Consider the following 56,598-nt stretch of genomic DNA (forward strand, 5'->3'; position numbering starts at 1 on the left):
TCACTTAATGGCGCCGCGGGGGGGGGCGCGCGCCCCCCCCCCCCCCCCCCCCCCCCCCCCCCCCCCCCCCCCCCCCCCCCCCCCCCCCTAGCCGAGACGGGGCTTGATCTCGTCGATGAAGATGGTGCGCTTCTGCTGCGCCGTCAAGTGGCAGGCGGAGGTCCGGTCGAGGGCAAGCAGCGGACGCTCGGTGACGCAGCGGTTGCCGCCGATCCGGCCCTGGAAGGTGCAGCGGGGGTGGAAACGGCAGCCGGACGGTGGGGTGAGCAGGGACGGCGGGGTGCCGGGGATCGGCGTGAGGAGGGCGCCGAGGTCCGAGTCCAGGCGCGGCATCGAGTTCAGCAGGCCCCAGGTGTAAGGGTGTTGCGGTGCGCGCAGGACCTCGTTGACCGTGCCGCGCTCGATCGCGCCGCCCGCGTACATCACCATGATGTCGTCGGCCATGTCGGCGATGACGCCCAGGTCGTGCGTGATGAAGATGATCGCGGAGCCGAACTCCTGCTGGAGGTCCTTCAGCAGGTCGAGGATCTGGGCCTGCACGGTCACGTCGAGGGCGGTGGTGGGCTCGTCGGCGATCAGCAGGTCCGGGTCGCACACGAGGGCCATCGCGATCATCGCGCGCTGGCGCATACCGCCGGAGAACTGGTGCGGGTAGTCCTTCGCGCGCTGCGTCGGGCTGGGGATGCCCACCTTGCCCAGCATCTCCACCGCCCGTGTCCAGGCGGCCTTCTTGGAGGCGCCGGTGTGCTTCATGTACGGCTCGGCGATCTGCCGTCCGACGGTGTAGTACGGGGACAGCGCGGTCAGCGGGTCCTGGAAGATCATCGCGACCTTGTTGCCTCGCAGCCTCTCCAGCTCGGACTCGCGGGCGGTCGTCAGCTCCTGGCCCTCCAGGAGGATCTCGCCCTCGACGGTGGTGAACATCGGGTTGTGCAGGCCGAGGATCGTGAGGTTGGTGACGGACTTGCCGGAGCCCGACTCACCGACGATACCCAGCGTCCTGCCCTTGGCGAGCTCGAAGGAGAGCCCGTCGACGGCCTGCACGACACCGTCCTCGGTCTTGAAGCTGACGTACAGGTCCCGCACCGCGAGAAATTGGGTCACGACAGTGCTCCTAGGCCAGCCGCACGCGCGGGTCGATGTAGGCGTACGCGGCGTCGACGACGATGTTGCAGAGCAGGATCATGGTGGCGGAGAACAGCATCACGCCCAGCAGCAGCGGCAGGTCGCTGAAGAACACCGACTCCACCGCGAGCCGGCCGAGGCCCGGCAGGCCGAAGGTGTACTCGGTGATGATGGCACCGCCGAGCAGCGAGCCGAGGTCGATGCCGAAGATGGTGACGATGGGGATCAGGGAGCCGCGCCAGGCGTAGCGGAAGAAGACGTACCGGCGGGACAGGCCCTTCGCCCGGGCGGTACGGACGTGCTCCTCCTGGAGTTGCTCGATCATCGACGAGCGCGCCATACGGGTGTACTGCGAGGCGAAGATCGTGGAGAGGACCACCCAGGGGATGATCAAGCCCGTGAACCAGGCGGCCGGGTCGGCGGTGAATTCGTTGTAGGCGGGCTTGTCGAAGAGGTGGGTCTGGTAGACGAGGATCGCCAGCGCGAGCGGGCCGAGGAAGTAGATCTGCATCGAGCTGATCACCATCGCGCCGGCCGTGAACGTCTTGTCGACCAGCGTGCCGCGCTTCCAGGCGGCGATCAGGCCGGTGCCGAGGCCCAGGACGAGGAAGCAGACCGCCCCGCCGAGGGTGAGCGAGACGGTGGTGGGCAGCCGGTCCATCAGGGTGCCCCAGACCTGCTCGTTGGAGTGGTACGAGTAGCCGAAGCAGGGGGCCGGGCAGGGGCCCTGGGCGAAGTCGTCGCTCCCCATGACCAGGTTGTGCAGGAAGATCCAGTACTGCTCGGGGATCGACTTGTCGAGGCCCAGCACATGGTGCAGGTTCTCGAGGTTGGCCGGGGTGCACGTCTTGCCGCACATCAGCAGGGCCGGGTCGCGCGGCATCCCGAAGAACAGCAGGAACGCGACGATGCTCAGCAGGAAGAGGATGACGACGGCGCCGAGGGACCGGCGGACCAGGAAGCGCAGCATGTCGGACAGCTCTCAGACGTCGGCGGGCCGGACGGTACCCGGTGCGCCGTCCTGACGGGCGGCGGCACCGGGCACCGAGGTCCCGAGCGGGGTCACTTGACGTACAGGCGACGCGGGTCGACGCCGGCGATGACGTCGTCGTAGACGAGGCCGCCGATCTTGGATCCGGCGATCTGGGTCTGCTTGAAGTAGCCGGTCGGGACGACGTTGATGACGTCCTTCACGAGGTACTTGTCGAGCTTCTCCCACTCGGCCGCGGCCTTGGCCGGGTCGGTGATGGTGTTGATGCGGTCGATCTCGCTGTTGATCTTGGGGTCGTTGACCTGCGAGTAGTTCTGCGCGCCCTCGGCGATGGCCCGGCCGTCGAAGCACGGCGGGATGACGGTCGAGGCGGACGGCCAGTCGGCGCCCCAGTTGGTGTTGAAGATGTCGTAGGTGTTGTTGAGCTTGCTGACCTGGTCGTAGTACGTCTCGGCCGGGACCTCCTGGCGCTGGACGTCGAAGCCGGCCTTCTTCAGGCCCGCCGCCATGGCGGTGGAGTAGGCCTGGCCCTCCTGGGTGTTGATGTAGCCGAAGGTCAGCTTCATGCCGACCTTGCCAACCTCCTCCAGGAGCTTCTTGGCCTTCGCCGGATCACCCGCGGGCTTCTTCTTCTTGCCCCACGGGTCGAAGGAGGGGTCGTAGCCGCTGACGGTCGGGCTGATGATGCCGCCCGGGGTCTCCATCGCGTCGCCGCCGCCGTAGGCCCGCTGGAACGCCGAGGTCGGCAGGGCGTAGGCGATGGCCTCGCGGACCTTCTTGTCCTGCATCGCCTTGTGGCTGAGGTTGATGTTCATCTGGCCCACGTACGGCTGGTAGCCGATGACGGTGCGGGACTTCATCTTCGGGTCGTTCAGGACCTTGGAGAGGTTGCCCGCGTCGACCGAGTTCTGCCAGCTGACGGAGGTCTGGTCGGCGCCGCTGTCGGCGAGGAGCGCCTTGGTGGAGTCCTCGTACTGCTGGTTGAACGTGATGGCGAACCGGTCGGCGTACTGGTGGCGGATCGGGTCGGTGGCCGGGTCCCAGTCGGTGTTCTTCACCAGCACCATCGACTTGCCGGACTTGAACGACTGGATCTTGTACGGGCCGGACGCCACCGGGGCCTTGTCGTACTTCTCCTTGGTGTCGCCCTTCTGGGAGACGACCCCGTAGCCCACCATGGCCAACGCGTACGGCAGGTCGGGGTGCGGCTTCTTGAACTTGAAGACGACGGTCTTGGCGTCCGGCGTCTGCAGGATGCTGTCCGGCAGGTGCTTGCCCTTGAACGGGCCGCCCGGCAGCAGCTTGCGGTAGTCGGTGCCCGGGGTGTCGGCCAGCCACTGCTGGAGGTACGGCGGGCCCTGGTTGATGAAGGGGGCGAAGAGCCGCTCGACACTGTGCCGGATGTCCTTGGACGTGATCGGGGAGCCGTCCTGGAACTTGATGCCGTCCTTGAGGGTGTACTTCCAGGTCCTGCCGCCGTCCGTGGTGGTGCCGGAGTCGGTGGCGAGGTCGCCGACGATCTCGTGCCTGCTGCCGTCGTTGCTGGTCGACTTGTAGCCGGTGAGTCCTCTGTGCAGCAGCAGGGCGACCTGCATCTCGTTGAAGACGTAGATCTGGCCCGGGTCGAGGTGGGCGTAACTGTCGCGGGCGGGCACCGAGATGGTGCCGCCGGACTTGGCGCCCGGGACCTCGGCGGCGGGGCCCTTGGAGGCCGCGGCGTCACCGAACTTGATCAACGCCTTCTGCCGTTCGGCGTTCTCCTGCTGCTTCTTGTCGTCGCCGCCACTCTTGCTGCCGCCGGAACTGCACCCGGTCAGCACGAGTGCCCCGGCGGCGAGCACGGAGATCACGGCGTGTGCGTGGCGTCCGCCCCTACTCATCACTCGGTTTCCACCCCTCTGTTGTCACCAGTGCGAAGGAACCCAGACCTTGCAGGTCAGCTGGTCAGCGTGGTCAGCGCGCCGTCTTGGGGTCGAAGGCGTCCCTGACCGAGTCCCCGAGCAGGTTGAACGCCACGATGAAGACGACCATCGAGATGCCGGGGAAGAACATGTAGGTGATGTCGTTCTGCATCACGAGTTCGGTCGACGCCTTGGAGAACATCTGGCCCCAGTCCGGCGTCGGTTCGACGATGCCGACGCCCAGGAAGGACAGACCGGCCTCGGCGGTCACGAAGTTGGGGAGCATGTAGGTGCCCTGCACGAGGATCGGGGTGACCACGTTCGGCAGGATCTCCCTGCGGATGACCCGCCAGGGCGGGGCTCCGCTGACCTTGGCCGCCTCGATGAACTCCCGTTCCCGCAGGGCGAGGGTGGTCCCGCGCAGGATGCGCCCGAGACTCATCCAGCCCAGGAACCACTGCACGGCGATGAGGGCGACCACCCTGACGTAGACCGGGGTCTCGTCCCTGGGGCTGACGAACAGTGAGACCACGACCGGCATGCTGGCGATGAAGAACAGCTGGGCCGGGAAGGCGAGGAGGAAGTCGATGACCCGGCTGATGAAGAAGTCGGTCCTGCCGCCGAGATAGCCGGCCGTGACGCCGAGGAGGATGCCGGTGAGCACCGTCGCGAGCGTGACCGCGACGGAGATCATCAGCGACGTCCGGATGCCGTAGAGGAGTTTGGTGAAGACGTCGTAGCCGTTGCCGGGTTCGAGTCCGAACCAGAAGTCGCCGCTGATGCCGCCGTTGGGCTGCACCGGCACACCCGCGCTGTCGAAGAGGTCGGGGCGCTCGTCGGCGTACACCGTGTACGGGTCCTTGCCGTACAGCTTGGAGATCAGCGGGGCGAGCAGTCCGATCAGGAAGAAGAAGACGACCACGTAGGCCGAGATCACGCCGGTGCGGTCGCGCTTGAAGCGGATCCACATCAGCTGACCCGGTGACCGGCCGATCAGTGGCCCGGTCTCCAACTCCGTAGGACTTGTCACTGTTCGCCCATTTCACCGGTGTGGATGTGGACATGGGGTTACGTGCGTGACTACGCCGCTACTATCTGCCATCGGACAACTACCCGACCACCGTCTTTCGCATCTCAATTCCGTCACAGCTGAAACGGGGTGCAAAAAAGCCCGGGCACCCCCCGATGGGGAGCACCCGGGCTCAAAGGGCCGGTGATCAGCCGTGCTTGGCGCGGCTCGCGGTGCGACCGCGCTCCTTCTGGTCGAGGACGACCTTGCGGATACGAACGGCCTCCGGGGTCACCTCGACGCACTCGTCGTCGCGGCAGAACTCCAGGGACTGCTCCAGGGAGAGCTTGCGGGGCGGGACGATCGCCTCGAACGAGTCGGCCGAGGAGGACCGCATGTTCGTGAGCTTCTTCTCCTTGGTGATGTTCACGTCCATGTCGTCGGAGCGCGAGTTCTCGCCGACGATCATGCCCTCGTACACCTCGGTGCCGGGCTCGGTGAACAGCACACCGCGCTCCTGGAGGTTCGTCATCGCGAAGGCGGTGACGGCACCCGAGCGGTCGGCGACCAGCGAGCCGTTGTTACGGGTCGTCAGCGTGCCGAACCAGGGCTCGTGGCCCTCGTGGATGGAGTGGGCGATGCCCGTGCCGCGCGTGCCGGTGAGGAACTCGGTACGGAAGCCGATGAGACCGCGGGAGGGGACGACGAACTCCAGGCGGACCCAGCCCGAGCCGTGGTTCGACATGTTGTCCATGCGGCCCTTGCGGACGCCCATGAGCTGCGTGACCGCGCCCATGTGCTCCTCGGGCACGTCGATCGTCATGCGCTCGACCGGCTCGTACGTCTTGCCGTCGACCTGCTGGGTGACGACCTGCGGCTTGCCGATGGTCAGCTCGAAGCCCTCGCGGCGCATCTGCTCGACCAGGATGGCGAGCGCGAGCTCACCGCGGCCCTGCACCTCCCAGGTGTCGGGACGCTCGGTGTCGAGCACCCGCAGCGAGACGTTACCGACCAGCTCCCGGTCGAGGCGGTCCTTGACCTGGCGGGCGGTGACCTTGCGGTCCTTGACCGCGGCCTTGTTGTCCGCGCCCTTGCCGGTGCCGCCACGGCCGACCAGCGGCGAGGTGTTCGTACCGATGGTCATGGAGATCGCGGGCTCGTCGACCGTGATCAGCGGCAGCGGGATCGGGTTCTCGGTGTCCGCGAGGGTCTCGCCGATCATGATGTCCGGGATACCGGCGACCGCGCAGATGTCACCCGGACCGGCCTTCTCGGCGGGCTTGCGGGTCAGCGCCTCGGTCATCATCAGCTCGGTGATGCGCACATTGGCCATCGTGCCGTCGCGCTTGATCCACGTGACGGTCTGGCCCTTGCGCAGCTCACCCTGCTCGACGCGCAGGAGGGCGATACGGCCGAGGAAGTTGTCGGCGTCCAGGTTGGTGACGTGCGCCTGGAGCGGGGCCGCCTCGTCGTACTCCGGGGCCGGGACGTGGGACAGGATCGTGGAGAAGAAGGGCTCCAGGCTGTCGCTGTCGGCCGGGACGGTGCCGTCCTCCGGCTTGGTCAGCGAGGCCACTCCGTCACGCGCGCAGGCGTAGACGATGGGGAACTCGATCTGGTCCTCGTCGGCGTCGAGGTCGAGGAAGAGGTCGTAGGCCTCGTTGACGACCTCGTCGATGCGCGAGTCGGGGCGGTCCGTCTTGTTGATACACAGGATGACGGGCAGGCGGGCCTGCAGCGCCTTGCGCAGCACGAAGCGGGTCTGCGGCAGCGGGCCCTCGGAGGCGTCGACGAGCAGCACGACCGCGTCCACCATCGACAGACCGCGCTCGACCTCGCCACCGAAGTCGGCGTGACCGGGGGTGTCGATGATGTTGATCGTGATGACGTCGCCGCCATCCTTCGGGTGGTACTTCACCGCCGTGTTCTTGGCCAGGATCGTGATGCCCTTCTCACGCTCCAGGTCGTTCGAGTCCATCATGCGGTCGTCGAGCGACTCGGCGGCGTGCGCGGCGAAGGCACCGGCCTGCTTGAGCATGGCGTCGACCAGGGTGGTCTTGCCGTGGTCGACGTGGGCGACGATGGCGACGTTGCGGATGTCGTGGCGCGTGGCCATATTGCGGCGTTCTCCCGGAGTGTGAGGAAGGCCGACGCGTACGTCTGTGTTACGCGGGCCCTGCCGGGCTTGACATGCCACGGCCTCACCCCATGGTACGTGGCTCCGCGAGGAGCGGCCCCCGCAGCCCCGTACGGCTCAGGACGCCGACGGGCTCGGCGACAGCTTCGCGCCCTTCTTCAGGAAGCCCATGTCCTCGAAGACCGGTGTCCGGAAACCGAAGGCACCGACGTTGACGACGGTCTTCCCCGCGGCCGTGAGCTGGGGCCTCTGGTAGAGCGGGATCGAGCCGGCCGCCGCCCAGATGCGGGAGTCCGCCTTGCGGATCAGGGAGCGCGCCTCGTCCTCGTCCAGCGTGGCGAGGGCCTGGTCGAACAGCTGGTCCACCTGGTCGGTGCCGACGCGGGTGTAGTTCTGCTCGACGCTCAGCGAGCCGTCGGCGGCCGGGACCGGCTTGGCGTAGATGGGGCGGGCGTCGGTGGCCGGGAAGGCGGAGGAGGGCCAGGAGTACAGGGCGAGGTCGTACTGGCCGGAGGCGATGTGGTCCTTGAAGTAGCTCTCGTCCGAGACCTTCGTGATCTCCGTGCCGATGCCGACACGCTTCAGCATGCGTGTGACGCGGTCGGCAACGGCTCGCAGGGGCTCCGAACCGGCGCCGGAGGGGAGCACGAAGCGGAGCGTGAGCGGCTTGCCGTTCTTGGCCAGCGCCTTGACCGCGGTGCCCGCCGGGGCGGCGGTGCCCTTGGGGGCGTACGCGCCGGGGGCGCCGCCCCGCTGTACCTGCGGGTAGGAGCCGTCCTGCGCGAGGTGCCTGCCCCCGCCCTCGGTGCGCCTCTCGCCGTGCTTGTCCTTGTGGTCGCGGGCGGCCGGGTCCTGGGCGGCGTGATCCCCGGCGGCCTTGCGGCGCGCCTTGTCGTCCTCGCCGACGACGTACGTGCCGTCGTCGCCGCCCTCGGACTCGTCCTCCCCCGCCCCCTCCTCCTCGGCGGCCTTCTCCTTCTTGGTCTTCTTGCCCTTGGGCCCCGCCGCCTCCTCGCCCTTCTTCTGCTCCTTGACCGGGCCGCCCGGCACCCATCCGGCGTCCGTGAGCAGGGCCCGCGCCTCGTCGGTGTCCTGGCCGCCGAGCGCGCCGCTGTTGTCGGCGTAGGCGGCCTGTCCGGCGAGGGCGAGGTGGCTGCCGACGGGGACGGCGGGCAGGCCCAGCGGCTTGAGCACGGCCTCGGCGAGTTCCTTGCGGTTCAGGGCGCGGGCCACCGCCCGGCGCACCCGCTCGTCGGCGAGGGGGCCGTCGGCGCCGTTGAGGGCGAGCTGGGTGTAGGCGGGCTCCAGCGACTTGCGGACCTCGAAGCCGCGCAGTCCGTCGGCCCCGCCGCTGACGCGGCGGGCGGTGGCGGGGTCGATGTCGGCCAGGTCGATCTCGCCCGCGGCCAGCGCGGCAGCGCGCTTGTCGAGAGGTACGGCGCGCAGCACGATCTCGGAGAGCTTGGCGGGCATCCCCCACCAGCGCGGGTTGGGGGTGAGGCGGACCCGGTCCTGCTTGGTGTCGACCTTCTGCACGGTGAACGGCCCGGCGGTGACCTTCAGCTTGCGGCGCGCGCCGTCGTTGAAGGAGTCCGGGGTGCCCATGACGTCCTTCGGGTACAGCGGCGAGAACAGCGACCGCCAGTCGGCGTAGGGCTTGGCGAAGGTGACCCGGACCTCCAGGTCGTTGGCGCCGCGCTCGATGCCCTCGATGCGTTCGTAGCCGGCGTTGCGGGCCGTCCAGTAGGCGGAGTCCTTGCCGGACAGGGCACGCCACTGGGCGGCGAAGTCGGCGGCGCCGATCTCGCGGCCGTCGCTCCAGACGGCCTGCTGGTTGAGCTTGTACAGGACGACCTGTTTGGGCTCGGTCCCGATGACCTTGGCCGATTCCAGGTAGGCGGAGTTACGCTCCGGCCGCCCGCTCGCGTTCATCCGGTACATCGACGGCAGGACGGCCTGGGCGATTCGACCGGTGGTCTCGTCCGCGTCGGCCTGGAAGGTGTTCAGGGTGTCCGGTACGGCGTCGACGGCCCAGCGCAGGGTGCCGCCCTCGGCGATCTTGGCGCGGGCCGCGCGGGCGACGTCCTGCTTGGCGAGCGGCTTGCCGGCCTCGTCCTCGGAGCCGCAGCCGGCGAGCGTGAGCACCGCGAGCGCGCCCGTGGTCAGGAAGACCACCGAGCGCATGACCGCGCGCGGTCCGACACCGTCGTAGGACATCTCTGGTACCTCCGGGGAGCGGCTCCCGCCGGTGATACAGGTGCGTTCTGATCACATTTGGCGGTATTTTGGAGTTGATCAGATCTACGGCCCAGATCTACGGCCCCACTGAAGAGGAAAGGGTTCGCCAGCCGAGGGCGACACGGCGACAGGGGCGTGGAACCCCACCCGTGCGGAGCAACACACGCCCCGGCGCACACAGAGCGCTTGCGAGCGTGTACCGAGGGCACGCAATCCGCCAATCGCTGCACACGCCTTCACAGCGGTCGGTGTGACGCGCAACACTCGCAGGCGCATGAACGTCGCCGTCCAGGGCCGAAGGGCCCGAGGAAGTGAGGTCACGTCATGTCCGTGCACGACGACCTGACAGCCGTCCAGCGCTGCCTCGACGACCTCTCCCGGTCCGTCGGCCGCCTGGAGAAGCAGCTCGGCAGTGGCGGCCTGGAGGTCCGCCGCGTCCGCGCCGACGCCAACCACCTGCGCGAGAGTGTCGCGCTGCTGCGCGAGGCGGCCTCCCAGCCGGCCTCGCCCCACAAGCCGGAGCTCGTCACCATCCCGGACACGCCCTACGACGACAGCCTGTGGGTCGACTCGGACGACGAGGGTCTCGGCGCCCGGGACCGACACGCCCCCTGACCCGACCGGAGTCCTGCGTTGGCCACTGGTACGGAACCCAAAGTGAACAGCGGCGGCGTACGGTCCCGTACGCGCGCCGCGATCAGCGCCCCGCATCTGCGGACCGACCGCTGGTGGCTGGCGCCCGCCGCCACCGCGGCCGGCCTGTTCGCCTTCGTCGTCTACTCGACGTGGCGGGCCTTCGCCGACGCGGACTACTACGCCGCGCCCTACGTCTCGCCGTTCTACTCGCCCTGCCTGGCGGAACGCTGCGAGACGATGCGCTCCGGCCCCAACTGGGAGATCTTCGGCAGCTGGTGGGCCATCTCGCCGGCGATCCTCATCCTGATCTTCCCGCTCGGCTTCCGCCTGACCTGCTACTACTACCGCAAGGCCTACTACCGCGGCTTCTGGGCCTCGCCCCCGGCCTGCGCGGTCGCCGAGCCGCACAAGAAGTACACCGGCGAGACCCGCTTCCCGCTGGTGCTGCAGAACATCCACCGGTACTTCTTCTACGCCGCGATCCTCGTCGCCGGCATCCTGACCTACGACACGGTGCTCGCCTTCCGCGACGAGCACTACGCGTGGGGCCACATGGGGCTCGGCACCCTCGTCTTCCTGGTCAACATCGTGCTGATCTGGGCGTACACGATCTCCTGCCACTCCTGTCGGCACATCGTCGGCGGCAAGCTCAAGCACTTCTCGCGGCACCCCGTGCGCTACAAGGCGTGGCAGTTCGTCGGGAGGCTCAACGCCCGCCACATGCTGCTCGCCTGGGCGTCGCTGGTGAGCGTGGCGCTCGCCGACTTCTACGTCTATCTCGTCGCGTCCGGGGTCTTCGACGATCCGCGCTTCTTCTAGATGAGTGGGGCCTTGTGATGTCCGTGGTCGACCGGCAGGAGTGGGACGTCGTCGTGGTCGGTGCCGGTGGCGCGGGCCTGCGCGCCGCCATCGAGGCGCGCGAACGGGGCGCCCGTACGGCGGTGATCTGCAAGTCCCTCTTCGGCAAGGCCCACACGGTGATGGCCGAGGGCGGCATCGCGGCGGCGATGGCCAACGTCAACGAGCACGACAACTGGCAGGTCCACTTCCGCGACACCCTGCGCGGCGGCAAGTTCCTCAACCAGTGGCGAATGGCCGAACTGCACGCGCAGGAGGCCCCCGACCGGGTGTGGGAGCTGGAGACCTGGGGCGCGCTCTTCGACCGCACCAAGGACGGGAAGATCTCCCAGCGCAACTTCGGCGGCCACGAGTACCCGCGCCTCGCCCACGTCGGCGACCGTACCGGTCTTGAGCTGATCCGCACGCTCCAGCAGAAGATCGTCGCGCTTCAACAGGAGGACCACCGCGAGACCGGCGACTACGAGTCCCGCCTGAAGGTGTTCCAGGAGTGCACGGTCACCCGCATCCTCAAGGACGGTTCACGCGTCAGCGGCGTCTTCGCGTACGAGCGCGAGAGCGGCCGTTTCTTCGTCCTTCAGGCGCCCTCCGTCGTGATCGCGACCGGCGGCATCGGCAAGTCCTTCAAGGTCACGTCGAACTCGTGGGAGTACACCGGCGACGGCCACGCGCTGGCCCTGCTCGCCGGGGCGCCCCTGCTCAACATGGAGTTCGTGCAGTTCCACCCGACCGGCATGGTCTGGCCGCCGTCCGTGAAGGGCATCCTCGTCACCGAGTCGGTGCGCGGGGACGGCGGGGTGCTCAGGAACTCCGACGGCAAGCGGTTCATGTTCGACTACATCCCGGACGTCTTCAAGGAGAAGTACGCCCAGTCCGAGGACGAGGCCGACCGCTGGTACGACGACCCGGACAACAACCGGCGCCCGCCCGAGCTGCTCCCCCGTGACGAGGTCGCCCGGGCGATCAACTCCGAGGTGAAGGAGGGCCGCGGCTCCCCGCACGGGGGCGTCTTCCTCGACGTGTCGACGCGGATGCCCGCCGAGGTGATCCGGCGTCGGCTGCCCTCGATGCACCACCAGTTCAAGGAGCTCGCGGACGTCGACATCACCGCCGAGGCGATGGAGGTCGGGCCCACCTGCCACTACGTGATGGGCGGCATCGCCGTCGACTCCGAAACGGCCGCCGCCCGCGGGGTTCCGGGGCTGTTCGCGGCCGGTGAGGTGGCCGGCGGGATGCACGGCTCCAACCGGCTCGGCGGCAACTCGCTCTCCGACCTGCTGGTGTTCGGACGCCGGGCGGGCCGGCACGCGGCCGAGTACGCGGCGGGCGCGGGCGTCCGGCCGCCGGTGGACGACGTCCAGGTGGACGGCGCCGCCGCGGAGGCCCTGCGGCCCTTCTCCGCGGAGGGCGAGGAACCGTCGGCGGGGCCGCCGGAGAACCCGTACACCCTGCACCAGGAACTCCAGCAGACCATGAACGACCTGGTCGGCATCATCCGCCGCGAGGCCGAGATGGCCGAGGCCCTGGAGCGGCTCGCGGCCCTGCGGGTACGCGCCCGGCGGGCCGGTGTCGAAGGCCACCGCCAGTTCAACCCGGGCTGGCACCTCGCCCTGGACCTGCGGAACATGCTGCTGGTCAGCGAGTGCGTGGCGCGGGCCGCGCTGGAGCGCACGGAGTCACGCGGCGGGCACACCCGCGAGGACCATCCGTCGATGGACCGCGAGTGGCGCCGGATCAACCTCCTGTGCCGGCTGACCGACCCGACGGGGGGCCTCGCGGCCACCGACCCGGTGCGCGGCCAGATCACCCTCGCACGGGAGACCACCGAACCCATCCGCCGGGACCTGCTCGCCCTCTTCGACAAGGAGGAGCTGGTCAAGTACCTCGCCGAAGAGGAGCTCTACGAATGAGCGGCTACGAGGCCCACTTCAAGGTGTGGCGCGGGGATGCGGCGGGGGGCGGCCTGGAGGACTTCCGGGTCGAGGTCAACGAGGGCGAGGTCGTGCTGGACATCGTCCACCGCCTCCAGGCCACCCAGGCGCCCGACCTGGCCGTCCGCTGGAACTGCAAGGCGGGCAAGTGCGGTTCGTGCTCGGCGGAGATCAACGGGCGGCCGCGGCTGCTGTGCATGACCCGGATGTCGGTGTTCGACCGGGACGAGACGATCACCGTCACGCCGTTGCGTGCCTTCCCGGTGGTCCGCGACCTGGTGACGGACGTCGGCTTCAACTACCGGAAGGCGCGGGAGGTTCCCTCGTTCGTGCCGCCCGCGGGGGTCGGGCCCGGCGAGTACCGCATGTTCCAGGAGGATGTGGACCGTCCGCAGGAGTTCCGCAAGTGCATCGAGTGCTTCCTGTGCCAGGACACGTGCCATGTGGTCCGCGACCACGAGGAGAACAAGACGGCGTTCGCGGGCCCGCGCTTCCTGATGCGGGTGGCGGAGCTGGACATGCACCCGCTGGACGCCGCCGCCGAGACCGGCCTCGACCGCAAGAAGACCGCCCAGGACGAGCACGGGCTCGGCTACTGCAACATCACCAAGTGCTGCACGGAGGTCTGCCCGGAGGACATCAAGATCACGGACAACGCGCTGATTCCCTTGAAGGAGCGGGCCGTGGACCGCAAGTACGACCCGCTGGTGTGGCTGGGGTCGAAGATCAGGAGACGGGACCGGTAGGGGCTCGGGGGGCACGGCCGGGGCGCCGGGCAAGTGTCTGCAGCAACAGCCCCACGAGGTACGCCCCCATGCCCGCGAGCGGGATCGAGGCGTACGCCGGCGGAAGGTCGCCCAGCGGGCCGAGGAACATGAACGCGGCCATGCCGACGGCGCTGACCACCATGCCGGACCCCCACAGCCTCGGCCGCAGAATCCGGTACCCGCCCCACGGCGGCACCCAGCCGGTGGCCGTCGCCGCCCCGCCCATCACGGCGAGCGCGGTGACGGCCAGGACGGCCAGGATCACCAGTATCGAGTGCATGCCGCTGAGCATTCCACGAGCTCCAGGGCGCTGAGAAGGTTGTGTTCCGCGATCTCCCGCATCGGCCCCGGCTCCGGGAAGTCGCCGTCGAGCAGACGGAGCGGGCCGGCCACGAGGCTGAGGTGCATGGCCAGGCGGTAGAGACGCAGGCGGTGTTCGTCGAGGCCGGGGGTGCGCAGCGCGTCGTAGTGCGGGCCGAAGCGAATGCGGAGGAAGACGTGCTCCCATTCCGCGTCGAAGTACATCAGGCCCTCGATGTCGATCAGCGCGGGGTGGCCGTCGGCGTCCAGCAGGACGTGGTCCGGGCCGAGTTCGCCGTGGATGAGGGTGTGGCGGGTGCGGGGGCGGACCTGGGCGGCCAGGTTCCGTACCAGGGCTTCCAGGTCGTCCCGTACGGCGGCGATCCGTGCGTCCCGTGCGGCGGTCGCCGCGATGTCGCGCAGGGCGCCTTCGGTGACGCGCTGCTCACAGGAGTCGGCGTTCGGCACCCCGCCGTTGTCGACGAGGGCGACCTTGCCGAAGGTGGGGCCCTCGTGGGCGTGCAGCGCGGCGAGGGTGTCGGCGAGCCGTGCCAGGGCCGGGCCCGCCGTCCGCGGGTCCCGGCGCAGGGCCTCCTCCAGACTGCCGCCGGTGAGGTCCTCGACGATCGCCGCGTCCGCGGGAAGCAGCGTGTGCGTGGGATCGGCGTACAGGAGGCGGGGCGTGCGGACACCTGCGGCGTGCAGGCGGTCGTGCGCCGCGGTGAACAGGTCGAGGCCGGTGCCGTGGGAGAAGGGGTCGCGCAGATCGCTGGGGCCGGCGTCCCAGTAGTCCTCGTCCGGCGACCAGACATAGGCGACGGCGGTCGTGTCGTCGTCGAGGGTGAGGCGGTACACGCCCTTCTTGGTGCCGCCCCGGAGGCGGGTGACGGCGGAGAGGGTGCGGGTGGGGCCGAGGGCGGCGCGGGTGAGGGGAGCGAGGTCCTCGCGGGTGAGGGGGGTGCGGGCGGTGGCGGTCATTCGACCGATGCTCGCACCCCCGTCCGGCGGACGCAGGCCGTTTTTCAGCGCACCCAGCCGTCTCGGTACGCCGTCCAGTCCTTCTCCTCGGCCGCGAAGTCCACATACAGGGCGACCCCGAAGTTGGCACGGTCCGCGTCCGTACGGGACAGGCCGAGGCGGACGCCGCGGACGGCGGCGGGGACGGTCTCGGCGTGGTTCCAGTGGCCGAAGCGGTTCTCGTGGTAGAAGGGCAGGCCCATGAGCAGGTCGGTGGACTCCGGGGTCACCTCCAGGGCCAGTGAGGTCTGCTGGGCGACGTAGCCGCCGTAGGTGCTCTCCAGCGGCTGCATGGTGTCGTACGACATCACCGCGATCTGGTCGACGCGGCGCGCGACCTGCCCGAAGAACTCCTGCGACCACCATTTCGGGTGTCCGGCGACCGTGCCCCAGAACGAGTGGAACCCCGGGACCGGATCGATCTGGTGGGCGGCGATCGACAGCTGGGCGTCCTGGGCGCTGGTGATCTCGTGCAGGGAGTCGAGGAGGGTGAGGTAGTTCCGGTCGCCGGAGTGGAGGGGCTCCAGGTCGAAGTGGACGCCGTCGAAGCCGGCGGTGAGGATCTCGCGGGTGGACTGGACGACGGCGGCCCTGGTTCTGGCGTGCTCCAGGTGCATGCCGTCGGGGGTCTCCGTGGCGAGGACGTCGCCGAGCCAGGCCTGGACGCGGATGCCGGGTATCTCCCGGTGTACGGCGTCAATCAGCCAACGGGCGTTCCGGTAGGCGGACTTGGGGAGCGTGCCGTCGTGTTCCAGGGGGCCGGCGTGGACGTAGAGGTCGCGGATGCCGGTGCCTTGCAGGCGGCCGGCGAGGGCGGTGATGTCGGCGTCCTTCTTGCGGCCGTCGACCCAGGCGTGGCCGAGCCAGATGGCGTCACGGTCACGGGTGTACGTGCCGGTCGCGGGGTCGCCGGTGTAGTTGAGGCGGAGGGCGACCTGGGTGCCGAGGAGGGGGAGGAGGAGGGCGAGGACGACTGCGAGCGCGGTACGTCTGAGCCAACGCCGGGGCCTTCGGGCCTCGGCTTCGCCTTCGCCCCGTTCTTCGTTCCCACCCGCATCACCCGTGCTGCTCTCGTGGTCGGGTGCGGGTGGCCCCGGCGGGGCACCTTCACCATCGGCGGCCGCGGCTCCGTGCGCCGCACCGGCCTCCGCAGCGATCGGCTCGGGTGTTCCCTTGGCTTCCGCCTCGGCGGGCCGCTTCGGCCTGTCCGTGTTGTTCATCCCCGTGTCCCCCTCAGTGGTCGGTTCGCCCCACGGGTCCCGAGTCGGGTGTGCAGAGGTCGCGCGGACGCAATCTCGGCCATACGCTCCGAAAGGTGACGCCATCCTTGGATCGGGGCCGGCTGTGGTGGGCGTATGTGCTCGTGGGCTTCGTGTTGCTGGGGAGGACGGTGTGGGCCGAGCCCGTGGTTGCGATCACGGGCGAGGGGCCTGGTGCGAGCGCGGCTGGGGAGGGTGGGGCGTCCGTCGCTGATCTTGTTCTGCCGCTCGTGGCCGTCGGGGCGGCGGCGGTGCTCGCCGGGTACGGGTATGTGCGGCGCACTCGGAGGGTGCGGGAGCGGACCACGCCGGGTGGGGGGCGTGGGGAAGCGGCGTCCGTGGAGGCGCCGCCCGACGAGCCGGACTCCCGGGCGCTCGCGTTGCTCGCTCAGGCGGATGACTGGGTGCGCACCAGTCGGGAGGAACTCGGCTTCGCCGAGGACCGGTTCGGGGCCGTTGGCGTCGAGTCCCCCGCTCGGGTCGTGCGGGAGGCGGCCGGTGAGCTTGCCGCCGCGTTTCGGATGCGGCAGCTCTACGACGAGGGCGTGCCGGCCGACGAGACGGCCCGGCGGCACGCGCTCGCCGGGATCGTCGGGCGGTGCGAGGAGGCGGGGCGGCGGCTGGACGCCGAGGCCGCCGGGTTCGACCGGCTGCGGGGGCTTGAGGAACAGGGGCTGGCTGAGGCGCTGGGCGTCGCGGAAACACGCTTCCGTGAGCTGGCCGGACGCACGGGCGCGGCCGAGACGGTTCTCGTGGGCCTGCGCACGCGGTATGCCCCTTCCGCGTCCGCCGCCGTGACCGGTTCTGTCGAACAGGCCAAGGACCGGCTCGTGTTCGCGACGACGCGTCTCAACCACGCCCGTCAGGCCGCCGACCGGGAGGACGATGCGCGCGCCGCCGCTCATCTGCGGGCCGCCGAGGGCGCCATCACCCAGGCAGGCGTCCTCGTCGACGGTGTGCACCGGCTCGCCGCGGAGCTGGAGGAGGCCGCGCGGATGGTTCCGGCCGCGCTCACGGGGGCGGAGGCGGAGATCGCGGGAGCCGACACCCTCGGGCTGGACGTGCCGGTCGGCGAGCTGCGCAGCCGGGTGCTCCATGCCGACGCCGTCCTGGCCGCCGTACGGCAGGAGCTGACCTCCGGGCATCCGTACGACCCTCTCGGCGTCCTGCGCCGGGTCGTACGGGCGACCGCGCCGCTCGTCACCGGGCGCGCCGGTGTGCTGCCGGCCGCGGCCCTGCTCACCGCCCGCGCTGCCACCGACGCCGCGGCCGACTTCGTCATGACGCACCGGGGCGCCGTGGGCGGCACGGCCCGCACCCGCCTGGCGGAGGCGGAGCGGCTCCTGACGACGGGGGACGGGGGCCTGGTGGACCTGCTGCGCGCGGACACGCTCGCCCGCACCGCCGACGACCTCGCCGAGCTGGACGTACGGATCCATGGGAATCCGTACGCCGGTACGGCGGCCGGGTACGCGAGCGGGGTCACCGGTGCCGTCCTCGGCGGGGTGCTGCTGGGTGGCGGCGCCGGGGACGGTGGGCCGCCGGCGAGCTTCGGCGGATCCGTCACCCGGGCCCGGCGCACCCCAGCGGTGCCGTAGGGGGTGTCGTTTGATCACCCCCTGGCCCTCAGAACAGGCTCAGCAACGCCTCCGCCGGATCCGCCAGTCCCGTCTCCCCGTCCGGCAGGGGCAGTTCGAACCACACCGTCTTGCCGAGCGGGGTGCGCCGTGAGCCCCAGGCCGCGCTGAGCAGGCCGACGAGTTGCAGGCCGCGGCCGCCCTCGTCGGTGTCGCGGGCCCGGCGTCGGCGGGGCTGGACCAGGCCGGAGTCCCAGACCTCGCAGACCAGGGTGCGGTCGAGGAGGAGCCGCAGCCTGATCTCGCCCTCGCCGTACCGCAGGGCGTTCGTCACCAGCTCGCTGACCAGCAGCTCCGTCGTGTCGACGAGCGGCTCCAGGTCCCAGCTGAGCAGCTGGCCGCGCGCGTACTCGCGGGCGCGGCCCACGCTGCGCGGCTCGCGCGGCAGCGTCCAGTCGCCGACGGACTCGGTGGGCAGGCCCTGGACACGTGCCATCAGCAGGGCGATGTCGTCCTCGCCGTGGTGGGTGTCGAGGGTGTTGAGGACGTGGTCGCAGACGTCCTCCAGGGGGGCGCTCGGGTCGGTGAGCGCCCCGACGAACGCCTGGAGGCCCTCGTCGAGCGGATGGTCGCGCGATTCGACCAGTCCATCCGTGTAGAGCGCCAACAGTGCGCCTTCGGGTAGTTCGACCTCGACCTCCTCGAAGGGCTCGCCGCCGACGCCGAGCGGCATGCCCGGCGGTACGTCGAGCATGAGGGCCGGCTCGCCGGGCTCGACCAGGACCGGCGGCAGGTGCCCGGCGTTGGCGAAGGTGCAGCGGCGCGTCACCGAGTCGTAGACGGCGTACACGCAGGTCGCGAGGTACACCTCGGACAGGTCCGCCTCACGGGGGCGGCGGGCGGCGCGGGTGGCCTGCTGGACGCCGCCGGGCGTGCCGAGACCGCGGGCGATTTCGTCCAACGCGGAGAGGACCTCCGCCGGTTCGAGGTCCAGCAGGGCCAGCGTTCTGACCGCCGTACGGAGTTCGCCCATGGCGACCGCCGCGCGCAGGCCGCGGCCCATCACGTCGCCCACCACCAGCGCCGTGCGGTGGCCGGGGAGTTCGATGACGTCGAACCAGTCGCCGCCGACCTCGCTCGGGCGGCCGGTGGAGACGTTGCCGGGCAGGTAGCGGCAGGCGATGTCGAGACCGGAGGCGACCGGGTCGCCGGGCGGCAGCAGGGACCGTTGCAGTATCAGCGCGCGCTCGTGCTCGCGGCGGTACAGGCGGGCGTTGTCGATGCAGACGGCGGCGCGTGCCGCGAGCTCCACCGCGAGGTCCCGGTCGCGGTCGCCGAACGGCTCGCTGCCCTTCGTACGGGCGAACTGCGCGAGTCCCACGACGGTGTCGTGGGCGACCATCGGGACGGCCAGCGTGGACTGGACGAGGCCGCCCTCCTCGGCGGGCACGACCTGGGTTCGGGCGGTGCGCAGGGCGTCCGCGCAGGGCGAGTTGAACGCGTAGTGGTGGACGGCGCCGAGCTCGACGGGCGATCCCCCGCCGATGAAGGGCGCGTCGGAGACGGCGCTGGCGAAGGCGACGCGGCGCAGTTCGGCGCTGCCGTCGGCGAGGCCGGGCGGGGTCTCGTCGCCGGCCAGGAGCCCTTGGTAGAGGTCGACGGTGGCGAGGTCGCAGAAGCCGGGGACGACGACGTCGAGGAGTTCGCGGGCGGTGGTCTCCAGGTCGAGGGAGTTGCCGATGCGGGCGCCGGCGTCGTTGAGGAGGGCGAGGTTGCGCCGGGCGGCGGCGGCCTCGCGGGCGGCGGCGCGGCGGGCCGTGATGTCGATGCCGAGCCAGGCGATGCCGATGGGGCGGCCGCTGCCGCTGTGCACGCGGTAGAGGTTGATGGACCAGTGCCGGCGCTCGTCGGAGCCCGGCAGGAAGCCCGTGATGTGCATGTCGGTGATGGAGTCGCCGCTCTCCAGGACCCGGCGCAGCGTCGCGGAGACCCGGTCGGCCTCGGGGCGCGGCAGGTAGTCGTGGACTCCGCGGCCGCGGTGCTCGTCGGGAGTGCCGCCGAAGAGGGAGGCGAACCGGTTGTTGGCGCGGCGCACCCTGAGGTCGGTGTCGATCAGCAGGAAACCGAAGGGGCATTGGCCGAAAATGGCCTGCGAGGCGGCAAGGTCGGTCTCGATGGTGCGCAGCGTGCGGACGTCGACGACGATGCAGACGGCGCCCTTCTCACCGTCCTGGGTGCGCGTCGGCATGACGTAGACCTCGGCGAGCCCCTCCTGGCCGCGCTCCCCGTCCGCCGTGTCGGGCATCCGGAAGGGGACCACACCGGTCCACTCCCGCCCGTCGAGGATCTCGGCCATCTTGCGCTGGCCGCGCTCGCGCAGGTCGGGGTCGATGAAGGCCTCTATGGGGTCCATGCCCACGGCGCGCCCGGCGGGGATACCGAAGAGCTGTTCGGCGCGCAGGCTCCACTGGTCGACCAGTCCGTCGGCTCCGATGGAGAAGGACGCGACCTTGATGTAGTCGTAGATCGAGCCGGGCGGGCTGCTCTGCCACATGGCGTCACCGGGCGGCGCCTCCACGGAGGCAAGCGCATCCGCGTCCCCCTGCCTCGCGCCGCCCGACGGGTCCTCGGACTCCGTGGCCTTCGCTGGTATCTCGCTCACGCGAACCGTCCCCTCCAGCTCACCGCGTCCGGCACCGGTCACCGGCAGCGGCTGCCCGCAGTATCCAGCACTACGGCGCCGCACAACACGGTGTTCACGATCACAGCACGGTCCAGGCGTTTTTTGGACCGCACCGAGACAACACTTCCAGTCTTCTAACCAGGGGACACGTCGTCGAATCACGCATTCCGGCAATCGCCACTGGCTGGAACGAGTACGTCGACAGGACGTGTGCGGACGTACAGCGCGAACTGCCCCCCTTCATCCGGGGACCGCGAGTTCGAACCACACCGTCTTGCCCGCCTCGCCGGGCCGGGTGCCCCACCGGCGGGAGGAGGAAGCCACCAGTTGCAGACCTCGGCCGCTCTCGTCCTCCAGCTGCGGGGCCCGCTCACGCGGGGGGTCCGGGAGCGGGTCGGAGACTTCCACCAGCAGGACGCCGGGCAGACCCGCGGGGCGGACCAGGCGGACGCCGATGGGGCCCGTGGCATGCCGCAGCGCATTGGTCACCAGCTCGCTGACCAGCAGCGCCGCGAGGTCGCCGAGGCTGTCGAGGCCCCATCCGCGCAGCTTGCCCCGGACGACCGCGCGCGCGGTGCGTACGGCGCCGGGATCCGCGGGAAATGTCCACTCGGCACAGTCGCCTTCGGTGTCGATCACGCCGATCACTTCCCAGGCCCAGCGAGGTACACCCATGTCCGGTTTCGTGGGGTTAATGGGCACATACCCGATATCGCGAAGGCGCTACCGCCCGTGACGGCGCACTGTGGCACGAACGGCGGTACGAGACCGAGGGCAACACCCCTGTCCTGCTCAGCGCGCCCCGGACTCAAGGCGCGCCAGGACCTCCCGCACCGCCGGCACGTCCTGGTCCAGCCAGTTCACGGTCCAGATCTCGTCGGGGGTCAGCCAGCGCAGGTCGTCGTGGTCCTGAAGGGGGTTGGGGTCGCCGGAGCCGGGCTGGAGGCGGACGGTCCAGACATGGAGGACGTAGGGCGGCCTCAGGGGCCACTCCCCCGGCACACGCGTGAGCGCCTCCGCCGTGACGCCGAGTTCCTCACGCAGTTCGCGCACGAGCGCCGCCTCGGGCGTCTCGCCCGGTTCGACCTTGCCGCCGGGCAGTTCCCAGCGTCCGGCCAGTTCGGGGGGCGCACTCCGGCGCGCGGCGAGCAGGCGGCCGCCGTCGAGCAGGGCGGCCCCGACCACCACGATCCGTTCCGTCATGGGCCGGAGCCTACGGGAGTGGCGCGCGCGTCAGTTGTGGCCGCCGTCGCCGTTCTGGGCGATGCGCTCGACCCAGTAGAGCTGCTTGTGTCCGCGCGCGTCGAGACTGTCCGCGATTTTCTGCGCCTCGGCGCGGGTCGCGTACCTGCCCACGCGGTAGCGATTGCCGTTGTCGTCCTGCCGAATGACCTGCCAGGGAAGAGAGATGGTGCCTTCGGTCATCGCGCCCCTCCACTTCCCGTCCGCGGTCCGGGCCACGTCCCGCCCTCCAAGGAAACCGCAATCCGCATATGCCCGAGCCTACGCCTAACCTTCACGCAGCGAATACGGCTTTTCACAAAGAGGTACGCAACAAGCCAGAACGGAGGGGGCGCACGACAGCGAACGCGCCGCCCCCACGGCTCCCCGCACCGGGTCGGCGGCGTGCCGTCCACATCCGGGGCGACCTGCGAGAACGACCGGAAAGCGACGGCAGCGCAACCACCCGCACACCACACCTCGTTGGGGGTGTGTCGGGGGCAACTGCCGTAAAGGTGTGCGCTATTTCACCGGGAGGTGGTACGCGACCCGGTAGCGGTCGGCCGGGATCACCACATCGGCCGTCTCGACCGGGCGTCCGGAGGCGTAGTACGTGCGCTGGACGACGAGGACGACATGGCCGGGCACCCCGCCGAGCGCGAGGAGCTCCTCGGCGAGGCCGGGGCGGGCGCCGACCTCCTCGGTGACGTTGTCGACGATGACGTCGATGGCACGCATCCGCTCGACCACGCCCATGCCGCCGAGCGGGCCCTCCTCGGGCAGCATCACGGGCGTGCGGCCGGTGACGGCGAGCGGCTCCCAGGAGGTGGAGAGCATCATCGCCTCGCCGGCCTCCCGGAACACGTACCGCGTGCACATCACGCGGTCGCCGGGCTTGATGCCGAGCCGCTCCGCGACGGCGCCGCTCGCCTCGCTCTGCGCGCTGCTTGACTCCCAGGTGCCGCGCGCGTCGGCGTCGGCCTGCTCCTGGCGGAAGGGTGTGGCACCGCCGACGGGGCGGAAGCCGGAGCGCGCGATCCGGCGCGGCACGGGGCGTTCGCGCACATACGTCCCGGAGCCGGAGCGGCCCTCGACCAGCCCCTCGGCCATCAGCACCTTGCGGGCCTCCAGGGCGACGGTGTCCGAGACGCCGTACTCCTCGCGGATTCTGGCCTGGGAGGGCAGCCGGGTGTGCGGTGGCAGCGCGCCGTTGACGATCTTCTTGCGGAGATCACCCGCGACACGCAGATACGCCGGCTGCTCACCGAAAGTCACTGGCCGCTCCCATCAGGTTGTACAGACAGCTACAGCGTGGCAACCGTCGGTTGTGCCATGCAAGCGGAGGCCAGAGAATCACTCGAAGTGATGACATGCGCCGGGGAGGGGCTTTACGCAGGCACTTTCTCCCCGGTATAGCCGCGATCACACCTCGGCGCCGCGATCCCCTTCCCTGCTGTCCGCGCCGCTGCCGTTCTCGTCGTACGACGGCGGGGCGGTGGCCAGCCCCAGAGCCTTGCGTGCCGTAACGGTCTTGTCGGCGTCGGTCAGCTTGTAACCCTTGTCGTAGTGCTCGTAGAACGTGTCGGCGTCGGTGGACCCGGCGGCCTTCGCCCACTCCTTCTGGGCGGCCTTCAGGTCCTTGACCAGGTCCGCGACCGGCCGCTCGGCGTCGGAGGGCCACGTGTGGCCCTCGAGCAGCTTCGTCTGCTCGCCGAGCGCGGTGGAGACGCGGCCCGCCCACGCCTTGTGCCCGGGCAGGTCGTCCTCGACGTACTCGTCCTCGGGCGCCGTATCCATGGCCGCGTTGAGGACGTGCGCCGCCTTCAGGTACGCGAGCTGGTCCGCGTCGAGCGTCGTGGCGTCGTTGCGCAGCGAGCCGGTGAGGGTGTCGTTGTCGTCGGTGTTGCCGAAGACGCAGGTGATCTCGCGGTCGCCCAGGCGCCAGCTCTGCGCGGTCGGCGTGAAGTAGTACACGTCGACGTACTCGGGCAGGGCCCAGGCGTCCATCGCGTAGGTGTCCTGGAGCGCGTAGCACTTGTCGTCGGCGGTGTCGGTGACCTTGTCGTCGCCGGGGTAGGCGGAGCCGGTCATCTTGAAGGTGGCGAACACCTCGCCGTCGTGCGTCTTGTCACAGGGCACCTCGTCGACGTCGTACGTGACGCCCTTCAGCGAGCCGGACGGGTCGTTGAAGCAGTCGCCCTCGACGAGCGAGAAGCTGGAGCTGTTGCCCGCCCCCTCCTTGATGTCGTCCCAGGCGGCGGAGAGGGCGCCGGTGGCCAGGGTGAGGACCCACAGGGCGATGCCGAGCGACGACAGGACCGCCCCCGCGACGGCGAACCCCTTGCCCCGCTCTCCCCGCTTCCTGATCTGCCCCAGCGCGATCAGCCCCAGGACGAGCCCCACAGCCGGCAGGAAGCACAGCACGCCCGTGACGAACGCGGCGATGGCCACGCCGTTGACCGGCGTGGGCCGGTTGTAAGGGCTGTAGCCCTGCCCCCACGTCTGGTACGGCGGCCCCCCGTACGGGCCCTGCGAGTAGGGAACCTGGTACGGGCCCTGGGCGTTGGAGGGCTGGTGGGGCCCGGGGGGCGGCGGTATGGACACGGTTTCCGTGCTCCTGGATCGGGGCGAGTGGCGCGAATTTCGGATGCGGGACCGACTGCACTGACGTACGACTGGGCGCATCGTAAGCGTGGGGGGAGCGAGGACGGAATGCGGGTGACGAACCCGACGATCCGGGCGGCCGACCGGCTGACCGCACGACTGGGCCGACGCCCTGCAACCGAGCTGCTTCACGCATGACGTGACGTAGCGTCATGGAAAACGCAGTCAGTCCGGCTGTTCCCCCGCCAGTCTGCGCTGTTCCTCCTCCACGATGCGGCGGGCGAGGCCGTCGTCCGAGACGTCGATCGCGTCCGGGGTCGCCTCCGCGGTGTCGCTGCGGCGGGCGTACGCGTCGAACAGACGGTTCTTGTTCTCCAGGATGCGCAGCAGGCGGTCGTCCACGCTGTCCGTGGCCAGCAGCCGGTGCACCTGGACCGGGCGGACCTGGCCCATGCGGTGGGCGCGGGCCACGGCTTGGTGCTCCAGCGTCGGCTTGACCTGCGGCTCGCACAGGACGACCACGGACGCCGCCTGGAGGTTGAGGCCGACCCCGCCGGCCTCGATCTGGCACAGCAGCACCGCGTGCCCCTCGGCCGCGGTGAAGTCGTCGACCAGCCGCTGGCGGCGGGCGGCCGGGACGGCGCCCGATATCGGCCCGAACACGCCGTCCCCCAGGGCGGCCCGGACCGTCTCCAGCACACCGCGGAAGTACGAGAACACGGCCACCTTCAGGCCGTTCTCCGCGGCTTCCGCGACCAGTTCGCGCAGGCGCTGGAGCTTCGCGGACTTCTCGGGGTCGGCGTACGCGGCCCGGCGCATCGCCATGAAGTTGCCCTCGAGGACAGCCGCGCGGTAGGCGTCCTGGTCGGCGGCGCTGAACTCCTCCCACTCGTCGACCTGGAGCAGCGCGGGCAGTTCGGTGAGCACGTCCCGCTGGTTGCGGCGCAGGTAGGCGGGGGCGACCGCCTTGCGGAAGGAGTGCGGTCCGGCGACGGCGTCGCTCTCGCGGATCACGGGGACCAGGTCCGGCTGGAGGTAGCGGACCAGGGTGCGGAACTCCTCTACGCGGTTCTCCATCGGGGTGCCGGTGAGGAACAGCACGCGGTCGCAGCGCTCGGTCCACACCGCGACGGACCTGGCGCGGCGGGTGTCGCGGTTCTTGATGTAGTGCGCCTCGTCGACGACGAGCAGGGCGGGAGTGGTCGTGATCCCGGCGGGGGCGGCGTCCTTGAGCCCGGCAGGGGTGGCGTCCTTGAGCCCGGCGGGGCTGGTCCCGTCAGGCACGGGCAGGGTGTGCAGGACGTCGAAGGTGGTGAGGGCGACGCCGCCGCGCTCGCGCCACTGGGCGTACGCGTCCCCCCGGTCCGGGCCGTGCACCGGCACCGCTCTGAGCGTGCTGCGCGCACGGATCTCCCGCGTCCAGTTGATCAGCACGCTGGCCGGGCACACCACCAGGAAGTGACTGTGCCCCTCGGCCGCGAGGTGGGCGAGCGCGGCGATCGCCTGGACCGTCTTGCCGAGCCCCATCTCGTCGCCCAGTACGACCCGCCGCTGGGCCAGCGCGAAACGGGCACCGAAGGACTGATAGCCCCGCAGCGCGACTCGGCGGTGGGTGTCGTCCAGCGGCTGGGCGTGCACCCGCTCGGCCACCTCCGACGGCACGAACCCCTCGGCGGCCGCCACGTCCGTACGGTGCGCGGAGACCTCCGCCAGCTGGCTGTAGTACTCGGCGGAGCGCACCTCGAAATCGACCCAGACCTCGATCTCGGAGGCCGGTTCGCGCAGCAGGTCGGCCGAGGCCTGGGCGAGCCGCAGCCGTACGTCGGTCTCGGCCGCCTCGGCCGTGAGCGCGCGCAGCTCCGCGACCGCCGCGAGGGCGGCCTCCCGACGGCGCCGACCGGCAAGCGCCAGCCGCAGCCGACCGGTCGCCGGACGGGCCGCGGGCAGCAGCTCGGCGAGCCGGCCCTCGAATCGCTCGGCGGTGTCCACGGCCCGCCGCAACTCGGGGCCGGCCTCGACCAGCCGGTACAGCGCGCCGACCAGGGCGGCGGTCCGCGGGTCGGGCCGGTCGACGTCGATCCGCACGGACACGGTCTCCTCGACCGCCCGCGCGATCTGCCGGGCCGCGGCGAGCGCCTGGTCGGCGGTCTGGGCGCCGACGCCGGGAATCTGCCGCAGCTCGAACCGGCTCGCCTCGTACACCGCCCGCACCGAGCCGAGCCCCGCCGCCTCCAGCGCGGCCAGCCGCAGCCGCCCCTCCGTGACGTCCTTCAGCCTGGAGACCGGGATGGACTCCAGCTCCTTCGCCACGAGCTCGTCCCGGAGCGGGGCGAGGGCGGAGCGGACGGCGTCGAGGGCGCGATGGTGATCGGCGAGCAGGGTGCGCGCCGCGTCGTACAGCCGCACACCCTGCGTGTGCAGCTCCCCCACCCGCCGCCCGACCCGCGGTACGTCCGTCTCCATGCCACCCCCCGTCCTACGTCCGCCCCGTGCCCGCCCGCATCCGTCTCGAAGGGGGTCCATCGTGGCACGCGGCACTGACAACAGGGGGAGAGCCATGTCCTGGCCCGGCGCCGCGGGGACGCCCACCGAGCGCTGGTGTGAGGCGCGATTTCGCCGTAGACGATCTCGTGGCCGGGGTGTCCGCGACTGGCTACGGTCCTGCCATGACCGAACTGCCGGACTGAATGCGCCCACCGCGTGCGGAAGGCTGGTTCGCGGAGGATCTGGACCACCTCCCCGAGGCGCCCCGTCACACCGAGTTGATCGACGGAGCGCTCGTCTTCAATCTGTCGCCGCAGAGGTGGTGGCACGGCCACCTCGTCACCATGCTCACCCTGGCCCTCATGGAGCAGGCACCCCCGGACACCCGGGTCAGCCGTGGGATGACCATAAGGCTCGATGAGCGCAACCGGCCGGAGCCGGACCTGCTGGTGACGACCGCCGACTTCGACGGCGACCGGACCTGGTTCGCCCCGGACGAAGTACGCCTGGTCGTCGAAGTCGTCTCCCCCGAGTCCGCCCACCGGGACCGCACGGTCAAGCTCCGCAAGTACGCGGAGGCGGGCATCCCGCACTACTGGTGCGTCGAGGACGAGGACGGCGCCCCTGTCATCCACGTGTACGAACTCGACGAGCCGACCCGCACCTACGCCCCCGCCGGCATCTTCCGGGGCTCGCTCCGGCGCCCGGTGCCCTTCGAGATCAGTCTCGACCTGGAGAAGCTGACGCCGCCTCGGAGCAACTGAAAGAAGGACCGGACTCTCAGGAGTCCGGCCCTTTCTCGGCTGTGCGCCACGCGTCACACGTTGAAGCGAAACTCGCCCACAAGGCTTTGACCTGCGGAAATACGGGCGTATCCCAGCACCATCCCAGCACGGGATGCGCGACAAATTACAAGCGATCCAGGGGCGCCAAGGTTACACATCAGCCCCCGCGCCTAAGCGGGCCGCGCATCATTTCTGAAGCCGGGTGTATCTCCCGGCAGAGCAGCCGTGCGAAGGCGTGGCGTTCGCAGCGAGGTAGTTTCCGGGCACAGTCAACTCCGGACAGGGAAACCGCATGTCCTCACGCCAGGCCTTTCGACCGGCTGCGGCAAGGTGTCAACGGCGGGTGCGTCGGGCTTCTCGGATGAGGTTGATGAGAGCAGCGTCCTTCTGGCACACGCACCCGGGGGTGGGAAGCCGGTGGTCGATCATCTGGTCGGGTCGGGGGCCGAAGCGGGTGTCGTACTCGATGCGTCGTGGAGGTCCGCTGAACAGGCCCGTGCTGCGTGCGATCCAGGCGCCGACGACCAGGCAGGCGGCCTGCTGGGCCACGAACGCGGCCGAAGGACGGAACCCGTCGTCCGTTCTACCGTTCAGCTCAGCCGAGTTGATCAGCCCGCACACCGGCCGTCCGAGGAACTGCCCGACGAGCTCCCGCTGTTGATTGTCCAGGCCTTTCAGGTCTCGTTCGATCAGGGGCTCCTGCCCGCGGGCGATTCGGGACAGCGGGAGCCCGGTCAGTTCATGCAGTCGCTGCTCCGCGCTCTTCCCGGTGTGGTTGGCCTTGAAGTAGCAGCGCAGGCAGGGGCCGGTGGGCAGTGCCTCGTGCAGGGCGACGGTGGTGCCGACCGGGCCGCCGGTGCTGCCGTCCAGGGTGAGATCGGCATGCAGTCGCTGCAGGTCGTGCCGGGCCTCGACGCTGTCCAGTCCGCCGAGGACTATCCGGGGCCACGGCAGGGTGCCCGCATCGACGGCCTCGATGGAGGCTTGGATCGTCCCGTGGAACGGGGTCACCTCGATCCGCCGTAGGCGTGCGTCGATCAACCGCACCTTCGCCAGACTTACAGCCGCGTCGGCCAGGGTACCGATGCTGTACGAGGTGACGTTCGGTTCCTCGAAGACCTCCCTGTCCACCACCGTCAACTCGCCGGAGACCTGCAGCAGGTCCAGGACCAGGGCGATGCCGGTGCCGATCGCACCGCCCCCGCCCAGCAGCACCTGCTCCAGCGCAGGCAGCGGGGCTACGACGATCCCGGGTTGCTCACCGGGGAGGACGGGGCAGAAGTCCACCACCGGGGTCACCTGGAACCTTCCCTCCGGCAGCCCGGCAACGACCTTGAACGCCTCGCCGGCCAGCATCGCCGCAGTGAGGACCGCACCCAGCCCGGTGCCGGGCGCGTTGAGCCGGGGGAGAGGATGACCGGTGTGCCGCAGACGGACCCCGTGCCCGTCCGGGGCACCGGCCACCGCAATACCCAGCGGTGGTGCGGTTCCCACGTGCAGATGCAGCGGCGCCTTGTCCGGGGCCTCGCCGATGCAAAGCGGCCGGTCCGGATCGATCCCGGTCGCCGTTTCCACCAGCCTGCTGAGGAGTTCGTCGTCGAGCCGTCCCGGTCCGCGGCCGGGGTCCAGACTCAGCCGGACCGGCCACCGGCGCAGGTCCGCCACCAGCACTTCGAGAGTCTCGGCAGCCGCGGGAAGGTGCGCGTCCGCGGTCAGGTGGATGAGGATGCCCTCCATCCGCTCCCGCAGGGTGGCCTCTTTCACGCCGGCGGCCAGGCCACCCAGGCGTACGCTGCGGCTGTAGTCAGTACTCACGGACGCCCTCCTCGTCGAACACCACCGTGTGCACTGGGGGCAGCGCCGGGTCGACAACCGGAGCGGTGCAGGGCACCCAGTCCTGCTCGAAACGCCACCACCCCCACGATGCCGGGTCGGCGGGCGGCGCCGCGTAGGTCGGGACGACAGCGCTGATGAACCCCGGCACCCGCAAGGAGTACGCGCGGTCGGTCCGCGACAGGAAAGCCTCCCTGGGGTGCGAGTGGATCATCGCCCGCACCCGGTAGGACCGTTCCTCGGCGAAGGTGAACAGCCGGTCGTACGCGACCGCGCTCACCGTGAACAGACCCGGACCCCGCACAATCCCCGCCATCCCGGCCACCGCCACCACCAGCACGTGCATGTCCGACTGCCCGGTCAGCAGCAGCGCGCCAGTCTCCTGGTCGGCCAGCCCGTGGCGCCGAAGCTCCTGGAGCACCGGGTCGACCGCGCCGGCCGGCAGCACCAGCTTCCTCGTGTCGGTGGTCACCCGGCACGCCTCCCCGCAACGCGATCGATGTCGTCCTGCACGTTCTCCACCACGTACAGGAAGGGATTGCCGGTGCTCCGCCACGAGTGCGGCCCGCTGCTCCACTCGGGGTGGACCCTCTGACCTTCGGCCGTGAACGGCTTGCACACGTCGTTGGAGCCGTAGCGGTAGCCATTCGCTTCTGGCCACGCACTGGGCGCTCCGACTCCGGATGCGCCGATCGACTCGACGAAGACGAGGGAGGGCGGCCGGTCCGGGTAGACCGTCCACTCGATCCGGGCGATGAACGCCGCGCGCTCACCGTTGTTTGGATGCACCTCGGCCCAGAACAGGCCGTCGGGGTCCTGGTCGCGGCGGTGGAGGCGGCCGGCGGTCGAGGAGAGGAACTCCTCGACCGCCGGGGCGTCGCCCGCCAGCCGCAGACGGCTCTCAAGATCCACGACCGACTCCCGGGCTCTAGCCGTTGGTGGTCTCGGTGCGCAGCTTCAGGTGCAGGGCCCTGGCATGCCCGGCCAGCTCGCCCACCGTTGCCTCGGGCGGGACCTCGTGCCCGTCGAAGAACAGGTAGTAGCGGGTGGTGCCGTCGCTGGCGAAGCCGAAGGCGGTGAGGGTGTCGGACAGCACGCTCGCGGCGGTCACCTGCGGGGCGTAGTCGTGCTGGTACGGGTGCCCGGCGAGGGCGGACGTCACCGTGGTCTTGATCTCCTGGGGCTGGGGCATACCGATCTCCTAAGTCGTTCGAGGGTGCTACGGGAGAGCCCTACTGATTCAGCAAAGCGTCACTGAGGCTCCAGTGTGATCACATGAGGTCGATGCAGTCAAGCTTCATCGCCGTATTACTGCGCGCTACGCTGCCCGTATGAGCCCCGACCGGAGCCAGCTCCCCCTCCCGGACCCCGAAACGACCGGACCGGACGCTGTCGAGCAGTTCGACATCGCCGAACTCGGACGCCTCCTGAAGGAGCACCGCGGCCCCCTCTCTCTCCGGCAGGCCGCCGCCGAAGCCGGCGTCAGCTTCAGCACCCTCACCCGGGTCGAAGCGGGCGCCCAGCCTGACCTCGCCACCTTCACCCGCCTCTGCGCCTGGCTCGGCGTCTCCCCGAGCCGCTTCTTCACCTCGACCGCCACCCGCCAGATCTCGCCCCTCGATCAGGCCATCACCCACCTCCACGCAGACCCCCGGCTCACCGACGACGCGGCGAGCAAGATCAGCTCCGTTCTGCGCGACCTCTACGACGCCCTCGCGAAGGAGGCGGTCCCCGCCGTACCCGCCCTTGCCTGCCACCTCCGGGCTGCCTCGGTGCTGCGCCCTGGCGTCCCCCAACGGCTCGCCGACCTACTCACCGACATGAACACCGAACTCGAACGACTCGTCGAAGCAGGCGAACTGTGACCCTCCCCCGAGGCTTCAAGGCCAACGCCGAACGAGAAGCCCTCCGACTGCGCCGCGAACTTGACCTCAGCGACACCGATGCCCTGAACGTCGACGAGCTCGCCGACCACCTCAAGGTCAAGATCGTCAGCGCCGAGAGGCTCGTCAGCCGCACCCGCCTCGAAGAACTCGAACGGGTCCAGGCGTACGCCTTCTCCGCCGCTACCTTCCAGGTCTCCGGCAGAAACATCGTCGTCACCAACCCGCTCCGGACGCTGGGTCGCAGGGCCAGCGACGTGGCTCACGAGCTCTCCCACCTCGTCTTGAAGCATGACCTCACCGAGATCCGCGAAGTCAATGGCATGCCCTTCAGGACCTGCCGCCCGGACGAGGAAGAACAAGCCACTGCGTTTGGCGGAACACTCATGCTTCCCCGCCCCCTGCTGCTCGGCGCAGTCCGCCGCCAGTGGGGGCCGGCGCAGATCGCCGAACATTACGGAGTGACCGAAGAGATGGCCCGGTACCGGTACAACACCACTGGGGTAGCCAAACAGGTCCGAGGCCGCTGACGGCGGTCGGTCTGCCGCTTACCGCCGGGATGTGGCGCGGGGCGGGCACGTCCCGCAGCACATCCGCCCACGACTCGCTCGACTCGCGCAGGCCCTCGGCCAGCGCGATCAGGTCCTTGGAGCCGTCCAGGCGCATCAGCACCAGCACGCAAGGTCCACCTGGCCCAGGCGGACCTTGAAACACATACGATCGGCCCATACGGAGACGTAGTCGGCCGGCGACAGGTCGCGGGTCTAGAAGGCAGCGTGGTCATCGCCCCACGACAGCCGAGGAACTGCTCCGACGCGGGCACGAAGTCCCCGGACTACAGGCCGTGCAGATAAAGCAGCGGCAGCACCTCGGAGATCTTCGGCGACTTGCGGCACCTCAGCGGCAGAATCTTCGAGGAGATCCGCTTACGCTCGCCGGTGGTGGCATCGACGCGCTTGTCGTTCATCCGCGGCGCGGCGACCTCCACCAGCCGCACCCACACCTGGCAAGCCGCCATCAACGTACTGGCCAGCTACTGCGGCAATCGAATCGACCTCGGCGGATTCCACCTGAACACCGCGAGTGACCCACCGAAACTAAACCAGAGGAACCGCAACGCAGGTGCACATACAGAAACCGAGACGATCCCCATCCTGGGCGACCGACCACCCCGGGGGACGCCCGGCCAGAGCGCGCTTCAGATACGGCTGGGCATTGCGACATCCTTCCAGCCCACCTCTCAGCGATCCAGATCAGGTGTCTCCCAACCCGCAGCAGTCCCCACCCCGAAAACTTGGATAACCACTTTGTGGTTGACCCCGCCAAGTTCGATTTCTACTCAATGGACTACGACCGGGTGGTCGGTGGGGACCAGCTCGGGCGCACGCTCGCTGAGGAGGTCCTCCGGGCAGGTACGGACTTTGACGGAAGCGAGCGCTCGCCGATGCGCAACGCGGAAGCCCGCGTGGCCCTCGAAGTGGCGGCAGCGAGTGAGGGCGACTTGGAACAGGCGCTCCTCATGGGAGTGCCTGCACTCCAAGGCCACCGGCAATCGGTGCCGCTCATCACGACCAGCCGCGAACTCACTGCCGAAATGAGTCGCCGATACAGCCGAAACCAGGGGCACGGGACTACCTCGGGCGCCTCCATGCTCTTGGGCAGGAGAAACCCGGCTTCCTGCCGCAGTGATCTCCGTGGTCAAGGTTCGACAGGCCAAAGGCGGCGCATCAACCGCCTCTGGTGTCGACGATGCCGTAATGCGGTGCCGTTCATGTGCGCTTGGGCTTCGAGCGTGAACCTGTGGATGGCGCCCTCAAGCCGACGACACTCGTCGTGAACTGTCATCGGCCGCCCATGGATTCGAGACATGGTGCCTGCATGTTCCGGCGTCGCCGTCAGGAGCATGCGCGTCGATTTGGCGTGTTGATCGATGAGGAGGGCGGCATAGGCGAGCTCGTCAGGTCCTTCAAGGAACACCAAGGCGGCTGGTTCGTCCAAAGGATTAGCTCGGGCGGTGGCTGCGATCGCCTCGCGCCGCTGCTCCTCCTCTGCAGGGCTAAGCGGCTCGCCGGCAGCGCGCGCCAGTTGTATCTCCGTGGCGTGAGCGAGAGCCTCCGCAATGTCCGCCTTGTGCCGCCGGGCCGCTGTGAGAAATGCGGCATAGACCTCGCGCTGTTGCTGGCGGCGGACAGCGTCCACGCTCCCGCGCCTCTGGGCGCTCCCCGCGGCGTAAGCCGCTGCGGCGGCCAAAATGGCGGTGGGGGTGGTGATGAGCGCGGCTGTGACGGCGGGATCCATGACAGGTGATGATGCCGCACGGCCATGGCCATGGGAAAAACATGCTCAGAGCCCCATGGGAGAGGTTCGATCGGGCCGTCTGTGGGCCGTGCGAGGCTAGCCGATGACGACAGACCGTTCGGCCGATAGCTGATCCCGGGGTCCTCTATCGAGTCTTCCCAGCGCGGGAGACGGTTGCATCAGTCCCAGAAGAGCTGTTCTCGCCGTTAGCGCGCCTTCCGGTACCTCTCATCCGAACGAGGGGTCGTCTCAGCAGCCGCGAATTCCCGCAGGGGCAGCGGGCATTGTCGCCGAGGGCAGCGCACCCAGGGAACGGCGGGAGGCTACATGGAACAGGCCCTCAACGAGCGGCAGCAGGCCGTGCTCGACTGGGTGGGCCAAGGGTGTCCCGACGGAGCCTGGCCGGACAGTACGTACAAGACCAGCGGACAGGCCCTGCAGAACCGAGGGCTCATCAAAATCACCAAACGCCGCGGGCATTGGAGCGCCCACCTCACCGAGAAGGGGCGGCAGCATCTCACCGAACGCGGCATCCGCCCCGTGGAGCAGAGCACCCGACCGCCACAACGGCCCGCCCGAAAACCGGCACTACCGCGCCCCAGAGCCGTGCCGAAGGCCCGTAAGAACTACGCGGACCAACTACTCGAAGAACTGGCCGCTGCGAACGACGGCTGTCTCATCAAGCCCATCGAATCCGGCCCGCACGCGGTGAATTGGGCGTCACGCGTCAGTGCCGCCCGCAAGTCCGGCAAGATCCCCCAGACGCAGGAACTCTACGGATACCGCACCCACCGCGGCTACGAGATCAAGCTGGTCGACATCCCTGCCTGGCGCCTCGCGGAACTCACCCCGCTCCATGTGGCAGCCAGACTCACCAAACCCCATGCCGTCGTGGCCGCCCTCCAAAAGCAGCCGCAGCCCATGGGCCTGACCAAACCCCTCCAGGGCCGAGCCCTGCGCATCATCCAGACCCTCATCACCGCCACCGAAGCACAAGGCCACAAGGCCGCGCTCGGAACCACACAAGGCGCACCCCCGCCCCATCGGCGCCGTAAGGCGCAACCGCACTTCACCATCACCGCCCAAGGCGAAAGTGTCGGATTCCTCGTCCTTCAAGAACAGGACCGCATCGAACACGTCCCCACGGACAAGGAACTCGTCGACGCCAAGAAGTACTCATGGATGCGCATCGCCCGCTTCGACTACACCCCCTCCAGCCGCCTGCGTTTCATGCTCCGCGGCGGCAGCCCGCACCGAGCCAGCGAATGGACCGACCTCCCCGACCGGCCTCTGGAAGAACAACTCGCCGAGATCGTGCAAGAGGTCGGCCTCCGCGGCGAAGCCGCGGAACGTAAACGCCTTGCAGACCAGCAAGCCAGAGAGGTACAGCAAAAGCGCTGGGAAGCCGCCATGCAGGAAGCCCGCGCCACCTACGCCCACGCCTACCGCGTCAAGCACCTCGGGGAACAGGCAGACGCCTGGTACCAAGCCAGCCGCCTGACCGAATACATCGCAGCAGTGCGCGACCACGCCACATCACTGCCGCCCGGGCAGGAGCGGACCGAGATCGAGGCGTGGCTCGTGTTCGCGGACGCGCACCTCCAACACCTCACCGAATCGATCTCAGCGCCGAAACTGCCCACGCCGCCGAAGCCCAGCGGCGACGACCTCAAGCCCTTCCTTCGCCACTGGAGCCCCTACGGGCCCCGCTCCTACTGAGTCTTGGCTCCGTCCGCGACCTACGGAACTCACCAAGAGACGGAAGAGCGGCAACATAGCGGCGGATCGCCGGTTACCGAAACCGGTGATCCGCCGAATGCCGGTAGCTCCACCGCCACTCACTGACCAACCGTCGAAAGGCAGAAAGGGGACCAGGAGAAATCACACCGCCACGAGCCGGACCCTCTCGCCGCACAGCTTGGCCATGTCGTCAATATCGGACGTCAGCATGACCACGGGGCGGTGCTGTCGCAGCGCGGCCTCGGCGACGGCCGCATCGATCGCGTACTTGTGTCCGTGCAACCCGGCATTCATCAGCAACTTCGAGGCCGCCCTCGCCTCCTCGTCACCGACTGGAACGACCCGCAGCCCGGAAAGCACCCAGTTCAGGCGGGACTTGTTCGTACGAGCGTGGACGGCTTCGATGATGGCGAGCGCACTGATCACGACCTCCATGCCGCGCGAGCGCGCCTCAGCGATCAAAGCCACCACCTGCTCGTCGTCGGCGAGCAGCTTCGAGAGTCCCTCGCTGTCGAGGACCAGCGTCCCCTCGTGACTCAACCTGCGGCGGGCCACTCTGCCTCCTCGGCGAACACCTCGTCGAAGACCTGCCGCGCCCGCTGGCGAGCCGGCTCGGAAACCGACCCCTTGCGGCTCTCGTAGTCCGCCAAGTACTCGTCCAGGACCTGCCCACGCAGCTCACGCTCGACCGCCTCAGCGATGAACGCGGAGAACTCCCGCTTGCCCACCCGCGCCCGGATTGCCTCCGCGGTCCCCTCCGGCAGCGACAGGCTCACCCGCGTCGCCGGGCCTTCCCCGATGCTGTACGTCGTCTCACCCATACGTCGAGTGTGTCAAACGAGTAGGAAAAGCGCCACGGATCGAATCTGCACGGGCCCCGGAGTCGTGGAGAAGTCGTGGAATGGAGCCCCACCTGCCCGCCTGTCGCATCGGGAGATCGCTGCCCGAAACCCAGCACGGGCGTTCTCATCCCCTCCCAGCACGATCCCAGCACGGTAGGGATGAGCAGGAGTGATGACAGATGACGAGGGGTCAGCTATCCCAGCACCATCCCAGCACGGGAAAAACTGAGGGCCCGACCCCGAAGAGTCGGACCCTCTCCGACCTGTATGTTTGCCAGATCAGCGAAGTGGTGATAAGTCACCCGCTACACGTTGAAGCGGAACTCCACGACGTCCCCGTCCTGCATGACGTAGTCCTTGCCCTCCATGCGGGCCTTGCCCTTGGCGCGGGCCTCGGCGACGGAGCCGGTTTCGACGAGGTCTTCGAAGGAGATGACCTCGGCCTTGATGAAGCCCTTCTGGAAGTCGGTGTGGATGACACCGGCGGCCTCGGGGGCGGTGGCGCCCTTCTTGATGGTCCAGGCGCGGGACTCCTTGGGGCCGGCCGTGAGGTAGGTCTGCAGGCCGAGGGTCCGGAAGCCGACGTGGGCGAGGGTGGCGAGGCCGGGCTCCTCGGCGCCGACGGACTGGAGGAGCTCCAGGGCGTCCTCCTCGTCGAGCTCGGCGAGGTCCTGCTCCAGCTTGGCGTTGAGGAAGATCGCCTCGGCGGGGGCGACCAGTGCGCGCTGCTCGTCCTTGAAGGTGTCGTCGGTCAGCTCGTCCTCGTCGACGTTGAAGACGTAGAGGAACGGCTTGGTCGTGAGGAGGTGCAGGTCGTGGAGGAGTTCCGCGCGCTCGCTGCCCTGGACGATGCCGTGTGCGAAGAGCGTGTCGCCCTTCTCCAGGATGTCCTTGGCCTCCTCGACGGCCTTGACCTTCGGAGCGATGTCCTTCTTGATCCGCGACTCCTTCTGGAGGCGCGGCAGGACCTTCTCGATCGTCTGGAGGTCGGCGAGGATCAGCTCGGTGTTGATGGTCTCGATGTCGTCCTTCGGCGAGACCTTGCCATCGACGTGGACGACGTTCTCGTCCTTGAAGGCGCGGATGACCTGGCAGATCGCGTCGGACTCGCGGATGTTCGCGAGGAACTTGTTGCCCAGGCCCTCACCCTCGCTCGCGCCGCGCACGATGCCCGCGATGTCGACGAAGTCGACGGTCGCCGGGAGGATCCGCTGGGAAGCAAAGATCTCGGCCAACTTGTCGAGGCGGGGGTCGGGGACGCCGACCACGCCCACGTTGGGCTCGATCGTGGCGAACGGGTAGTTGGCCGCCAGCACGTCGTTCTTGGTCAGGGCGTTGAACAGGGTCGACTTGCCGACATTCGGCAGACCGACGATTCCGATCGTGAGCGACACGTTGCGACTTCCCGTAGTGAGAGGGCCAGGGGGCCAGAGGGCTGGCCGATCCCCCAGTTTACGGCGTGCCCGGCGCCCCCACAGCGCCCCGTCGAACGCTTGGCCAAGCTCTGTCCCTCGGCGTGTCCGAGACCCCATTCGGCACATAAACCGACCTAAGTTGGTGGGGTGGAGCAACACAGGACGCGACCCCCGCAGCCCGGAACGCGACGCGACGGACGGCCTCCCCTGCCCCCGCAGGCGGGGCGGGGCGGCGCGAGAGGCGGCGGACCGGTGCGGGCGGGTGCGGGCGGTGCCGCGAAGCGGCCCGCTCCCCGCCCCGGTCAGCCCGGTCGCTCCGCACGCCCCGCACAGCCCGGGCCGCCACGGCGGCCGTCGGCCGGACAGCAGTCCGCCCCGGCCGTCCTGCGGACGGTACGGAGGCTGCCGAACCCCCGGCTCACCGGTCTGGGCGGCGGGCTGTTCTGCGGACTGCTGATGTTCCTGCTCGGGTGTCTCGACCAGTTGCTGTTCGGCTCGTCGCTCACCGTGTACGCCGTGCTGTTCCTGCCGGTGTGTGTGCTGACGGCCATCTGGATCCGGCGGGCCGACCTGCTGACGGCGCCGGTCGTCGTGCCGATCGCCTTCGCCGTGGGGCTGCTGCCCGTGGCCGGCGGCGGTGACGGACTCAGCGGCTGGCTGATGGGCCTGCTCACCGCCCTCGCCACCCAGGCGGGCTGGCTGTACGGCGGCACGCTCGTCGCCGGCCTGATCGCGACCGTCCGCAAGGTCCGCCTGATGAACCACCAGCGAGCTCGGGCCGCCCGCTAGCCCGCGCTCGGCTAGCCGTGCTCCGCCGCCCGCATCGCCGCCCCCACGATCCCGGCGTTGTTCAGCAGCTGCGCCGGGACGATCTCCGCCTTGATGCCCTCGATGTGGGGCAGGAACTTGTGGGACTTGCGGCTGATGCCGCCGCCGATGATGAAGAGTTCGGGCGAGAACAGCATCTCCACGTGGGCGAGGTATTTCTGGACGCGGTGCGCCCAGTGCTCCCACGTCAGCTCCTCGTCCTCCTTGGCCTTGTTGGACGCGCGCTTCTCCGCGTCGTGGCCGTGCAGCTCCAGGTGGCCGAGCTCGGTGTTGGGGACGAGGGCGCCGTCGACGAAGAGGGCGCTGCCGATGCCGGTGCCGAAGGTGAGGAGGACGACCGTGCCGCGGCGGTCCTTGCCGGCCCCGAAGTGCATCTCCGCGACGCCCGCCGCGTCCGCGTCGTTGACCACCGTCACCGGCAGGCCGCCCAGGCGCTCGCTGAACAACGCGCGCGCGTCCGTGTCGATCCAGCTCTTGTCCACGTTCGCCGCGGTGCGGATCGTGGACCCGCCGGTGACCACGCCCGGGAAGGTCAGCCCGACCGGTCCCGTCCAGCCGTAGTGCTCGACGACCTGCTTCACGCCGTCGGCCACGCCGTCGGGCGTCGCCGGGTGCGGGGTCAGCACCTTGAAGCGCTCCTGAGCCAGGTCCCCTCTGTCCAGGTCCACAGGGGCGCCCTTGATCCCGGAACCGCCGATGTCCACACCGAAGATCTGCATGGCCCTACGTTACGACGGACGACGGACAGTCACTCCGCGGGGGCGTCCGCCGCCCCCGCCCCGCCTCGCTCGGCGCCCAGTGCGGTCGCTTCGTCGCGCAGATCGCGGCGCAGTTCCTTGGGCAGCGAGAAGGTGATGGACTCCTCGGCCGCCTTCACGAGTTCGACGTCCTCGTAGCCGCGGCCGGCGAGCCACTCGAGGACCTGCTCGACCAGCACCTCCGGCACGGAGGCGCCCGAGGTGACGCCGACCGTGGTCACGCCATCGAGCCACGCCTCGTCGATCTCGCTCGCGAAGTCCACGAGGTACGCCTCGCGCGCGCCGGCGAGCTTGGCCACCTCGACGAGCCGCTTGGAGTTGGAGGAGTTGCGGGAGCCGACCACGATCACCAGCTCGGCCTGGGCGCCCATCTGCTTCACGGCGAGCTGACGGTTCTGCGTGGCGTAGCAGATGTCGTCGCTGGGCGGGGAGATGAGCTGCGGGAACTTGTCCTTCAGGGCGTCGACGGTCTCCATGGTCTCGTCGACGGAGAGCGTGGTCTGGGAGAGCCAGACGACCTTGGACGGGTCGCGGACCTCGACCTTGGCGACGTCCGAGGGGCCGTCGACGAGCTGGATGTGGTCCGGGGCCTCACCGGAGGTGCCGATGACCTCCTCGTGACCCTCGTGACCGATCAGCAGGATGTCGTAGTCCTCGTTCGCGAAGCGGACGGCTTCCTTGTGGACCTTGGTGACCAGCGGGCAGGTGGCGTCGATGGTGGCGAGCCGGCCGCGCGCGGCCTCCTCGTGGACGACGGGGGCGACGCCGTGCGCCGAGAACATGACGATGTTCCCGGGCGGCACCTCCTCGGTCCGCTCCACGAAAACGGCACCCTTCTTCTCCAGGGTCTGCACGACGTACTTGTTGTGCACGATCTCGTGGCGGACGTAGACCGGGGCTCCGTACTGCTCGAGGGCTTTCTCGACGGCGATCACGGCGCGGTCCACACCCGCGCAGTAGCCACGGGGAGCGGCGAGAAGGACACGGCGGCCAGGCGAAGCAGTCATGCACCCCATCGTAAGGCCGCGTCGGAGGCGTCAGAGTTCGCGTCGTCGGGGAGACCGACCGGGGCGAGTGGCCCGGCCGGGATGTCAGTCCCGGCCGTTACCCTCGCGGCATGGCTGTCAATACGTCGCCCGAAACGCCCCTGCCCGTCGGTGAGGTTTCGCGGCTGATCGGGGGGTGGATCGACCGGCTGGGTGCGGTGTGGGTGGAGGGGCAGATCACTCAGTTGTCGCGGCGGCCGGGGGCGGGGGTCGTGTTTCTGACGTTGCGGGATCCGTCGTACGACATCTCCGTGAGCGTCACCTGTTTCCGGCAGGTGTTCGACGCGGTCGCGGATGTGGTCGGCGAGGGTGCCCGGGTCGTCGTGCACGCGAAGCCGGAGTGGTACGCGCCTCGGGGGCAGCTGTCGTTGCGGGCCGTGGAGATAAAGCCCGTCGGGGTGGGCGAGCTGCTCGCGCGGCTGGAGCAGTTGAAGAAGTCCCTCGCCGCGGAGGGGCTGTTCGCGGCGGAGCGGAAGAAGCGGTTGCCGTTCCTGCCGCAGCTCGTCGGGCTGGTCTGCGGCCGCGCCTCCGCGGCGGAGCGGGACGTGCTGGAGAACGCCCGGCACCGCTGGCCCGCCGTCCGTTTCGAGGTGCGCAACGTGCCGGTGCAGGGGGTGCACGCCGTGCCGCAGGTGGTGCAGGCCGTGAAGGACCTCGACGCGATCGACGACGTGGACGTGATCATCGTCGCGCGGGGCGGCGGAAGCGTGGAGGATCTGCTGCCGTTCTCCGACGAGCAGCTGGTGCGGGCGGTCGCCGCCTGTCGTACGCCCGTCGTGTCAGCCATCGGGCACGAGCCGGACACGCCGCTCCTCGACTACGTCGCCGACCTGCGCGCCTCGACGCCCACGGACGCCGCGAAGAAGGTCGTACCGGACGTGGGCGAGGAGTACGAGCGGGTGCGGATGCTGCGGGACCGGGCGCGGCGGTGTGTGGGGGCGTTCGTGGAGCGGGAGGAGCGTGGGCTGGCCCATGCGCTCGCCCGGCCGGCGATAGAGGATCCGCACCGGATGATCGACGAGCGTGCCGATCACGTGGCGTCGCTGACGGAGCGCGCCCGGCGGTGTCTGGGCCACGCCCTCGACCGCGCCGACTCCGAGCTGACGCACACGCACGCGCGCGTGGTGGCCCTCTCCCCCGCGGCGACCCTGAAGCGGGGGTACGCGGTGCTGCAGAAGGCGGACGGGCATGTGGTCCGGGATCCGGGCGAGGTGACGGCGGACGAGGCGCTGCGCGCCCGGGTCGCCGAGGGCGAGTTCTCCGTACGAGTCGATGTCTAGGGTGGGTGGATGACCAGCAAGGTGGATGAGGCGCTCGGCTACGAGCAGGCGCGCGACGAGCTGATCGAGGTCGTACGGCGGCTGGAGGCGGGCGGTACGACGCTGGAGGAGTCCCTGGCTCTGTGGGAGCGCGGGGAGGAGCTGGCCAAGGTGTGCCGGCGGTGGCTCGAAGGAGCGCGGGCACGGCTGGACGCGGCGCTGGCCGAGGAGGCCGAGGAAGAGGGCGACGCCGGGGGCGAGTAGTTGGACGACCGGGGTGTGTGAGGCGAGTCACCACACCCCGGTATTTGTTGAAGGTTGAACTTCCATTGTCGTACGGTCGCTGTCGTCAGCCGGCCCGGCGTTCCGGATCCGGACGCGCACCAGAGGAAGTTCACGCCATGTCTCTCGCTCTTGACCCCGCCGCCCAGGACCTGCTCTTCCGCGAGGCCCGCACCGCCAACACCTTCACCGACGAGCCGGTGACCGACGAGCAGGTGCAGGCGATCTACGACCTGGTCAAGTTCGGCCCCACCGCTTTCAACCAGACGCCGCTGCGCATCACCCTGGTCCGCTCCGCCGAGGCCCGCGAGCGCCTGGTGCCGCACATGGCCGAGGGCAACCAGCCGAAGACGGCCTCCGCCCCGCTGGTCGCGATCCTCTCCGCGGACAACGAGTTCCACGAGGAGCTGCCGGCCCTCTTCCCGGCCTTCCCGCAGGCCAAGGACCTCTTCTTCGCCGAGCGCGCCGCCCGCGAGGGCTCCGCCACGCTGAACGCCGCCCTCCAGGCCGCGTACTTCATCGTCGGCGTCCGCGCCGCCGGCCTGGCCGCCGGCCCGATGACCGGCTTCGACGCCGAGGGCATCCGCAAGGAGTTCCTGGACGACGACCACTCCCCTCTGATCGTCGTCAACATCGGCAAGCCGGGCGAGAACGCCTCCTACCCGCGCTCCCCGCGTCTGGCGTACGACGAGGTCGTCACCACCGTCTGATCCGCGGTACCGACCGCAGCGCGCAGCGCAACGCGGCACAAACGCAGCGCAGCGCGACGGCAAGAGGAAAGGCCCCCGGTTCACCGCCGGGGGCCTTCGTCATGTCGCTGAGCGACCGCTCTCGGGCGGTCAGGCCGTCTTCAGCGCCTCGACCATCTCCGTCAGCCGTGCGAACGACGCCGTGCCCGCCACCACCGTCGTCGAGCCCTCCGTGTCCTTCAGGACGAGGGCGTCGTAGCGGCCGCCGGTGTAGTGGGTCCACGTCCGGCCACCGATCTCCTCGGTGGTCTTCGTCTCCCGCGCGCCCTGGCTCGCCTCGTCGATGAACGTGGAACGCTTCTGAGTGGACTGCTCGATCGCGACGTACTCACCGTCGGGGGCACTGAAGCCGAGGTGCCAGGCGTCGAAGTCGTCGCCCTTGAAGCGGACGGAGGTCGCCTTCCACTCGACGGGCAGGCCCTCCGGTGCGGCCACCGGGTACGACGCCGCGCGGCGCGCCGTGAGGAGCTCCACGCGGTAGTCCACCCGCTTGGTGTTGGGAGGGTGATCGTCGTGCGGGATGAAGAGGTACATCACCCAGCCCGCGACCAGGATCAGGCCCAGGGAGAGGACCATGTCCCGGACCGTCTTCTGCTTGCCGTTCGAACCTGCCACGCCCCCTATCGTCGCAGGTGCCCGGGCTGCTCATCCGTGGGGTCCCCTGCTCATTTTGTCGACCTGACGATAGAGTCGGGCACAACACCCTCATCCGGCCGTCGTCGTATCAGAAAGGTGCGCTCCGATGACCGAGCATCATTCCTTGCCGTCCGAGCTCGATGTCCCCTCCGAAGCCCCCGACCGCAACCTCGCCCTGGAACTGGTGCGGGTCACCGAGGCCGCCGCCATGGCCGCAGGGCGCTGGGTCGGGCGCGGTGACAAGAACGGCGCCGACGGCGCCGCCGTACGTGCCATGCGCACCCTCGTCTCCACCGTCTCCATGAACGGCGTCGTCGTCATCGGGGAGGGCGAGAAGGACGAGGCCCCGATGCTCTTCAACGGCGAGCAGGTCGGCGACGGCACCGGGCCGGAATGCGACATCGCCGTCGACCCCATCGACGGCACCACGCTGACCGCGAAGGGCATGCCCAACGCCATCGCCGTCCTGGCCGCCGCCGAGCGCGGCTCCATGTTCGACCCGTCCGCCGTCTTCTACATGGACAAGCTGGTCACGGGCCCCGACGCGGCCGACTTCGTCGACATCGACGCCCCGGTGTCCGTGAACATCCGCCGGGTCGCCAAGGCCAAGCGGGCCACGCCCGAGGACGTCACCGTCGTCATCCTCGACCGGCCGCGCCACGCGGGCATCATCGACGAGATCCGCGAGACCGGCGCGCGTATCAAGCTGATCTCCGACGGCGATGTGGCCGGGTCGATCCTGGCGCTGCGCGAGGGCACGGGCGTCGACCTGCTGCTGGGGATCGGCGGCACACCGGAGGGCATCATCTCCGCCTGTGCCGTGAAGTGCCTTGGCGGAACGATTCAGGGCAAGCTGTGGCCCAAGGACGACGAGGAGCGGCAGCGGGCGATCGACGCGGGGCACGATCTCGGGCGGGTGCTCAACACGGAGGACCTGGTGACCGGCGAGAACGTGTTCTTCGTCGCCACCGGGATCACCGATGGCGAGCTGCTTCGTGGCGTTCGGTATCGGTCGGAGACCGCGACCACCGACTCGATCGTCATGCGGTCCCGGTCCGGCACGGTTCGGCGGATCGATTCCGAGCACCGGCTCAGCAAGCTGCGGGCGTACAGCGCGGTTGACTTCGATCGCGCGAAGTAGCTTCGCGGGAGCAGCAGGGGGTGCTGATCGTGCGCGGCTGCGGGTCGTGTGTGGCCGGTCGCGCAGTTCCCCGCGCCCCCGGGTCGGCCACCTTCCCGCTTCCTTGAAAGTTCCCGAAAATGGGGCGCCCCCGGTGCGGAGGGGACGCCCCTTCGGCGTTTGCGGTCAGCCCGCTATGCGGTCCGCCGGCCTCGCCGCCTTCTTCAACTCGAGGTCTCGGCGGCGGCGCCGGGCCAGGACCACTCGGCGTTCGGCGGCGGTGAGGCCGCCCCAGACGCCGTAGGGCTCGGGCTGGAGCAGGGCGTGCTCGCGGCACTCGACCATCACCGGACACCGGGCGCAGACCCGCTTGGCGGCCTCCTCGCGGGAGAGCCGGGCGGCGGTGGGCTCCTTGGAGGGGGCGAAGAAGAGGCCGGCCTCGTCGCGTCGGCACACTGCCTCGGTGTGCCAGGGGGCGTCTTGGTCCCTTTCTCGCGCTGGCACCCGCTGGGCCGGAACAGCGGCTACCTGCAGGGACGAATGCGGCGGTTGCAGCACGGTCTACTCCTGACGACGGCTTCGCGAGCGAGAGACGATGCAGCAAGCCCTACCCGCTGTGCGCGCGCCTATGCACTGAGTTCCCAACCGCTGGTTTCCGGCGGGTTCCGCGCGGTCGCACGGGCCGGAAGGGGGCGGACCGCACGATTTCGGAAAAGGCTGGATTCACAACCGTCAACGGTCCAGGTGCTTGTGCAAACTCCTGTCGACCTTGCGCTGAACGCGATCGAGCATGTCCGCGACGAGCCTGCCGCGCTTCGGCCTGCCTTCGATGTTGCCCAGTACGGCCCAGCCGTCGAGATAGACGACCGGGGCGTCCGGGTCGGGCGCGTCGATGGTGTCGACCTCGAAGTTGCCCAGGACTCCGCCGCCGGTACCGCGCAGCGACACGTTCTCCGGGACGCGCACCTCGATGTTGCCGAAGACGGAGATCGCCTTGATCACGACCTGCTGGTATTCGAACAGCGCCTCGCTGAGATCGATCTCGACGCTGCCGAAGATCGCGTACGCGTGGATGCGGCGCCCGGCGCGCCAGCGGCCCTTGCGCATCGCGCTGCTGAAGACCGCCACCACGTTCTCGTCGGGGTCGGCCGGTATCGCGCCGGCCGTGGGGCGGTGGGGCGCGGCGGTGTACGCCGGGGTCGCGCGCTGGGCGACGGGCAGGTCCCGTACGAACACCTCCAGCTCACCGACCGTCTTGGCGGCCAGCACGCCCTCGACGCGCTCGGCGTGCTCCTCGGCGGTCAGGCGGCCCTCGGCGACGGCGTCGCGCAGGATGTCGGCGATGCGGTCACGGTCGGCGTCCGACGCGCGCAGTTCCGAGGGGAGCACCGCCATGTCCTGCTGCTGGGCTTGCTTCTGAAGGTCCACGACAGCAGCGTACCGAAACGCGATAGATCGCGACTAGGGCTGTGGATGACTCGAAGTGGACAACTCCACGGCCTCGAACTGAGCCTTACCTCACAAGCTCCCCGTCGGCGGCAGGTTCTACGCTGGTGAGCGCCCGTCGGCGCCGACGGGCCGCCGTCTGTCGAGTGAGGAATGGGCGAAGATGCCTGAGTTCGAGTACACCGATCTGCTCCCCATGGGAGAGGACACCACCCCCTACCGGCTGGTGACCTCCGAGGGTGTCTCCACCTTCGAAGCCGACGGGCGCACGTTCCTCAAGGTCGAGCCGGAGGCGCTGCGCAAGCTCGCCGAGGAGGCCGTCCACGACATCCAGCACTACCTGCGCCCGGCTCACCTCGCCCAGCTGCGCCGCATCATCGACGACCCCGAGGCGTCCAGCAACGACAAGTTCGTCGCCCTGGACCTGCTGAAGAACGCGAACATCGCGGCCGCGGGCGTGCTCCCCATGTGCCAGGACACCGGCACCGCGATCGTGATGGGCAAGCGCGGACAGAACGTGCTGACCCAGGGCGGCGACGAGGAGGCCCTCAGCCGCGGGATCTACGACGCGTACCTGAACCTCAACCTGCGCTACTCGCAGATGGCTCCGCTCACCATGTGGGAGGAGAAGAACACCGGCTCCAACCTCCCCGCCCAGATCGAGCTGTACGCCACCGACGGCGGCGCGTACAAGTTCCTGTTCATGGCGAAGGGCGGCGGCTCCGCCAACAAGTCGTTCCTGTACCAGGAGACGAAGGCCGTCCTGAACGAGGCCTCCATGATGAAGTTCCTGGAGGAGAAGATCCGTTCGCTGGGGACGGCCGCCTGCCCGCCGTACCACCTGGCGATCGTCGTCGGCGGTACGAGCGCCGAGTACGCCCTGAAGACGGCGAAGTACGCCTCCGCGCACTACCTGGACGAGATCCCGGCCGATGGCTCGCCCCTCGGTCACGGCTTCCGGGACAAGGAGCTGGAGGAGAAGGTCTTCGAGCTGACGCAGAAGATCGGGATCGGCGCGCAGTTCGGCGGCAAGTACTTCTGCCACGACGTGCGGGTCGTCCGGCTCCCCCGCCACGGCGCCTCCTGCCCCGTCGCCATCGCCGTGTCGTGCTCCGCCGACCGGCAGGCCGTCGCGAAGATCACCGCCGAGGGCGTGTTCCTGGAGCAGCTGGAGACGGACCCGGCGCGCTTCCTGCCGGACACCACGGACGAGCACCTCGACGAGGCCGGCGCCCGCGGCGAAGCCGCTGATCGGCGGAGTGTGAAGATCGACCTGAACCAGCCGATGGACGCCATCCTCGCCGAGCTGACCAAGTACCCGGTGAAGACCCGTCTGTCGCTGACCGGCCCGCTGGTCGTGGCCCGTGACATCGCGCACGCCAAGATCAAGGAGCGGCTGGACGCGGGCGAGGAGATGCCGCAGTACCTGAAGGACCACCCGGTGTACTACGCCGGGCCGGCGAAGACCCCCGAGGGCTACGCGTCGGGTTCGTTCGGTCCGACGACCGCCGGGCGCATGGACTCCTACGTCGAGCAGTTCCAGGCCGCGGGCGGCTCGAAGGTGATGCTGGCGAAGGGCAACCGCTCGCAGCAGGTCACGGACGCGTGCGGCACGCACGGCGGTTTCTACCTCGGCTCCATCGGCGGTCCCGCCGCCCGTCTCGCCCAGGACTGCATCAAGAAGGTCGAGGTCGTCGAGTACGAGGAACTCGGCATGGAGGCCGTCTGGAAGATCGAGGTCGAGGACTTCCCGGCGTTCGTGGTCGTCGACGACAAGGGCAACGACTTCTTCAAGGACCCGGCGCCCGCGCCGACGTTCACGAGCATCCCGGTGCGAGGGCCTGGGCTCGCGTAGTACTCGCGTGACGATTCGCCTCCACGGGGAACAGTGATCGCATCGCGAGTGCTGTGAGACGTGGAGGTGATCGTCGATGACCGACGAGCAGGACAAGGCGGCCGAGTACCGCATCGAGCACGACTCCATGGGCGAGGTCCGCGTCCCCGCGCACGCCAAGTGGCGCGCGCAGACGCAACGCGCCGTCGAGAACTTCCCCGTGTCGGGGCAGCGTCTCGAACGGGCCCACATCGAGGCCCTCGGCCGGATCAAGGCCGCCGCCGCGAAGGTGAACGCGCGGCTCGGCGTGCTCGACAAGGACGTGGCCGAGGCGATCCAGGAGGCGGCCGCCGAGGTCGTCGATGGGCAGTGGGACGAGCACTTCCCCGTGGACGTGTTCCAGACGGGGTCGGGGACCTCGTCGAACATGAACACCAACGAGGTCATCGCCACGCTGGCGAGCGAGCGGCTCGGCCGGGGCGTGCACCCCAACGACCATGTGAACGCCTCGCAGTCCTCCAACGACGTCTTCCCGTCGTCGATCCACATCGCGGCCACCGCCGCCGTCGCCCGTGACCTCGTCCCGGCCCTGGACCAGCTGGCCAACTCCCTCGGGCGCAAGGCCGAGGAGTTCTCCGACGTGGTGAAGTCCGGGCGCACCCACCTCATGGACGCCACGCCGGTGACCCTGGGGCAGGAGTTCGGCGGCTACGCGGCCCAGGTGCGCTACGGCATCGAACGGCTCCAGGCCTCCCTCCCCCGGCTCGCCGAGCTGCCCCTCGGCGGCACGGCGGTCGGCACCGGCATCAACACGCCTCCCGGCTTCTCCGCCGCCGTGATCGAGGAGGTCGCCCGCACCACCGGGCTGCCGCTGACGGAGGCACGCGACCACTTCGAGGCGCAGGGCGCGCGGGACGGCATCGTCGAGACCAGCGGGCAGCTGCGCACGATCGCCGTCGGCCTGACGAAGATCGCCAACGATCTGCGCTGGATGTCCTCCGGCCCCCGCACCGGTCTCGCCGAGATCGCCCTGCCCGACCTGCAGCCGGGGTCCTCGATCATGCCCGGCAAGGTCAACCCCGTCATCCCCGAGGCCGTGCTCATGGTGTGCGCGCAGGTCGTCGGCAACGACGCCACCGTGGCCACCGCCGGTGCCGCCGGGAACTTCGAGCTCAACGTCATGCTCCCGGTGATCGCCAAGAACGTGCTGGAGTCGATCCGGCTGCTCGCCAACGTCTCGCGGCTCCTCGCCGACCGCACCGTCGACGGTGTCACCGCCAACCGCGAGCGGGCCCGTGAGTACGCCGAGTCGTCTCCGTCGGTGGTGACCCCGCTCAACAAGTACATCGGGTACGAGGAGGCCGCGAAGGTGGCCAAGAAGGCCCTCGCCGAGCGCAAAACGATCCGTCAGGTCGTCCTGGACAGCGGGTACGTGGAGCGCGGCGACCTCACCCTCGAACAGCTCGACGAGGCGCTGGATGTCCTGCGGATGACGCGCCCGTAACCGTTTGCGCATTCCGCACGCCCCCGGCGTGAACCGTGACACGCGCCGCAGCGTCATATGGCCATGGCACCTAATATCTGTGCATGGCAGACGGCGGAGCGGTGAGACGGGTGGAAGCGGGTCCTGCGAACCACTGGGCGCCCGGGAGTCGGATCCTGTGGCGGTACCGGGAGAACGCCGGCAAGCGGTTCCACATCGCGCGTCCCGTGACCGTCGTCCGTGACGACGACGAACTGCTCGCCGTATGGCTGGCGCCGGGGACGGAGTGCGTGAAGCCCGTGCTCGCCGACGGTACGTCCGTGCATGTGGAACCGCTGGAGTCGCGCTACACCAAGCCGCGCACCGTGCAGCGGGACCGGTGGTTCGGCACCGGTGTGCTGAAGCTGGCGCGGCCCGGCGAACCGTGGTCGGTGTGGCTGTTCTGGGATCCGGGCTGGCAGTTCAAGAGCTGGTACGTGAATCTTGAGGAGCCGCTGGTCCGTTGGGCGGGCGGGGTCGACTCCGAGGATCACTTTCTGGACATCTCCGTGTACCCGGACCACAGTTGGCACTGGCGCGACGAGGACGAGTTCGCGCAGGCCCAGCGGGACGGACTGGTGGACGAGGAACTCGCCGAGCGGGTGCGCGAGGCGGGGCGGGCCGCGGTGGAGGTGATCCGCGCCTGGGGGCCGCCGTTCTCGGAAGGATGGCAGCACTGGCGCCCGGATTCGTCCTGGGACGTACCGTTGCTTCCGGAGGACTGGGACCGTACGCCCGCGCACGTGTCCTCATGAGACCCTTGATGCGCCCCGGGGCAACAAACGTAGGATCGTCCTCCGCAAGGGCGCACAGCGGCAACTCCCGGAGCAAGCGCCGAGTCTGACCTAATGTCACCGAGGGGCGGCAGGACGTGAGCGACGGGTACGAGGGCAACACCGGTACGGACCACGCCCGGTCCACCGGCGGCACAGGAACAACCTCTGACCACGTGGGAATTCCGTTCCTGGGGCATGTATTCCGGGTATCGGGATTTCTGCGGGACCAACTGCACGCGCGGCGCGCAGCCCCGGACGGACGGATTCGACACGCGTGACGGAGCACCCCATCTCCTACGAACGCCCCGAGGCGGGCGTCGACCCCACGGACCCCCGCGGGGCGCTCCTGCACACCTCCACGCCGGCGCGCGCGCCCGGCGCATCCGCCTTACCACCACAGACCTCGCAGAGCACACAGAGCTCGCAGACCGCACAGGGTTCGCAGAGCGCGCAGGCCCACGCCGGTGAGCCCTCCGGTACGACGACGCCGTGCGGCAAGGGGGTGGACCCGGCCGGCACCGGCCCCGAGCACTCCCAGCCCGCCGCCGTCGCCGAAGCCGACACCCACCGGCCGCGGCCCGCGCCCGAGAGCATCCCGATCCAGCCCGACGGCGCCGAGCAGGGCACCGAGGGCGGAGAGAGCCCACAGGGCGAACCCACCGAACAGGACACACAGGGCGCACAGGGCGCACAGGGCGCACAGGGCGCACAGAACACCCAGGACGGGCGGGACGGACTGATCAGCCAGGACGGGGACGACGGGCAGGAACGGCGCACCGGCCAGGGGGTGGCGCCCGGCCGGCCCACGCCGATGCGCCGGGACGGCGACCGGCTGCGCTTCGTCGGCGCCGCGACCCGGCGGATCGCCCGCGGTATCGACCTGGACGAGATCGTGATGGGGCTGTGCCGGGCCACCGTGCCGACCTTCTCCGACGCGATCCTCGTCTATCTGCGCGACCCGCTGCCGGTCGGCGACGAGCGGCCGACGGGGCCCCTCCTGCTGCGGCTGCGCCGCACCGACCGGATCCCGACGGAGCGGGACACCGAGCTCGGTTTCGCGCTGCCCGCGCCGCATCAGGAGCCGTCCGAGCTGTCGGCCGTCACCGCCGAGCTGTGCGAGGTGCGCAACGGCGGGGCGCTCGCCGAGGTACTGCGCGGGGTGCGCCCGGTCTTCGCCGACTCCCCGGGCGCCCTGGACGCGCTGCCCGAGCTCCTGGGCGACAGCGGCGACTTCGTCGTACCCGAGGGGCAGCGGGCGATCCTCGCGCCGCTGCGCGGCCGGCGCCGTGTCATCGGTGCCGCGGTCTTCCTGCGCCGCCCGGAGCGCATGGCCTTCGAGCCCGACGACCTGCTGGTCGCCGCCCAGCTCGCCACGCACAGCGCGCTCGGCATCGACAAGGCGGTGCTGTACGGGCGTGAGGCGTACATCGCGGACGAGTTGCAGCGCACCATGCTGCCCGAGACCCTGCCCCGGCCGACGGGCGTCCGGCTGGCGTCCCGCTACCTTCCGGCCGCCGAGACAGCGCGCGTCGGCGGCGACTGGTACGACGCCATCCCGCTGCCGGGCAGCCGGGTGGCGCTGGTGGTGGGCGACGTCATGGGCCACTCCATGACGTCCGCGGCGATCATGGGCCAGCTGCGCACGACCGCGCAGACCCTCGCCGGGCTCGACCTGCCGCCGCAGGAGGTGCTGCACCACCTCGACGAGCAGGCCCAGCGCCTCGGCACCGACCGCATGGCGACCTGCCTGTACGCGGTCTACGACCCGGTGTCGCACCGCATCACGATCGCCAACGCCGGCCATCCCCCGCCCGTCCTGCTGCACCTGGGCGGCCGGGCCGAGGTGCTGCGGGTGCCGCCGGGCGCGCCGATCGGGGTGGGCGGTGTCGACTTCGAGGCGGTGGAGCTGGACGCGCCCGCCGGGGCGACGCTGCTGCTGTACACGGACGGGCTCGTGGAGTCGCGTCTGCGGGACGTGTGGACCGGCATAGAGCAGCTGCGCGAGAAGCTGGCCGCCACCGCGCAGCTGACCGGGCCGGACCATCCGCCGCCCCTGGAGGCCCTGTGCGACGAGGTCCTCGACATGCTCGGTCCCGGTGACCGGGACGACGACATCGCGCTGCTCGCCGCGCGGTTCGACGGGATCGCGCCGAGTGATGTGGCGTACTGGTTCCTGGAGCCGGAGGAGATGGCTCCGGGGCGTGCGCGTCGGCTGGCTCGGCGGGCGTTGTCGCGGTGGGGGATGGAGGACCTCAGTGACTCGGTGGAGTTGTTGGTCAGCGAGGTGGTGACCAACGCGGTGCGGTATGCCTCGCGGCCGATCACGTTGCGCTTGTTGCGGACGGATGTGCTGCGGTGCGAGGTCGGTGACGACGTGCCGCAGTTGCCTCGGCTCAGGCAGGCTCGGGCCACCGACGAGGGTGGGCGTGGGCTGTACCTGGTGAATCGGTTGGCCAGGCGGTGGGGGGCCACTCGGCTCAGCACCGGGAAGGTTGTGTGGTTCGAGCTCAACAGATGATGAGACGAACTGAAGCATCAAGGGCGCCCGGTGTTTTCACCGGGCGCCCTTCTCATGTGCTCAGGTCACGGTTGCTCTCTGTCCTGCGGGTCCAGGGGGTCTTCCGGGTCCGAGGGGCTGGGCAGGGACGGGCTCGCCGGTGGGGACGGGGACTGGGACTGGGAGGGCTTCGGCGAGGACTGGGACGGGGACGGTGACCCGGAGGACCGGGACGGCGAGGGGGACGAGGACGACGGAGACGACGAGGGCGTCTCGGACTCCGTGGGCGACTTCGACGGGGACGGCGACGGGGACGGCTTCTGGACCGCGGCACCCTGGTCGGTCTCCAGGTCGAACTTGGTGACCTTGGTCTGGACGCCGAACGTGTACGCCGCCCAGATCTTCGCCGGGTAGCCACCGCCGTTGATGCGGCCCGGGCTCTGGATGAGGCCGGTGGCGCCGGTCAGGGTGACCTGGGGGTGCGGGGGCTTGGCGTCCTCGCCGAAGAGGCCGACGGAGGTGACCAGGCTCGGGGTGAAACCGGTGAACCAGGCGGACTTGTTGTTGTCGGACGTGCCCGTCTTGCCGGCGACCTTCTGGCCGTTGCGCTCGGGGTTGTTGCGGACCGACTCCTGCGCCGTACCGTCGTCGACCACCCCGGTGAGTACCGAGGTGACCCCGTCGGCGGCGTCCCGGCTGATGACCTGGTCGCCGATCGGGTCCGGCTGGGTGACCGTGTGGACGCTGTTCTCCACGGACTTGATGAGGGCCGGGGTGACCTTGGTGCCGTGGTTGTCGAGGGTGGCGTAGACGCCGGCCATCTCCAGGGGGCTCGCGCCCATGGTGCCCAGGGTCTGCGCCGGCACCGCCTTCAGGCCCTCGGTGTCCATGCCGAGGTCCTTGCCGACCTTCAGCACGTTGTCCATGCCGACGTCGACGCCCATCTGCGCGAAGACGGAGTTGATCGACTTGTTCATCGCCGTCTGCACGGTGACGTCGTCGTAGTCCCGGTCGTCCTCGTTCTCCGGGGCGAAGCCGATGTCGCTGCCCACGACGGGCCGCTTGCTGGTGCCGTCGTAGATGGTGTTCGCCGTGATCGGGTCGCCGTCCTGGGTCTCGGCGTCCTCGTCGAAGGCCGCGGCGAGGATCACCGGCTTGAAGGTGGAGGCGGGCTGGTAGTCGCGGCGGGTGGCGTTGTTGGTGAAGTGGTCCAGGTAGCTCGTGCCGCCGTACATCGCCACGACCGCGCCCGTCTTCGGGTCGACCGAGGCGGCGCCGGCCTGGACGTTCCCGTCGACCTTGCGCTTCTTCGCGTCGAGCTTGCTGGTGAGCTGCTGCTTGACGGACTTCTCCAGCTCCGCCTGCTTCTTCCTGTCGATGTTGAGCGTGATCGTCCAGCCGCCGGCGCCGACCATGGCCTGGGCCTGCTTGGTGTTCTCGGCGACGCCCTGGTCGACGAGCTGACTGGCCAGGGTGGAGTTGGCGGCGAGCACCAGGTAGCCGATCTGGCCCTTCATGCCGGGCGAGGGCTTGGGTTCCTCGGGCTTCGGGAACTGCATGGACTGACGCTCGCTCTTGTCGAGCCAGCCCTCCTCGACCATGTTGTCCAGGACGTAGTTCCAGCGCTGCTGGACCAGCTTCTTGCCGACCGGGCCCGCGGCCTGCCAGTCGTACTGGCTGGGCGCCTGGAGCAGCGCGGCGAGATAGGCGCCCTGCGCGACGGAGAGCTTGTCGGCGTCGACGCGGTAGTAGGCCTGGGCGGCGGCCTGGATGCCGTAGGCGCTGCGGCCGTAGTAACTGGTGTTGATGTAGCCGGCGAGGATGTAGTCCTTGGACTTCTCCCGGTCCAGCTTCAGCGAGATGACCAGTTCCTTCAGCTTGCGCGTGACGGTCTGTTCCTGGGTCAGGTAGTAGTTCTTGACGTACTGCTGGGTGATCGTCGAACCACCCTGGGCGCCCTTGCCGGAGACGGTGTTGAGCAGACCGCGGGCGGTGCCCTTGAAGTCGACGCCGTGGTCCTTGTAGAAGGACTTGTTCTCGGCGGCGACGAAGGTGCGCTGGACGGGCTTGGAGATCTCGGCGAGGTCCACGACCTCACGGTTGACGTCGCCGTTGCGCGTCAGGATCGAGCCGTCGCTGTACTTGTAGACGTTGCTCTGGAGTTTGGCTTCGGCGTTCGCCGGGGGGATCGGCGTCGTCAGGTACAGCACGATGAAGCCGCCGATGCCGAGCAGGCACGCGCCGAGGAACGTGCCGAGGATCTTCTTCCAGGTGAACAGCCGGCGTATGAGGCTCTTCTTCTCTCCGCCCGCGGCCCGCGACGAACGGCGGCTCTTGGGCGCCGCGCGGCGGCCACCACGCTGTCGCGCTTTTCTCTCTTCCGCTCGTCCCATGAGTCCGATCCGCTCCGCTTCGTTCATGTGTGCTCATGTGTCACACAGGTTCGCCCGTCAGGTCAGCTCAGAAAGCTAACACCGGGAGATGTGACAAAGGTCCGTCGATCATGTGCTTTGCGGGCGTGACAATCAGCACCTCGCCCAAGGGAACCGACGACTGAGGACGGCGGAGGGTTGCTCTGAGGGTTAATGTGATATCACTTAGCTAGACCCAAGCTAGTGAACGAAACGGGGGACATCATGTCGACTCACGCATCCGACGCACCCGAGATGCCCGCTCCACGCGTACGGGAGTTCGCCGCGCACAGCATCGGCGGCGGGCTCGCCCTGATCCTGGGCCTGCTCGGGCTGGCGGCCGGGGTGGGGACAATCGTCGCGGGCTCGACGGTGACCGCGACCGGCGCCAAGGCCGCACTGATCGTCATAGGCATCCTGGTCGGCCTCGCCGCCTTCATCGCCATGTGCGGCCTGAACACCGTGGCACCGGGCCAGGCGCGGGTGGTGCAGCTCTTCGGGCGCTACCGGGGGACCATCCGAGAGGACGGGCTGCGCTGGGTGAACCCGCTCACCTCGCGCACGAAGATCTCCACCCGCGTCCGCAACCACGAGACCGCCGTCCTGAAGGTCAACGACGCCTACGGCAACCCGATCGAGCTCGCCGCGGTCGTGGTGTGGAAGGTCGAGGACACCGCGCAGGCCACCTTCGAGGTGGACGACTTCCTGGAGTTCGTCTCCACGCAGACCGAGGCGGCCGTGCGGCACATCGCCATCGAGTACCCCTACGACGCCCATGACGAGGGCGGGCTCTCGCTGCGCGGCAACGCCGAGGAAATCACCGAGAAGCTCGCCGTCGAACTCCACGCGCGCGTGGAGGCGGCCGGGGTACACATCATCGAGTCCCGCTTCACGCACCTCGCGTACGCCCCCGAGATCGCCTCGGCGATGCTCCAGCGCCAGCAGGCCGGCGCGGTGGTCGCGGCCCGGCGGCAGATCGTGGACGGGGCGGTCGGGATGGTCGAGGCCGCGCTGGCCCGGATCACCGAGCAGGACATCGTGGTACTGGACGAGGAACGGAAGGCGGCGATGGTGTCCAACCTGATGGTCGTGCTGTGCGGGGACCGGGCGCCGCAGCCCGTACTGAACACCGGAACCCTCTACCAGTGACGGCCCCTTCCGAGGGCGGTGGCCCTCAGCGTCGGCCGCAGCAGCGCAAGCAGGTGCTGCTGCGGCTGGACCCGCTGGTGTACGAGGCACTGGCCCGGTGGGCCGGGGACGAGCTGCGCTCGGCGAACGCGCAGATCGAGTTCCTGCTGCGCCGGGCCCTCAAGGAGGCCGGGCGCCTGCCGGGCGACGCCGGCCCCCTGCCCCGGCGCGGCCGGCCGCCGAGCGACGGCGGCGGGCGTGTAGCAGAACCGTGACAACCGGCCCCCACCTGCACGGTCGTACGCCCCGCCACGGCCTACACACGCCGCGTATACACACGGCGTATACACCGTGTGTATTGTGCTGAGCATGTCCATCGGTCACACCCTTCTAGGGCTCCTGGAGTCCGGGCCGCGCCACGGTTACGACCTCAAGCGGGCCTTCGACGACAAGTTCGGTCACGACCGGCCGCTGCACTATGGCCAGGTCTACTCGACGATGTCGCGACTGCTGAAGAACGGGCTCGTCGAGGTCGACGGGATCGAGGCGGGCGGCGGCCCGGAGCGGAAGCGATACGCCATCACCGACGCCGGGATCACCGACGTGGAGCGGTGGCTCGCGACGCCGGAGAAGCCCGAGCCGTACCTCCAGTCGACCTTGTACACCAAGGTCGTCCTCGCACTGCTCACCCAGCGCAACGCGGCCGACATCCTCGACGCGCAGCGCTCGGAGCACCTGCGCAGCATGCGCATCCTGACCGACCGCAAACGCA

Annotated in this window: 51 protein-coding genes and 1 pseudogene (1 of these 52 only partly in view); 21 read left to right on the plus strand and 31 right to left on the minus strand. The window is 69.7% G+C overall.

The window, feature by feature from the left end; translation table 11 throughout:
- Positions 1 to 87: 87 nt before the first annotated feature.
- The 6 genes from ACFYWX_RS05495 to ACFYWX_RS05520 form a co-directional block, all read right to left on the minus strand.
- Positions 88 to 1,104: an ABC transporter ATP-binding protein gene (locus tag ACFYWX_RS05495; protein WP_389422656.1), complete on the minus strand. Its 1,017-nt coding sequence runs from the start codon at positions 1,102 to 1,104 to the stop codon at positions 88 to 90.
- A gap of 10 nt (positions 1,105 to 1,114) precedes the next feature.
- Entirely contained in the window at positions 1,115 to 2,095 is a 981-nt protein-coding gene (locus tag ACFYWX_RS05500; RefSeq protein ID WP_389422657.1) for an ABC transporter permease, read from the minus strand.
- A 92-nt stretch (positions 2,096 to 2,187) separates the two neighbouring features.
- Positions 2,188 to 3,996, minus strand: coding sequence for an ABC transporter substrate-binding protein (locus ACFYWX_RS05505; protein WP_389422658.1), 1,809 nt, complete (start codon positions 3,994 to 3,996; stop codon positions 2,188 to 2,190).
- 73 nt (positions 3,997 to 4,069) lie between these two features.
- Positions 4,070 to 5,047 carry an ABC transporter permease gene (locus ACFYWX_RS05510; RefSeq protein WP_389422659.1) on the minus strand — a complete coding sequence of 326 codons (978 nt, stop codon included), beginning with the start codon at positions 5,045 to 5,047 and terminating at the stop codon, positions 4,070 to 4,072.
- Between the two features lie 187 nt (positions 5,048 to 5,234).
- Entirely contained in the window at positions 5,235 to 7,142 is a 1,908-nt protein-coding gene (typA, locus tag ACFYWX_RS05515) for a translational GTPase TypA (RefSeq protein ID WP_389422660.1), read from the minus strand.
- 138 nt (positions 7,143 to 7,280) lie between these two features.
- A complete protein-coding gene (locus ACFYWX_RS05520; protein WP_389422661.1) occupies positions 7,281 to 9,380 on the minus strand; it encodes an ABC transporter family substrate-binding protein in 2,100 nt (699 codons plus the stop codon).
- 345 nt (positions 9,381 to 9,725) lie between these two features.
- Between ACFYWX_RS05520 and ACFYWX_RS05525 the strand changes: the two genes are divergently transcribed.
- The 4 genes from ACFYWX_RS05525 to ACFYWX_RS05540 are packed head-to-tail and all read left to right on the plus strand — an operon-like array spanning position 9,726 to position 13,572.
- Entirely contained in the window at positions 9,726 to 10,016 is a 291-nt protein-coding gene (locus ACFYWX_RS05525; RefSeq protein WP_389422662.1) for a hypothetical protein, read from the plus strand.
- Positions 10,017 to 10,034: 18 nt separating this feature from the next.
- Entirely contained in the window at positions 10,035 to 10,856 is an 822-nt protein-coding gene (locus ACFYWX_RS05530) for a hypothetical protein (RefSeq protein ID WP_389422663.1), read from the plus strand.
- 17 nt (positions 10,857 to 10,873) lie between these two features.
- Positions 10,874 to 12,805: a fumarate reductase/succinate dehydrogenase flavoprotein subunit gene (locus ACFYWX_RS05535; protein WP_389422664.1), complete on the plus strand. Its 1,932-nt coding sequence runs from the start codon at positions 10,874 to 10,876 to the stop codon at positions 12,803 to 12,805.
- A complete protein-coding gene (locus ACFYWX_RS05540) occupies positions 12,802 to 13,572 on the plus strand; it encodes a succinate dehydrogenase/fumarate reductase iron-sulfur subunit (RefSeq protein WP_389422665.1) in 771 nt (256 codons plus the stop codon). The genes ACFYWX_RS05535 and ACFYWX_RS05540 overlap by 4 nt, the downstream gene beginning before the upstream one ends.
- Here ACFYWX_RS05540 and ACFYWX_RS05545 read toward each other — a convergent pair.
- Genes ACFYWX_RS05545 through ACFYWX_RS05555 form a run of 3 tightly spaced genes read right to left on the minus strand, consistent with a single transcriptional unit; the run spans position 13,553 to position 16,130 of the window.
- Entirely contained in the window at positions 13,553 to 13,873 is a 321-nt protein-coding gene (locus ACFYWX_RS05545; RefSeq protein WP_389422666.1) for a hypothetical protein, read from the minus strand. The two genes, ACFYWX_RS05540 and ACFYWX_RS05545, sit on opposite strands and share 20 nt — an antisense overlap.
- Entirely contained in the window at positions 13,855 to 14,871 is a 1,017-nt protein-coding gene (locus ACFYWX_RS05550; protein WP_389422667.1) for a phosphotransferase family protein, read from the minus strand. The genes ACFYWX_RS05545 and ACFYWX_RS05550 overlap by 19 nt, the downstream gene beginning before the upstream one ends.
- A gap of 44 nt (positions 14,872 to 14,915) precedes the next feature.
- The gene (locus ACFYWX_RS05555; RefSeq protein ID WP_389422668.1) at positions 14,916 to 16,130 is read right to left on the minus strand and encodes a hypothetical protein; all 1,215 of its coding nucleotides are present in this window, start codon (positions 16,128 to 16,130) and stop codon (positions 14,916 to 14,918) included.
- A gap of 95 nt (positions 16,131 to 16,225) precedes the next feature.
- Here ACFYWX_RS05555 and ACFYWX_RS05560 point away from each other — a divergent pair, with 95 nt between their 5' ends.
- Positions 16,226 to 17,767 (plus strand): hypothetical protein, encoded by a 1,542-nt coding sequence (locus ACFYWX_RS05560; RefSeq protein ID WP_389422669.1) that lies wholly within the window; start codon positions 16,226 to 16,228, stop codon positions 17,765 to 17,767.
- 28 nt (positions 17,768 to 17,795) lie between these two features.
- Here the strand turns inward: ACFYWX_RS05560 and ACFYWX_RS05565 are convergent, their stop codons facing one another.
- The 7 genes from ACFYWX_RS05565 to ACFYWX_RS05595 form a co-directional block, all read right to left on the minus strand.
- Entirely contained in the window at positions 17,796 to 20,408 is a 2,613-nt protein-coding gene (locus ACFYWX_RS05565) for a SpoIIE family protein phosphatase (protein ID WP_389422670.1), read from the minus strand.
- A gap of 261 nt (positions 20,409 to 20,669) precedes the next feature.
- Entirely contained in the window at positions 20,670 to 21,104 is a 435-nt protein-coding gene (locus tag ACFYWX_RS05570) for an ATP-binding protein (RefSeq protein WP_389422671.1), read from the minus strand.
- 117 nt (positions 21,105 to 21,221) lie between these two features.
- Positions 21,222 to 21,632 (minus strand): (deoxy)nucleoside triphosphate pyrophosphohydrolase, encoded by a 411-nt coding sequence (locus ACFYWX_RS05575; protein ID WP_389422672.1) that lies wholly within the window; start codon positions 21,630 to 21,632, stop codon positions 21,222 to 21,224.
- Between the two features lie 30 nt (positions 21,633 to 21,662).
- Positions 21,663 to 21,854: an SPOR domain-containing protein gene (locus ACFYWX_RS05580; protein ID WP_389422673.1), complete on the minus strand. Its 192-nt coding sequence runs from the start codon at positions 21,852 to 21,854 to the stop codon at positions 21,663 to 21,665.
- 318 nt (positions 21,855 to 22,172) lie between these two features.
- The gene (locus ACFYWX_RS05585; protein ID WP_389422674.1) at positions 22,173 to 22,925 is read right to left on the minus strand and encodes a GntR family transcriptional regulator; all 753 of its coding nucleotides are present in this window, start codon (positions 22,923 to 22,925) and stop codon (positions 22,173 to 22,175) included.
- Positions 22,926 to 23,072: 147 nt separating this feature from the next.
- Positions 23,073 to 24,254 (minus strand): DUF4190 domain-containing protein, encoded by a 1,182-nt coding sequence (locus tag ACFYWX_RS05590; RefSeq protein WP_389422675.1) that lies wholly within the window; start codon positions 24,252 to 24,254, stop codon positions 23,073 to 23,075.
- Between the two features lie 225 nt (positions 24,255 to 24,479).
- Entirely contained in the window at positions 24,480 to 26,717 is a 2,238-nt protein-coding gene (locus ACFYWX_RS05595) for a DEAD/DEAH box helicase (RefSeq protein ID WP_389422676.1), read from the minus strand.
- Positions 26,718 to 26,941: 224 nt separating this feature from the next.
- On the opposite strand from ACFYWX_RS05595, the gene ACFYWX_RS05600 reads away from it, so the two are divergent.
- Positions 26,942 to 27,502, plus strand: coding sequence for a Uma2 family endonuclease (locus ACFYWX_RS05600; RefSeq protein ID WP_389422677.1), 561 nt, complete (start codon positions 26,942 to 26,944; stop codon positions 27,500 to 27,502).
- Between the two features lie 354 nt (positions 27,503 to 27,856).
- Here ACFYWX_RS05600 and ACFYWX_RS05605 read toward each other — a convergent pair whose 3' ends face one another.
- From ACFYWX_RS05605 to ACFYWX_RS05620, 4 genes are read right to left on the minus strand one after another with little or no spacing between them, the layout of a single operon-like run.
- Positions 27,857 to 29,338 carry a ThiF family adenylyltransferase gene (locus ACFYWX_RS05605; RefSeq protein WP_389422678.1) on the minus strand — a complete coding sequence of 494 codons (1,482 nt, stop codon included), beginning with the start codon at positions 29,336 to 29,338 and terminating at the stop codon, positions 27,857 to 27,859.
- On the minus strand, positions 29,328 to 29,828 hold the full coding sequence (locus ACFYWX_RS05610) for a hypothetical protein (protein WP_389422679.1): 501 nt from the start codon (positions 29,826 to 29,828) through the stop codon (positions 29,328 to 29,330). Before ACFYWX_RS05610 ends, ACFYWX_RS05605 begins: the two co-directional genes overlap by 11 nt.
- Positions 29,825 to 30,268: a hypothetical protein gene (locus ACFYWX_RS05615; RefSeq protein WP_389422680.1), complete on the minus strand. Its 444-nt coding sequence runs from the start codon at positions 30,266 to 30,268 to the stop codon at positions 29,825 to 29,827. The genes ACFYWX_RS05610 and ACFYWX_RS05615 overlap by 4 nt, the downstream gene beginning before the upstream one ends.
- Before the next feature lie 16 nt (positions 30,269 to 30,284).
- On the minus strand, positions 30,285 to 30,548 hold the full coding sequence (locus tag ACFYWX_RS05620) for a hypothetical protein (RefSeq protein WP_384479012.1): 264 nt from the start codon (positions 30,546 to 30,548) through the stop codon (positions 30,285 to 30,287).
- A gap of 139 nt (positions 30,549 to 30,687) precedes the next feature.
- On the opposite strand from ACFYWX_RS05620, the gene ACFYWX_RS05625 reads away from it, so the two are divergent.
- Together ACFYWX_RS05625 and ACFYWX_RS05630 are read left to right on the plus strand one after the other, a co-directional pair.
- Positions 30,688 to 31,221, plus strand: a complete 534-nt coding sequence (locus ACFYWX_RS05625) for a helix-turn-helix domain-containing protein (RefSeq protein ID WP_389422681.1) — start codon at positions 30,688 to 30,690, stop codon at positions 31,219 to 31,221.
- On the plus strand, positions 31,218 to 31,769 hold the full coding sequence (locus tag ACFYWX_RS05630; protein ID WP_389422682.1) for an ImmA/IrrE family metallo-endopeptidase: 552 nt from the start codon (positions 31,218 to 31,220) through the stop codon (positions 31,767 to 31,769). Before ACFYWX_RS05625 ends, ACFYWX_RS05630 begins: the two co-directional genes overlap by 4 nt.
- A 52-nt stretch (positions 31,770 to 31,821) precedes the next feature.
- On the opposite strand, the pseudogene ACFYWX_RS05635 reads toward ACFYWX_RS05630, so the two are convergent.
- Together ACFYWX_RS05635 and ACFYWX_RS05640 are read right to left on the minus strand one after the other, a co-directional pair.
- Positions 31,822 to 32,227 (minus strand): annotated as a pseudogene (locus tag ACFYWX_RS05635) (IS256 family transposase); the annotation flags it as partial.
- Positions 32,228 to 32,937: 710 nt separating this feature from the next.
- Positions 32,938 to 33,537: a hypothetical protein gene (locus tag ACFYWX_RS05640; RefSeq protein ID WP_389422683.1), complete on the minus strand. Its 600-nt coding sequence runs from the start codon at positions 33,535 to 33,537 to the stop codon at positions 32,938 to 32,940.
- 327 nt (positions 33,538 to 33,864) lie between these two features.
- Between ACFYWX_RS05640 and ACFYWX_RS05645 the strand changes: the two genes are divergently transcribed.
- Complete coding sequence (locus ACFYWX_RS05645; RefSeq protein WP_389422684.1) at positions 33,865 to 35,256, plus strand: hypothetical protein; 1,392 nt, start codon at positions 33,865 to 33,867, stop codon at positions 35,254 to 35,256.
- Positions 35,257 to 35,418: 162 nt separating this feature from the next.
- Here ACFYWX_RS05645 and ACFYWX_RS05650 read toward each other — a convergent pair whose 3' ends face one another.
- The 3 genes from ACFYWX_RS05650 to ychF all read right to left on the minus strand — a co-directional run bounded on the left by ACFYWX_RS05650 (position 35,419) and on the right by ychF (position 37,513).
- A complete protein-coding gene (locus ACFYWX_RS05650; protein WP_232026479.1) occupies positions 35,419 to 35,832 on the minus strand; it encodes a DNA-binding protein in 414 nt (137 codons plus the stop codon).
- Positions 35,814 to 36,098 carry a hypothetical protein gene (locus ACFYWX_RS05655; protein WP_389422685.1) on the minus strand — a complete coding sequence of 95 codons (285 nt, stop codon included), beginning with the start codon at positions 36,096 to 36,098 and terminating at the stop codon, positions 35,814 to 35,816. Before ACFYWX_RS05655 ends, ACFYWX_RS05650 begins: the two co-directional genes overlap by 19 nt.
- A 326-nt stretch (positions 36,099 to 36,424) precedes the next feature.
- The gene (gene ychF, locus ACFYWX_RS05660; protein ID WP_389422686.1) at positions 36,425 to 37,513 is read right to left on the minus strand and encodes a redox-regulated ATPase YchF; all 1,089 of its coding nucleotides are present in this window, start codon (positions 37,511 to 37,513) and stop codon (positions 36,425 to 36,427) included.
- A gap of 168 nt (positions 37,514 to 37,681) precedes the next feature.
- On the opposite strand from ychF, the gene ACFYWX_RS05665 reads away from it, so the two are divergent.
- Positions 37,682 to 38,323, plus strand: coding sequence for a DUF6542 domain-containing protein (locus tag ACFYWX_RS05665; RefSeq protein ID WP_389422687.1), 642 nt, complete (start codon positions 37,682 to 37,684; stop codon positions 38,321 to 38,323).
- Between the two features lie 11 nt (positions 38,324 to 38,334).
- On the opposite strand, the gene ppgK is transcribed toward ACFYWX_RS05665, so the two are convergent.
- Positions 38,335 to 39,081 carry a polyphosphate--glucose phosphotransferase gene (gene ppgK / locus ACFYWX_RS05670; RefSeq protein WP_389422688.1) on the minus strand — a complete coding sequence of 249 codons (747 nt, stop codon included), beginning with the start codon at positions 39,079 to 39,081 and terminating at the stop codon, positions 38,335 to 38,337.
- A gap of 29 nt (positions 39,082 to 39,110) precedes the next feature.
- Positions 39,111 to 40,136, minus strand: coding sequence for a 4-hydroxy-3-methylbut-2-enyl diphosphate reductase (locus tag ACFYWX_RS05675; RefSeq protein ID WP_389422689.1), 1,026 nt, complete (start codon positions 40,134 to 40,136; stop codon positions 39,111 to 39,113).
- Between the two features lie 101 nt (positions 40,137 to 40,237).
- On the opposite strand from ACFYWX_RS05675, the gene xseA reads away from it, so the two are divergent.
- The 3 genes from xseA (at position 40,238) to ACFYWX_RS05690 (ending at position 42,417) form a co-directional block, all read left to right on the plus strand.
- The gene (gene xseA, locus ACFYWX_RS05680; protein ID WP_389422690.1) at positions 40,238 to 41,446 is read left to right on the plus strand and encodes an exodeoxyribonuclease VII large subunit; all 1,209 of its coding nucleotides are present in this window, start codon (positions 40,238 to 40,240) and stop codon (positions 41,444 to 41,446) included.
- Positions 41,447 to 41,455: 9 nt separating this feature from the next.
- Positions 41,456 to 41,689 carry an exodeoxyribonuclease VII small subunit gene (locus tag ACFYWX_RS05685; RefSeq protein ID WP_389422691.1) on the plus strand — a complete coding sequence of 78 codons (234 nt, stop codon included), beginning with the start codon at positions 41,456 to 41,458 and terminating at the stop codon, positions 41,687 to 41,689.
- Positions 41,690 to 41,826: 137 nt separating this feature from the next.
- Positions 41,827 to 42,417 carry a malonic semialdehyde reductase gene (locus ACFYWX_RS05690; RefSeq protein ID WP_389422692.1) on the plus strand — a complete coding sequence of 197 codons (591 nt, stop codon included), beginning with the start codon at positions 41,827 to 41,829 and terminating at the stop codon, positions 42,415 to 42,417.
- A 129-nt stretch (positions 42,418 to 42,546) separates the two neighbouring features.
- Here ACFYWX_RS05690 and ACFYWX_RS05695 read toward each other — a convergent pair whose 3' ends face one another.
- On the minus strand, positions 42,547 to 43,071 hold the full coding sequence (locus tag ACFYWX_RS05695; protein ID WP_389422693.1) for a DUF4245 domain-containing protein: 525 nt from the start codon (positions 43,069 to 43,071) through the stop codon (positions 42,547 to 42,549).
- 127 nt (positions 43,072 to 43,198) lie between these two features.
- On the opposite strand from ACFYWX_RS05695, the gene glpX reads away from it, so the two are divergent.
- Positions 43,199 to 44,233 (plus strand): class II fructose-bisphosphatase, encoded by a 1,035-nt coding sequence (gene glpX / locus ACFYWX_RS05700; protein WP_389422694.1) that lies wholly within the window; start codon positions 43,199 to 43,201, stop codon positions 44,231 to 44,233.
- A 165-nt stretch (positions 44,234 to 44,398) separates the two neighbouring features.
- Here the strand turns inward: glpX and ACFYWX_RS05705 are convergent, their stop codons facing one another.
- Both ACFYWX_RS05705 and ACFYWX_RS05710 read right to left on the minus strand, forming a co-directional pair.
- Positions 44,399 to 44,770, minus strand: coding sequence for a WhiB family transcriptional regulator (locus ACFYWX_RS05705; protein ID WP_389422695.1), 372 nt, complete (start codon positions 44,768 to 44,770; stop codon positions 44,399 to 44,401).
- Positions 44,771 to 44,944: 174 nt separating this feature from the next.
- Positions 44,945 to 45,640 (minus strand): DUF1707 domain-containing protein, encoded by a 696-nt coding sequence (locus ACFYWX_RS05710; protein ID WP_389422696.1) that lies wholly within the window; start codon positions 45,638 to 45,640, stop codon positions 44,945 to 44,947.
- Between the two features lie 181 nt (positions 45,641 to 45,821).
- Here ACFYWX_RS05710 and ACFYWX_RS05715 point away from each other — a divergent pair, with 181 nt between their 5' ends.
- The 4 genes from ACFYWX_RS05715 to ACFYWX_RS05730 all read left to right on the plus strand — a co-directional run bounded on the left by ACFYWX_RS05715 (position 45,822) and on the right by ACFYWX_RS05730 (position 52,308).
- On the plus strand, positions 45,822 to 47,513 hold the full coding sequence (locus ACFYWX_RS05715) for a fumarate hydratase (RefSeq protein WP_389422697.1): 1,692 nt from the start codon (positions 45,822 to 45,824) through the stop codon (positions 47,511 to 47,513).
- Positions 47,514 to 47,589: 76 nt separating this feature from the next.
- The gene (locus ACFYWX_RS05720) at positions 47,590 to 48,996 is read left to right on the plus strand and encodes a class II fumarate hydratase (RefSeq protein ID WP_389422698.1); all 1,407 of its coding nucleotides are present in this window, start codon (positions 47,590 to 47,592) and stop codon (positions 48,994 to 48,996) included.
- 83 nt (positions 48,997 to 49,079) lie between these two features.
- Positions 49,080 to 49,769, plus strand: a complete 690-nt coding sequence (locus tag ACFYWX_RS05725; protein ID WP_389422699.1) for a DUF402 domain-containing protein — start codon at positions 49,080 to 49,082, stop codon at positions 49,767 to 49,769.
- 295 nt (positions 49,770 to 50,064) lie between these two features.
- Positions 50,065 to 52,308, plus strand: coding sequence for a SpoIIE family protein phosphatase (locus ACFYWX_RS05730; protein ID WP_389422700.1), 2,244 nt, complete (start codon positions 50,065 to 50,067; stop codon positions 52,306 to 52,308).
- A gap of 65 nt (positions 52,309 to 52,373) precedes the next feature.
- On the opposite strand, the gene ACFYWX_RS05735 is transcribed toward ACFYWX_RS05730, so the two are convergent.
- A complete protein-coding gene (locus ACFYWX_RS05735; RefSeq protein ID WP_389423055.1) occupies positions 52,374 to 54,680 on the minus strand; it encodes a transglycosylase domain-containing protein in 2,307 nt (768 codons plus the stop codon).
- Positions 54,681 to 54,923: 243 nt separating this feature from the next.
- Between ACFYWX_RS05735 and ACFYWX_RS05740 the strand changes: the two genes are divergently transcribed.
- The 3 genes from ACFYWX_RS05740 to ACFYWX_RS05750 form a co-directional block, all read left to right on the plus strand.
- The gene (locus ACFYWX_RS05740) at positions 54,924 to 55,847 is read left to right on the plus strand and encodes an SPFH domain-containing protein (RefSeq protein WP_389422701.1); all 924 of its coding nucleotides are present in this window, start codon (positions 54,924 to 54,926) and stop codon (positions 55,845 to 55,847) included.
- Complete coding sequence (locus ACFYWX_RS05745; protein ID WP_389422702.1) at positions 55,844 to 56,101, plus strand: hypothetical protein; 258 nt, start codon at positions 55,844 to 55,846, stop codon at positions 56,099 to 56,101. The genes ACFYWX_RS05740 and ACFYWX_RS05745 overlap by 4 nt, the downstream gene beginning before the upstream one ends.
- Before the next feature lie 94 nt (positions 56,102 to 56,195).
- Positions 56,196 to 56,598, plus strand: the 5' portion of a protein-coding gene (locus ACFYWX_RS05750; protein WP_389422703.1) for a PadR family transcriptional regulator. 122 nt of this gene lie beyond the right edge of the window; the window shows 403 of its 525 coding nt (coding positions 1-403); its start codon is at positions 56,196 to 56,198; the stop codon falls past the right edge of the window.

Origin of the sequence: Streptomyces sp. NPDC002888, assembly GCF_042888465.1 — a bacterium.
Taxonomy (GTDB): domain Bacteria; phylum Actinomycetota; class Actinomycetes; order Streptomycetales; family Streptomycetaceae; genus Streptomyces.

Bases quoted from the DNA above. Each gene is read 5' to 3' on its own strand.
- ACFYWX_RS05500 (WP_389422657.1), bottom strand. From the start codon at position 2,095: ATGCTGCGCTTCCTGGTCCGCCGGTCCCTCGGCGCCGTCGTCATCCTC.
- ACFYWX_RS05505 (WP_389422658.1), bottom strand. From the start codon at position 3,996: ATGAGTAGGGGCGGACGCCACGCACACGCCGTGATCTCCGTGCTCGCC.
- typA (WP_389422660.1), bottom strand. From the start codon at position 7,142: ATGGCCACGCGCCACGACATCCGCAACGTCGCCATCGTCGCCCACGTC.
- ACFYWX_RS05520 (WP_389422661.1), bottom strand. From the start codon at position 9,380: ATGTCCTACGACGGTGTCGGACCGCGCGCGGTCATGCGCTCGGTGGTC.
- ACFYWX_RS05525 (WP_389422662.1), top strand. From the start codon at position 9,726: ATGTCCGTGCACGACGACCTGACAGCCGTCCAGCGCTGCCTCGACGAC.
- ACFYWX_RS05535 (WP_389422664.1), top strand. From the start codon at position 10,874: ATGTCCGTGGTCGACCGGCAGGAGTGGGACGTCGTCGTGGTCGGTGCC.
- ACFYWX_RS05540 (WP_389422665.1), top strand. From the start codon at position 12,802: ATGAGCGGCTACGAGGCCCACTTCAAGGTGTGGCGCGGGGATGCGGCG.
- ACFYWX_RS05545 (WP_389422666.1), bottom strand. From the start codon at position 13,873: ATGCACTCGATACTGGTGATCCTGGCCGTCCTGGCCGTCACCGCGCTC.
- ACFYWX_RS05550 (WP_389422667.1), bottom strand. From the start codon at position 14,871: ATGACCGCCACCGCCCGCACCCCCCTCACCCGCGAGGACCTCGCTCCC.
- ACFYWX_RS05555 (WP_389422668.1), bottom strand. From the start codon at position 16,130: ATGAACAACACGGACAGGCCGAAGCGGCCCGCCGAGGCGGAAGCCAAG.
- ACFYWX_RS05570 (WP_389422671.1), bottom strand. From the start codon at position 21,104: ATGGGTGTACCTCGCTGGGCCTGGGAAGTGATCGGCGTGATCGACACC.
- ACFYWX_RS05575 (WP_389422672.1), bottom strand. From the start codon at position 21,632: ATGACGGAACGGATCGTGGTGGTCGGGGCCGCCCTGCTCGACGGCGGC.
- ACFYWX_RS05580 (WP_389422673.1), bottom strand. From the start codon at position 21,854: ATGACCGAAGGCACCATCTCTCTTCCCTGGCAGGTCATTCGGCAGGAC.
- ACFYWX_RS05595 (WP_389422676.1), bottom strand. From the start codon at position 26,717: ATGGAGACGGACGTACCGCGGGTCGGGCGGCGGGTGGGGGAGCTGCAC.
- ACFYWX_RS05600 (WP_389422677.1), top strand. From the start codon at position 26,942: ATGCGCCCACCGCGTGCGGAAGGCTGGTTCGCGGAGGATCTGGACCAC.
- ACFYWX_RS05620 (WP_384479012.1), bottom strand. From the start codon at position 30,548: ATGCCCCAGCCCCAGGAGATCAAGACCACGGTGACGTCCGCCCTCGCC.
- ACFYWX_RS05625 (WP_389422681.1), top strand. From the start codon at position 30,688: ATGAGCCCCGACCGGAGCCAGCTCCCCCTCCCGGACCCCGAAACGACC.
- ACFYWX_RS05640 (WP_389422683.1), bottom strand. From the start codon at position 33,537: ATGGATCCCGCCGTCACAGCCGCGCTCATCACCACCCCCACCGCCATT.
- ACFYWX_RS05645 (WP_389422684.1), top strand. From the start codon at position 33,865: ATGGAACAGGCCCTCAACGAGCGGCAGCAGGCCGTGCTCGACTGGGTG.
- ACFYWX_RS05655 (WP_389422685.1), bottom strand. From the start codon at position 36,098: ATGGGTGAGACGACGTACAGCATCGGGGAAGGCCCGGCGACGCGGGTG.
- ppgK (WP_389422688.1), bottom strand. From the start codon at position 39,081: ATGCAGATCTTCGGTGTGGACATCGGCGGTTCCGGGATCAAGGGCGCC.
- ACFYWX_RS05675 (WP_389422689.1), bottom strand. From the start codon at position 40,136: ATGGGGTGCATGACTGCTTCGCCTGGCCGCCGTGTCCTTCTCGCCGCT.
- xseA (WP_389422690.1), top strand. From the start codon at position 40,238: ATGGCTGTCAATACGTCGCCCGAAACGCCCCTGCCCGTCGGTGAGGTT.
- ACFYWX_RS05685 (WP_389422691.1), top strand. From the start codon at position 41,456: ATGACCAGCAAGGTGGATGAGGCGCTCGGCTACGAGCAGGCGCGCGAC.
- ACFYWX_RS05690 (WP_389422692.1), top strand. From the start codon at position 41,827: ATGTCTCTCGCTCTTGACCCCGCCGCCCAGGACCTGCTCTTCCGCGAG.
- glpX (WP_389422694.1), top strand. From the start codon at position 43,199: ATGACCGAGCATCATTCCTTGCCGTCCGAGCTCGATGTCCCCTCCGAA.
- ACFYWX_RS05715 (WP_389422697.1), top strand. From the start codon at position 45,822: ATGCCTGAGTTCGAGTACACCGATCTGCTCCCCATGGGAGAGGACACC.
- ACFYWX_RS05720 (WP_389422698.1), top strand. From the start codon at position 47,590: ATGACCGACGAGCAGGACAAGGCGGCCGAGTACCGCATCGAGCACGAC.
- ACFYWX_RS05725 (WP_389422699.1), top strand. From the start codon at position 49,080: ATGGCAGACGGCGGAGCGGTGAGACGGGTGGAAGCGGGTCCTGCGAAC.
- ACFYWX_RS05735 (WP_389423055.1), bottom strand. From the start codon at position 54,680: ATGGGACGAGCGGAAGAGAGAAAAGCGCGACAGCGTGGTGGCCGCCGC.
- ACFYWX_RS05740 (WP_389422701.1), top strand. From the start codon at position 54,924: ATGTCGACTCACGCATCCGACGCACCCGAGATGCCCGCTCCACGCGTA.